Origin of the sequence: Luteimonas changyuni (genome assembly GCF_039548395.1) — a bacterium.
In the GTDB taxonomy this organism is placed as follows: Bacteria; Pseudomonadota; Gammaproteobacteria; order Xanthomonadales; family Xanthomonadaceae; genus Luteimonas.
Map to the genome: position 1 here is coordinate 1 of NZ_JBCLUZ010000026.1, position 56,713 is coordinate 56,713.

At 68.4% G+C, this 56,713-nt stretch carries 52 protein-coding genes and 2 tRNA genes; 9 read left to right on the top strand and 45 right to left on the bottom strand.

Going from position 1 to position 56,713, the window contains the following annotated elements; genetic code table 11:
- The 38 genes from WCD84_RS10020 to WCD84_RS14370 all read right to left on the bottom strand — a co-directional run.
- A partial coding sequence (locus WCD84_RS10020; protein WP_343281277.1) for a glycosyltransferase family 2 protein occupies positions 1-492 on the bottom strand: 492 nt, incomplete at its 3' end.
- Entirely contained in the window at positions 489-1,574 is a 1,086-nt protein-coding gene (locus WCD84_RS10025; RefSeq protein WP_343281278.1) for an EpsG family protein, read from the bottom strand. The genes WCD84_RS10020 and WCD84_RS10025, both read right to left, overlap by 4 nt.
- Positions 1,571-2,830, bottom strand: coding sequence for a glycosyltransferase (locus tag WCD84_RS10030; RefSeq protein ID WP_343281279.1), 1,260 nt, complete (start codon positions 2,828-2,830; stop codon positions 1,571-1,573). Before WCD84_RS10030 ends, WCD84_RS10025 begins: the two co-directional genes overlap by 4 nt.
- Positions 2,823-3,893 (bottom strand): glycosyltransferase family 4 protein, encoded by a 1,071-nt coding sequence (locus WCD84_RS10035; protein WP_343281280.1) that lies wholly within the window; start codon positions 3,891-3,893, stop codon positions 2,823-2,825. The genes WCD84_RS10030 and WCD84_RS10035 overlap by 8 nt, the downstream gene beginning before the upstream one ends.
- A 31-nt stretch (positions 3,894-3,924) precedes the next feature.
- Positions 3,925-4,893, bottom strand: a complete 969-nt coding sequence (locus WCD84_RS10040) for a polysaccharide pyruvyl transferase family protein (RefSeq protein WP_343281281.1) — start codon at positions 4,891-4,893, stop codon at positions 3,925-3,927.
- Positions 4,890-6,170, bottom strand: a complete 1,281-nt coding sequence (locus WCD84_RS10045; RefSeq protein WP_343281282.1) for a hypothetical protein — start codon at positions 6,168-6,170, stop codon at positions 4,890-4,892. Before WCD84_RS10045 ends, WCD84_RS10040 begins: the two co-directional genes overlap by 4 nt.
- Positions 6,155-7,690 (bottom strand): lipopolysaccharide biosynthesis protein, encoded by a 1,536-nt coding sequence (locus WCD84_RS10050; protein ID WP_343281283.1) that lies wholly within the window; start codon positions 7,688-7,690, stop codon positions 6,155-6,157. The genes WCD84_RS10045 and WCD84_RS10050 overlap by 16 nt, the downstream gene beginning before the upstream one ends.
- Entirely contained in the window at positions 7,659-8,012 is a 354-nt protein-coding gene (locus tag WCD84_RS10055) for a MarR family EPS-associated transcriptional regulator (RefSeq protein WP_343281284.1), read from the bottom strand. Before WCD84_RS10055 ends, WCD84_RS10050 begins: the two co-directional genes overlap by 32 nt.
- A gap of 67 nt (positions 8,013-8,079) precedes the next feature.
- The gene (tviB, locus tag WCD84_RS10060) at positions 8,080-9,363 is read right to left on the bottom strand and encodes a Vi polysaccharide biosynthesis UDP-N-acetylglucosamine C-6 dehydrogenase TviB (RefSeq protein WP_343281285.1); all 1,284 of its coding nucleotides are present in this window, start codon (positions 9,361-9,363) and stop codon (positions 8,080-8,082) included.
- Positions 9,356-10,777 carry an O-antigen ligase family protein gene (locus WCD84_RS10065; protein WP_343281286.1) on the bottom strand — a complete coding sequence of 474 codons (1,422 nt, stop codon included), beginning with the start codon at positions 10,775-10,777 and terminating at the stop codon, positions 9,356-9,358. Before WCD84_RS10065 ends, tviB begins: the two co-directional genes overlap by 8 nt.
- A gap of 80 nt (positions 10,778-10,857) precedes the next feature.
- On the bottom strand, positions 10,858-11,292 hold the full coding sequence (locus WCD84_RS10070) for a hypothetical protein (RefSeq protein WP_343281287.1): 435 nt from the start codon (positions 11,290-11,292) through the stop codon (positions 10,858-10,860).
- Positions 11,293-11,508: 216 nt separating this feature from the next.
- Positions 11,509-12,771, bottom strand: a complete 1,263-nt coding sequence (locus tag WCD84_RS10075; RefSeq protein WP_343281288.1) for a hypothetical protein — start codon at positions 12,769-12,771, stop codon at positions 11,509-11,511.
- A complete protein-coding gene (locus WCD84_RS10080) occupies positions 12,768-14,267 on the bottom strand; it encodes a J domain-containing protein (RefSeq protein ID WP_343281289.1) in 1,500 nt (499 codons plus the stop codon). Before WCD84_RS10080 ends, WCD84_RS10075 begins: the two co-directional genes overlap by 4 nt.
- A 28-nt stretch (positions 14,268-14,295) precedes the next feature.
- Positions 14,296-16,596, bottom strand: a complete 2,301-nt coding sequence (locus WCD84_RS10085; RefSeq protein WP_343281290.1) for a GumC family protein — start codon at positions 16,594-16,596, stop codon at positions 14,296-14,298.
- Positions 16,597-16,639: 43 nt separating this feature from the next.
- On the bottom strand, positions 16,640-17,338 hold the full coding sequence (locus WCD84_RS10090) for a polysaccharide biosynthesis/export family protein (protein ID WP_343255420.1): 699 nt from the start codon (positions 17,336-17,338) through the stop codon (positions 16,640-16,642).
- 54 nt (positions 17,339-17,392) lie between these two features.
- A complete protein-coding gene (locus tag WCD84_RS10095; RefSeq protein ID WP_343281291.1) occupies positions 17,393-18,187 on the bottom strand; it encodes a tyrosine-protein phosphatase in 795 nt (264 codons plus the stop codon).
- Between the two features lie 167 nt (positions 18,188-18,354).
- Positions 18,355-18,428, bottom strand: a tRNA-Cys gene (locus WCD84_RS10100).
- Positions 18,429-18,502: 74 nt separating this feature from the next.
- A tRNA-Gly gene (locus WCD84_RS10105) sits at positions 18,503-18,578 on the bottom strand.
- A gap of 73 nt (positions 18,579-18,651) precedes the next feature.
- Entirely contained in the window at positions 18,652-19,248 is a 597-nt protein-coding gene (pgsA, locus tag WCD84_RS10110) for a CDP-diacylglycerol--glycerol-3-phosphate 3-phosphatidyltransferase (RefSeq protein WP_343281292.1), read from the bottom strand.
- The gene (gene uvrC, locus WCD84_RS10115) at positions 19,245-21,137 is read right to left on the bottom strand and encodes an excinuclease ABC subunit UvrC (protein ID WP_343281293.1); all 1,893 of its coding nucleotides are present in this window, start codon (positions 21,135-21,137) and stop codon (positions 19,245-19,247) included. The genes pgsA and uvrC overlap by 4 nt, the downstream gene beginning before the upstream one ends.
- The gene (locus WCD84_RS10120; RefSeq protein WP_343281294.1) at positions 21,134-22,552 is read right to left on the bottom strand and encodes a thioredoxin-like domain-containing protein; all 1,419 of its coding nucleotides are present in this window, start codon (positions 22,550-22,552) and stop codon (positions 21,134-21,136) included. The genes uvrC and WCD84_RS10120 overlap by 4 nt, the downstream gene beginning before the upstream one ends.
- Before the next feature lie 71 nt (positions 22,553-22,623).
- The gene (gene kdsB, locus WCD84_RS10125; protein WP_343281295.1) at positions 22,624-23,427 is read right to left on the bottom strand and encodes a 3-deoxy-manno-octulosonate cytidylyltransferase; all 804 of its coding nucleotides are present in this window, start codon (positions 23,425-23,427) and stop codon (positions 22,624-22,626) included.
- A gap of 360 nt (positions 23,428-23,787) precedes the next feature.
- Positions 23,788-24,780 (bottom strand): tetraacyldisaccharide 4'-kinase, encoded by a 993-nt coding sequence (gene lpxK, locus WCD84_RS10130; RefSeq protein WP_343281296.1) that lies wholly within the window; start codon positions 24,778-24,780, stop codon positions 23,788-23,790.
- Positions 24,777-26,486, bottom strand: coding sequence for a lipid A export permease/ATP-binding protein MsbA (gene msbA, locus WCD84_RS10135; protein WP_343281315.1), 1,710 nt, complete (start codon positions 26,484-26,486; stop codon positions 24,777-24,779). Before msbA ends, lpxK begins: the two co-directional genes overlap by 4 nt.
- A 125-nt stretch (positions 26,487-26,611) precedes the next feature.
- A complete protein-coding gene (locus WCD84_RS10140; RefSeq protein WP_343278082.1) occupies positions 26,612-27,058 on the bottom strand; it encodes an ExbD/TolR family protein in 447 nt (148 codons plus the stop codon).
- Between the two features lie 7 nt (positions 27,059-27,065).
- Positions 27,066-27,689, bottom strand: coding sequence for a MotA/TolQ/ExbB proton channel family protein (locus WCD84_RS10145; protein WP_343281297.1), 624 nt, complete (start codon positions 27,687-27,689; stop codon positions 27,066-27,068).
- A gap of 249 nt (positions 27,690-27,938) precedes the next feature.
- Positions 27,939-30,299 (bottom strand): DNA internalization-related competence protein ComEC/Rec2, encoded by a 2,361-nt coding sequence (locus WCD84_RS10150; protein WP_449280098.1) that lies wholly within the window; start codon positions 30,297-30,299, stop codon positions 27,939-27,941.
- Positions 30,300-30,622: 323 nt separating this feature from the next.
- The gene (locus tag WCD84_RS10155; RefSeq protein WP_343281299.1) at positions 30,623-31,099 is read right to left on the bottom strand and encodes an REP-associated tyrosine transposase; all 477 of its coding nucleotides are present in this window, start codon (positions 31,097-31,099) and stop codon (positions 30,623-30,625) included.
- A 410-nt stretch (positions 31,100-31,509) separates the two neighbouring features.
- A complete protein-coding gene (gene lolD / locus WCD84_RS10160) occupies positions 31,510-32,217 on the bottom strand; it encodes a lipoprotein-releasing ABC transporter ATP-binding protein LolD (protein WP_343281300.1) in 708 nt (235 codons plus the stop codon).
- A 49-nt stretch (positions 32,218-32,266) separates the two neighbouring features.
- Positions 32,267-33,508, bottom strand: coding sequence for a lipoprotein-releasing ABC transporter permease subunit (locus tag WCD84_RS10165; RefSeq protein WP_343281301.1), 1,242 nt, complete (start codon positions 33,506-33,508; stop codon positions 32,267-32,269).
- A 24-nt stretch (positions 33,509-33,532) separates the two neighbouring features.
- The gene (locus WCD84_RS10170; RefSeq protein ID WP_343281302.1) at positions 33,533-33,985 is read right to left on the bottom strand and encodes a hypothetical protein; all 453 of its coding nucleotides are present in this window, start codon (positions 33,983-33,985) and stop codon (positions 33,533-33,535) included.
- Positions 33,933-34,208 carry an FAD assembly factor SdhE gene (locus WCD84_RS10175; protein WP_343278080.1) on the bottom strand — a complete coding sequence of 92 codons (276 nt, stop codon included), beginning with the start codon at positions 34,206-34,208 and terminating at the stop codon, positions 33,933-33,935. Before WCD84_RS10175 ends, WCD84_RS10170 begins: the two co-directional genes overlap by 53 nt.
- On the bottom strand, positions 34,205-34,627 hold the full coding sequence (locus tag WCD84_RS10180) for an MAPEG family protein (protein ID WP_343255406.1): 423 nt from the start codon (positions 34,625-34,627) through the stop codon (positions 34,205-34,207). The genes WCD84_RS10175 and WCD84_RS10180 overlap by 4 nt, the downstream gene beginning before the upstream one ends.
- 47 nt (positions 34,628-34,674) lie before the next feature.
- Entirely contained in the window at positions 34,675-35,460 is a 786-nt protein-coding gene (locus WCD84_RS10185) for a succinate dehydrogenase iron-sulfur subunit (protein WP_343255405.1), read from the bottom strand.
- Between the two features lie 11 nt (positions 35,461-35,471).
- Entirely contained in the window at positions 35,472-37,262 is a 1,791-nt protein-coding gene (sdhA, locus tag WCD84_RS10190) for a succinate dehydrogenase flavoprotein subunit (protein ID WP_343274669.1), read from the bottom strand.
- Between the two features lie 13 nt (positions 37,263-37,275).
- Entirely contained in the window at positions 37,276-37,677 is a 402-nt protein-coding gene (gene sdhD, locus WCD84_RS10195) for a succinate dehydrogenase, hydrophobic membrane anchor protein (RefSeq protein WP_343255403.1), read from the bottom strand.
- Positions 37,674-38,063, bottom strand: a complete 390-nt coding sequence (gene sdhC / locus WCD84_RS10200; RefSeq protein ID WP_343255402.1) for a succinate dehydrogenase, cytochrome b556 subunit — start codon at positions 38,061-38,063, stop codon at positions 37,674-37,676. Before sdhC ends, sdhD begins: the two co-directional genes overlap by 4 nt.
- Before the next feature lie 84 nt (positions 38,064-38,147).
- A complete protein-coding gene (locus WCD84_RS14370; protein ID WP_449280099.1) occupies positions 38,148-38,384 on the bottom strand; it encodes a DUF1674 domain-containing protein in 237 nt (78 codons plus the stop codon).
- Between WCD84_RS14370 and ygfZ the strand changes: the two genes are divergently transcribed.
- Together ygfZ and WCD84_RS10215 are read left to right on the top strand one after the other, a co-directional pair.
- Positions 38,345-39,322, top strand: coding sequence for a CAF17-like 4Fe-4S cluster assembly/insertion protein YgfZ (gene ygfZ, locus WCD84_RS10210; RefSeq protein ID WP_449280100.1), 978 nt, complete (start codon positions 38,345-38,347; stop codon positions 39,320-39,322). The genes WCD84_RS14370 and ygfZ overlap by 40 nt on opposite strands.
- A 152-nt stretch (positions 39,323-39,474) precedes the next feature.
- Complete coding sequence (locus WCD84_RS10215) at positions 39,475-39,963, top strand: OmpA family protein (protein ID WP_343281303.1); 489 nt, start codon at positions 39,475-39,477, stop codon at positions 39,961-39,963.
- Between the two features lie 387 nt (positions 39,964-40,350).
- Here WCD84_RS10215 and WCD84_RS10220 read toward each other — a convergent pair whose 3' ends face one another.
- The 5 genes from WCD84_RS10220 to WCD84_RS10240 form a co-directional block, all read right to left on the bottom strand.
- Positions 40,351-42,630 (bottom strand): thiamine pyrophosphate-dependent enzyme, encoded by a 2,280-nt coding sequence (locus WCD84_RS10220; protein WP_343281304.1) that lies wholly within the window; start codon positions 42,628-42,630, stop codon positions 40,351-40,353.
- Between the two features lie 58 nt (positions 42,631-42,688).
- A complete protein-coding gene (locus WCD84_RS10225; RefSeq protein ID WP_343281305.1) occupies positions 42,689-45,328 on the bottom strand; it encodes a DUF3857 domain-containing protein in 2,640 nt (879 codons plus the stop codon).
- Entirely contained in the window at positions 45,322-45,882 is a 561-nt protein-coding gene (locus WCD84_RS10230) for a GNAT family N-acetyltransferase (protein ID WP_343281306.1), read from the bottom strand. The genes WCD84_RS10225 and WCD84_RS10230 overlap by 7 nt, the downstream gene beginning before the upstream one ends.
- Before the next feature lie 64 nt (positions 45,883-45,946).
- Entirely contained in the window at positions 45,947-47,116 is a 1,170-nt protein-coding gene (locus tag WCD84_RS10235; RefSeq protein ID WP_343281307.1) for an acyl-CoA dehydrogenase family protein, read from the bottom strand.
- Positions 47,117-47,427: 311 nt separating this feature from the next.
- Positions 47,428-48,246 (bottom strand): glycine zipper 2TM domain-containing protein, encoded by an 819-nt coding sequence (locus WCD84_RS10240; RefSeq protein ID WP_343255392.1) that lies wholly within the window; start codon positions 48,244-48,246, stop codon positions 47,428-47,430.
- A 188-nt stretch (positions 48,247-48,434) separates the two neighbouring features.
- On the opposite strand from WCD84_RS10240, the gene WCD84_RS10245 reads away from it, so the two are divergent.
- On the top strand, positions 48,435-48,674 hold the full coding sequence (locus WCD84_RS10245) for a DUF6116 family protein (protein WP_343281308.1): 240 nt from the start codon (positions 48,435-48,437) through the stop codon (positions 48,672-48,674).
- 5 nt (positions 48,675-48,679) lie between these two features.
- Entirely contained in the window at positions 48,680-49,453 is a 774-nt protein-coding gene (locus WCD84_RS10250; protein WP_343281309.1) for a TatD family hydrolase, read from the top strand.
- A gap of 76 nt (positions 49,454-49,529) precedes the next feature.
- Here the strand turns inward: WCD84_RS10250 and WCD84_RS10255 are convergent, their stop codons facing one another.
- On the bottom strand, positions 49,530-50,372 hold the full coding sequence (locus WCD84_RS10255) for a tRNA threonylcarbamoyladenosine dehydratase (protein WP_343281310.1): 843 nt from the start codon (positions 50,370-50,372) through the stop codon (positions 49,530-49,532).
- A 64-nt stretch (positions 50,373-50,436) separates the two neighbouring features.
- Here WCD84_RS10255 and WCD84_RS10260 point away from each other — a divergent pair, with 64 nt between their 5' ends.
- The 5 genes from WCD84_RS10260 to WCD84_RS10280 all read left to right on the top strand — a co-directional run bounded on the left by WCD84_RS10260 (position 50,437) and on the right by WCD84_RS10280 (position 54,680).
- On the top strand, positions 50,437-50,925 hold the full coding sequence (locus tag WCD84_RS10260; RefSeq protein ID WP_343255388.1) for a hypothetical protein: 489 nt from the start codon (positions 50,437-50,439) through the stop codon (positions 50,923-50,925).
- Positions 50,926-51,065: 140 nt separating this feature from the next.
- Positions 51,066-51,542: a peptidoglycan-associated outer membrane lipoprotein precursor gene (locus WCD84_RS10265; RefSeq protein WP_343255387.1), complete on the top strand. Its 477-nt coding sequence runs from the start codon at positions 51,066-51,068 to the stop codon at positions 51,540-51,542.
- A gap of 70 nt (positions 51,543-51,612) precedes the next feature.
- The gene (locus tag WCD84_RS10270) at positions 51,613-52,098 is read left to right on the top strand and encodes a DUF456 domain-containing protein (RefSeq protein ID WP_343255386.1); all 486 of its coding nucleotides are present in this window, start codon (positions 51,613-51,615) and stop codon (positions 52,096-52,098) included.
- A gap of 58 nt (positions 52,099-52,156) precedes the next feature.
- Positions 52,157-53,275: a phospholipase A gene (locus tag WCD84_RS10275; RefSeq protein WP_343281311.1), complete on the top strand. Its 1,119-nt coding sequence runs from the start codon at positions 52,157-52,159 to the stop codon at positions 53,273-53,275.
- A gap of 139 nt (positions 53,276-53,414) precedes the next feature.
- Complete coding sequence (locus WCD84_RS10280; RefSeq protein WP_343281317.1) at positions 53,415-54,680, top strand: phospholipase D-like domain-containing protein; 1,266 nt, start codon at positions 53,415-53,417, stop codon at positions 54,678-54,680.
- A 506-nt stretch (positions 54,681-55,186) separates the two neighbouring features.
- Here WCD84_RS10280 and WCD84_RS10285 read toward each other — a convergent pair.
- On the bottom strand, positions 55,187-56,713 hold the full coding sequence (locus WCD84_RS10285) for a fumarate hydratase (protein WP_343255384.1): 1,527 nt from the start codon (positions 56,711-56,713) through the stop codon (positions 55,187-55,189).

The following is a 56,713-nucleotide window of genomic DNA, read 5'->3' on the forward strand; positions in this document are numbered from 1 at the left end:
ACTACTTCTATACACGAGCTTCTTGTCGCCGCGCACATGCATATGCGCGTACAAGCCCGACAGTGTGCAGCGCGTTCCATCAGCCGGCAGATTCGTCCCGATGATGTCGCCATCTGGCGTTTCGTCAAGACCCACAATCCCTGCAACTGCCGGATCATCGCTCACCGTGCCCCATCGCGATAAGATCATCTGCACCGCGTCGTCCGGCATCCAATCGTCGGAATCTATGCAAGTATTAAGCTCCGTTTCGATCAGGTCGTATGCAAGATTGTGGGCAGTATGCATGCCGCCATTGGCCTTGTACTCGTACTGAATTTCGATCCGCCCTTCCGCCTGCCAGCCGGCAACCAACTCGCGGGTGCCGTCGTTGGAGCCGTCATCGACCACTAGCCAGATGAAGTCCTGGCAGGTCTGGCGCAGCAAGCTTTCATACAGCCGACTGAGAAGATGGGCCCGATTGTAGGTAGGTGTGAATACAGTGATCGTTTTCATAGCTGTGAGACGTAACTGAACCCGGCCAGCGCAACCAAAAGCAGGGCAAATACTACATGCTGCTGTTTGAATACTTTCCATTTGATAAGTGGGTATGCGATTACCAGGCCCATGATGCCCCAGGACAGGTAGGCGAAACGATTGGAAAACGGCAGTTCGACCAGAAGCAACCAGACCGCATTGGTGATCACATACGTGTTGAAGAGCTTCAGGTAGAACGCATCGAATCGCCTCTTCTTGAAGATGAAGAACGCACCAACTGCTATCGGCAGCGCGCTGTAGAGCACGAAGTCCCAGCGGAATCCGGTGCTGGAGAACTGTTCGTCGTACTGGCCAGCGATCGCCGCATACTGGGCAAGGCGATCATCCACCGGGAGCACGTTGGCCAGAATCGGTGCCACGCCCGGGACCGCCAGCGAGATGAGCAAGCAGCTAATCCAGAAGGCGATGAACCACTTCGCCCTGAAGCCGAAGCTGGCCACGGCCCACGCCAGAACGGGCAGGATCAGGGAGCCGTGCAACCCGATCGCGACAGCCATCAGCAGCCAGGCCCGCCATCGGCGATAGGTGATCGCCAACGTGAACAGCGACATCGCCATGCCGTTGCGGATCCCGTTGACAGCGAATCCGTAGAACGAGATGTGGGCGATCAGAAACAGGAAGCCCAAGGGCCAGTAGTTGGCGAGCAGCCGCTGGCTGGCGATCCGCAAAGGAATCACGTACACCAGCGCGCAGAACAGGAAGAACAGCCCGGGCGCGTTGAACTGTGCGAACAGCCACATGATCCCGTCGAACAAAGGATCGCGACCGGCGGGACTCATCCCTGCGGAGTACTCTACGAAGCGGCGATAATAGTTGCCCATGTCGCCGAACACGTAACTGATCGGCCGCAACCCCACCAGCACGCACAGCACGACGACCGCGGTCTCGCCCAACGCCCGCGGTACCTTGTTCCGAATCCCCGGCTGCGCCATCACGGCATGGGGATGTCGGATCACCAGCAAGGCCAGCAGCGCCACCACCGCCATAACGATGGTGTTCACCACCAAGGCATAGCTCTGCAGCGGAATGAAATCGATCATGGCGAAGATGTGGCCCTAGTGGCAGGCGCGAGATAGGCATGCGCTGATCGCGCCAGTTCGAACTTCTGCAGCAATTTCCCCCGATTCCGCCGCACGGACTCACGATAACTGGGATTCTCCAGCACTGCCGCAATGCCATCGGCCAGCGCCAGCTCGGCGGGCATCATCGGCGTCTGGTGCGTGATCTCGTCCCGGCGTCCGGTCAAGGGCGGCGTCATGATGCCCGCCTCCAGCGCCAGCGGCGTATCGAACCCGCCTACATCGCGCGTGCTCATCAGCTCGACCACGCCGTCGGTGCAGTGGCTGCTCACTACCGGCACGCCGAGCGCAATGGCCTCGACGATGACATTGGGCGTTCCTTCGAAATGGGAACTCAAGGCCAGCACGTCGGCGTGGAAAAGATACTTGTATGGATTGGTTCGCCGCCCCAGGAAGGTCACGTGCGCCGCGATGCCGTAACCGTCCACCAGTGACTGCAGATAGCCGGTCAGGTTCGCATCGCCGTCGCCAATAAAAACCAGGCGCGCCTGCATGCCGCGCTCCAACACGGCCTGGAAGGCCCGGATCAGGTGCCAAAGCGCCTTCACGCCGGTCAACCGGCCCAGGAACACCACCGTAGGCCCCGAGAACAGCGCTGCCTCTTCTGGCGCCAGCGCCTCTGTGGCCGCCTCGGTGATGGAAGTCAGGTCATGCGGGTTGTAGACCACATCCAGATTGTGCGGGAAGCGATAACCGCAGTTTTCCAGCAGGTCGTTGCGTATCGCCCTGCTGATGCTCACCACGCGATCAAAGCGACGGTACGAGCTGCGATAGGCCAGCCCGAAGATCCGGTTGAGCACGCCGCCGCCAGCCAGCTCAGCGCTTTTGAGCGAGTGGATGCTGGCCACCCTGAACTCGCGCGACGGGCTCAACGAACTGAACAGGTTGCCCATATCGCCCATGGCGATCGAATGGCTGATGCCATGCGCGCGCACCGTCCTGGCGATGGAGAACGGAATCGACAGATAGAAGCCGGCGCGCCGCAGCGCGGACATCTCGGTCAGGTCGCGCTCGGACAGGGCGATTTCGTCCTCGCCGAAGTTGACGATGTCGTCGGGCAGCCGGACCAGCTTCATCACCTTCACCCGGTCGCCCAAGCTGCGGTAGTGGCGATACAGGTTCAGCGCCAGGCGCTCCATGCCGCCAACGCCGCCGTAGGGGATGATCAGCAGGATGTGCCGCCGTGCCGCATCGTCACTGGCGTGCAGCTCAGACATTGCGCGCCACCAGCGAGGTCAACAGTTGGTCCCAACTCGCTGCGATCTTATCGATCCGGTACGTCTGCGCCGTGATGCGGGCCTGCTGGCCGAGGGCCTCCCGCTGGGCGGGGTTGTCGATCAGTGCATCCATGGCAGCCGCCAGCGCCGCGACGTCCTCGGCCGGCACAAGTACGCCATCCTTGCCATCGGTCAGGATGTCGCCGGGGCCGCTTGGACAGTCGAAGCTGATGCACGGCATGCCGCAGGACATCGCCTCCAGCAACACCATGCCAAACCCCTCCGAACGCGATGGCAGCAAGAATAGGCTGGCCTGCTTGTACCGCGACGCGATGTCGGCCACCGGCTGGTGGAACTCGATGCGTTCCGCGACGCCACGGGCCGCCGCCAGCGCGATCAAGGGCCCCGGATCGCCCTTCCCGTACACCTGTACGCTCCAATCGGGGTGACGCGCTGCGATCCTTGCCCAGGCTTCGATCAGCAGGTCCTGGCCCTTGTTGTGGCTCAAACTGCCCACGCACAGGATCTGCGGCTTCCTCGCGGGCGACGTACCCGTTTCGAAGTCCGGCAACGGATTGGGAATGACCACAGCACCCGGAACACCCCACTCCTTCACATTGCCCTGGGTGAGCAGCACCAGCCGGTCATACAGACGCGCCAGCGGGCGCATCACTGCCTTCTGCCACGGCGAGCGCATCAACTCCAGCGAGGCATGGCGCTCATACACAAGCGCCGGGCGAGTGCGCGGCAGCAGCAGTGGCGCCAGCAGGCCTTTGAGGCCGTCGTCGCAGACGCTGACCACGTCCGGCCGGAATTGCGCCACGGCTTTCCGCAGCCCCTTCCGGTATGCCAGCAGATAAGCCACGGCCGACCCGGACGCATGGAAATGGCGGACTTCAACGGCTGGGCTGACCGGGTAGAACGGCGCTCCCGGCGGCTCGTTGAGCACCAGGATCCCGACGGCATAACCGTACGTGTCGCACAGATAGGACGCCTTGTGCAGCAGCACCCGCTCCAGGCCACCGCTGCCGCGGATGCCGTTGGCGACGTACAGGACCTTCATCGTCGCGAGACCCGAGTGGCTTCCGGTTCCGTCACGCAACGAACCCCCTGCAGGTCGTCTTCATGGCATCGGCAAGACCATGATGAAGGTCCTTGTTCACCACCATCGTGTCGGCATCGATCTTTCCACGCAGCGGGAAGTTCGCCACGAAGTCCCCGGTATTGCTGTCCACATCCACCCGATTGAACAGATCAAGGATCCCGTCGAACCGGCAGGAATCGACGAAGGTGGTGAAGCCGTTGACGAAGATCACTGGCGTACCGAGCGCAAGACAGGGTAGCGCACAATGGATCCGCGACGTGATCACGAGTCGGGCCCTGGCGTACTTGCGCAATAGGTCTTCGGCCATCGCGAACTTGTCCGCATCGCTGTACGTGTTGGCGGGCGGCTCCTGATTCACATGAACGGCGCTTGCAAGCAGCTCCTCGTCGATCAGGTTGCCAAGATGCCTGGCACGGCGCCCGATCTTGAAGATGTCCCGGTTCTGGATCGAGCGCAGGAACCTGCGATAGTTGTAGGTCACCTTCTCTCGCGTCGGATAGCCGTACAGCGGATCGACGATGTACACCGCATCGCCCCGTTCCGAATCCTCCACCCTGTAGGAATCGAGCGTCAGCGTCAGGCAACCGCTGAAGTAGGCGTCGATGCCCTTGGCACGCAGGGTCTCGACCGTGAACTGGTCGCGGCAGCCGATGGGCTCATGCGCTTTCAGGTAGGTGACCCCCTTGTCGTCCAGCATTCCCGGGGCAGCTGTGTTGTTCACATGAAACGAGACGAACAAAGGATCGATTGCCGGCGTTGGAACCCAATTGGTGACGTTGTGGGTGAACCAGCCATTCATGATCAGCTTGATCGGGCCGTCGGTGTAGTCGGCAAGGGCTTCCCGATTGAGAAACCCGTCCACCCGTGGCAGGAACTGTTTAGCCGCCATGCTCTGGATATAGTCGCCGACGTTGAAAAACTTCTGGTTCTCGGCGTAGGTCAGCAGTCCGTACTTCAAGAGAATTGCCTCCGAACTTTCAGATACATCGAGAACATCGTTGGGAATCGCTCTATCAGCGCGAGCTTCCATGGGCTTGGGCCTCGGGCCTGGACCGGCCGATCAAGTTCATCTCCCAACACTCGTCTCAAAATCAAATACTCATCCTTGATGCCCAACAGATGGACATCAGCCGGCTCAGCGACACGCATGCGTTCAGAAAGCTCCCACCAGAAATACCGGGATCCTGCCCCTTTAAACCCGTTCCTAACCATTTCGATCATGCTCTGGTAGGTACTCGGGCGGAGATGAAAGCCGTACTTCGCCGGATCGGCGCCGAACAGAGAAAGTCCAAGCATTGTCCGGAAGCACTTCTCGCAGTTCGAACAGTTGAGGCCGTCGTTGAGTTCCGAGTAGCAGACACGCAGGTTGACCTTGTCATGAGCGGCTGCCGTTGCGGAAACGATCAAGCCAATCTTTTCAACGCGTTGGAGCTCGTACCCATCATGCTCTACCGCGCACCCAGACCAACTGATAGCGTTGTCAATCTCAGGAGTCGAGCCCCATACGATCTGGATGGCTTTGGTGTATGAGGACGCGATGTACGACTTTGAGTAACCGAGGACATACGCCAACGGCGCGACCACCGCATTCAATGCAAGTCCGTGCTGCACCGTACCCCACCAGGTCTTGGTCGGAATCAGAAGGCTGACGCGATAGGAATAGAAGTCTCGAAGATTGGCCTTGACATGCAGCTTGGCGTGCTTCGACAGGAGCGGCTCTCCAGCATTGAGATCAACAAGTCTTTGCCATTGATTGACGTCACCAACAGGGATGTCCGCTCCTCGAATCGAAATCAGATCAAGCCCCTCTTCTCGATGGCGGAAGAACGTGGCGTACGCGTCTACGCCTCCGCTGAACAGCATCGCGTGCTTCGATCCGCGAGCCTCGTTCTCAACCGAAGTCTCAGCCTGAATCGGTGAGTCTTCGCCTGAAATCTCCGGATAGTCCTTCATGAAAACTGCCTTCACCTGGCCAAGCGCCGCAAGGAACCTTGCGTCCAGTGTCGGCACGTCCAGTGGCACGCCAGCAAGCCAAGCAATCGGTGCCAGATTGGCAACCAAGGGAATGAGCAGGATGCTCTCCGGGACATCACCCAGGTCAACTTCGTATTCCGCGTACAGCGACGGCCGCCCCGAGAAGAACTTCGCGGCGCGCCCGGTCCCCTTGTAGCTGTAGTTGATCCGGCGTCCATCGTGGCTCAACCATGCGCGTTCAACGACTATGCGTGCGTCCACTTGAACCTCTCGAGCATGCTCTTCACTTCATTCCGCTCCCTGTTATTCATCCCCACGAGATACATCAACGCTGCGTAGGCAGCGCCAAAGGTCGCCATCTTGGCAAAGAGCACCGACCAACCGGCTGCTGGCAACATTCGCAAGACGCCCGCAACGACCAGGCAGCCTACGAACGCCGGAGCGATGCCCTTCAATAGGACGCCAAAGAAGCCCCGAATATCCAGCCCGAGAACGCGGTGGTAGTAGACGTTCATGATCACGATCGCTGCTGCCCAGCCAGACGCGATCCCGAGCGCCATGCCCAGAACACCCAACGATTCCAGCAAGTAGTAGCCCAGGACGACGCCCAGCGGCAGCGCCACAAGGTAGACCTTGGCCTTGAAGGCAAACAGGGCGTTGGCTTCAAGCAACTGGTTCGCGAACGACTGCACCAACGGCACCGTGTAGGCGAGCATGATCACCAGCGCCACCAACCAGGCTGCGCCATAGTCAGGGCCAGCCCAAAGCTGCAGGAATTCACGCCCGAAGGCTGCGAACCCGCCAAGGATCAGCAACAGGATCAGCAGCGCCATGCGGCCGATCCGCGCCATTTCCGCACCAAGCTCCTGCGGGCTCGCGTTGGCGACGGTCATGTAGGTGGCACGGGGCAGGAACAGGCTGGTGATCGCCGCCGAGAATGCACCATAGTAGGTCCCGAACATGATCCCGATGCCGTACACGGCCACGGCCTCCATACCGATGGTCTTGCCGACGATGATCTGCCCGCTGTGCCACTGAAGTTGGCCAATGATCGCGAACAAAAATACCCAGGCGGAGAACGTCAACACACTGCGTACGAGCTGGATGTTCAAGGTTTTCAGATTGAACCGCGCACCGATGCTTCGCACCGCGTAGAACGCATTGGCCAAGAACACGAAGAACGAAAGCGTCGCATCCAGGGCAACCAGCGCAACGGCACCGCCGCCACTGCGGAGCAGCGCAAGGATTAGCCCGATTCGCAGCAGGTATCGGGCCAGATTGACCAGCTTCGGAAAGGCAAACCGCTCATGTCCCGCACAGATCGCCGTGAACATGCTCGACGAAACTGTCAGCACCACGTTCGCGATTAGCAGCAGCAACATGATCCGCGCCTGCTCCCGCTGCGCTGCGTCGAGCGTATCGCTGAACCACGCATCGATATTGGCGTAGAAGATCGCCCCCAAGCCAATGATCGTGGCTGCGGCCAGCGCGTTGACCACCAGCGCCGCACCGAGGAAGCGTGCTTCCTGCGCGCGATCCCTCTTCGCCGCGCATTGGGCAACATAGCGGGTCACGGCATTGTTCAGACCGAAATCGAGCACGCCCAGGTACGCCGCCAGCGAACCGATCAGCAGGTACAGCCCGTAATCGGCATTACCCAGCGATCGGATGATGAAAGGCGTCAGCAGCAACCCGGACAGGTTGACGACCAGAATCGTGAAGTAGGACAGCAGCGCCCCACGGCGGATTTCACTCACGCCTTGCCGCCGACGCGCCGCCATCGCCAAGCTCCTCCCGCAAATCCTCGATCTCGGCGCGCAAGCGGTCGTACTCGCCCATCTTGTGTGTCAAGAAAGCTTGCGTGAGCTTGGCCTTCGCTTCGATTCCGCTTGGGGTCAGCAGGTATGCGTAGCTGAGCTTGTTCTGGTTGCGGCCGAAGTTGCCCGCTTTCACCCAGCCCTTGTCGATCAGGGCACGTAGGGCGTAGTTGAGCTTGCCCAAGGAGACGCCGGTGTCACGTGCAAGTTCGCGCTGGCTCGCTCGCGGAGCGTGCGCAAGGCGCCGCAGCAGGGCCACGCTGAGCTCGTCGGCAGATTCGCGCATGGATATGGGCGTTCACGGCTTGAACAGTCGCTCAGGATACTACCTGTGCGGCACTGCAGCAATGCGGCTAGAGCCGCCCGTCCACGGCCTCCCGCGGCAGCACATACTTGACGTCATACAACACCGCGCCCGGCTTGCCATGCGCGCGTATCCCTGCCGCGCCCAGCTTCCGGAACTCCTCATGCCCCACCGCCACCACGATGGCGTCGTACTCACCGTCGCCCGGCTTGCACAGGCTCAGCCCGTACTCGTGCTTCGCCTCGCCCGCATCCACCCACGGGTCGCACACATCGACGCGCGCGTTATACCCCTGCAGCGCGCCAATGATGTCGACCACCCGCGTATTCCGCAGGTCCGGGCAGTTCTCCTTGAACGCCAGCCCCAGGATCAGGATCCGCGCACGCACCGGGTTGATGCCGTTGCGCACCATCAGCCGGATCACCTCACCCGCCACGTACGCGCCCATGCCGTCGTTGGTGCGGCGCCCGGCCAGGATCACGTCCGGGTGGTGCCCCACTTCCTGCGCCTTGTGCGTCAGGTAGTACGGATCCACGCTGATGCAGTGCCCGCCCACCAGGCCCGGGCGGAACGGCAGGAAGTTCCACTTGGTGCCGGCGGCTTCCAGCACTTCCAGCGTGTCGATGCCGAGCTTGTTGAACAGGATCGCGAGGTCGTTGACCAGGGCGATGTTGAGGTCGCGCTGGGTGTTTTCGATGACCTTGGCGGCCTCGGCCACCTTGATGCTGCTGGCTTTGTGGGTGCCGGCGGTGATGATGCTTGCGTACAGCGCATCCACGAAGTCCGCGGCGGCCGGCGTGGAGCCGGAGGTGACCTTCATGATGGTGGTGACGCGGTGCTGCTTGTCGCCGGGGTTGATGCGCTCCGGCGAGTAGCCGCAGAAGAAGTCGACGTTGAACGTCAGGCCGCTCACCTGCTCCAGGATCGGCACGCACACTTCCTCGGTGCAGCCGGGATACACGGTGGACTCGTACACCACGGTGTCGCCGGCCTTCAGCACCTTGCCCAGCGACTCGCTGGCCTTGCGCAGCGGGGTGAGGTCCGGGCGGCGGGCGCTGTCGATCGGCGTGGGCACGGTCACAATGTAGACGTTGCAGGCGGCGATGCCGTCGGCTTCGCTGGTGAACGTGAGGCGCGTGGCCTCGGCCAGCAACTCCGGCTCTACTTCCAGCGTCGCGTCGCGGCCGGTGCGCAGCTCTTCAACGCGCGCGGCGTTGATGTCGAAGCCCACGGTGTCGTACTGCTTGCCGAACTCCACCGCCAGCGGCAGGCCCACGTAGCCCAGGCCCACCACGGCGATGCGGGTGTCCTGCGGCGTCGGAAAATCACTCATTGAATCCTGTCCTTTGCATGATGGGCGCGTCCCGCGCTGTGCGCGGGGCCTTCGCCCTTGAACGTCCCTTGTCGCTGCCTGCGGCCTGCGCCGCGGCGATGCCCGCCAGTGCCGCGGCCACGGCCAGCATGGCCGGGGTGCGCAGCGGGTAATCCACCAGCGAGTGCGCCAGTATCGCCGCCAGCGCGACCAGCGCGGTCATACCCAGCCCGCGCATCTGCGCCGGCTGCCGCAGCAGCCCAAGCAAGGTCAGTGCCAAGGCCGCGGCGCCCAGCAGCATGGCGACCAGCGCGGGCACGCCGGCCTCGAGCCACCACTGCGCGTATTCGTTGTGCGCGTGATTGATGTATTCGCCCATCAGCAGGTCTCGCGGGGCTTCCTGCTCGAACACGGGCACGTAGCTGCCAACGCCGGCACCCAGGGGCGCGAAGCGCGCGGCGATCTCGCCGGTAAGCGCGCGCAGCGGACCGCGCAGTTCGTCGACGGCATCGACCTGCATCCAGCGCAGGGCCAGGAACAGGGCCAGCGCGGCCACGGCCAGGCTTGCGGCCAGGGCAATCCGGCTGCGGGTGCCGCCGCGCCAGGCGGGCCAGTGCGCGGCCACCACCAGGGCGCAGGCCAGGATGATCAGCACCACGCCGGCGCGCGAGCCGGTGAGCGGCAGGGCCACGGCGGCCAGCAGCATCACCAGCGCGGCGACGGTGCCGTGCATCAGGCGATGCGGGCGGCCGGGCGGCCAGGCGCCGGCCACCATCGCCAGGCGCGCGCACGCAAGGGTGGCTGCGACCACCAGCAGGGTGGCCTGGTGGTTGGGGTTGGCGAAGAAGCCGTTCATCGCCGGCTTCCACTGCGGGTAGGGGTTGAGCGGGCTTTCCTGCGTGGCGCCGATCTGCGCCACGCCCAGCAGCAGGCTGGCCACGGCCAGCACCACGATCAGCTGGGCGAGGCGCCGGTGCGCGGCGCGCGGCAGGCTCAGGACCATGGCGAAGATGGCGAGTGCCGGCAGCAAGTAGAAAGCGGCGGAGCGGGTGGCGGCAGGCGCCAGCGACCAGCGCTTGGGGCCGTCGACGCCGAACTGCGCCAGGTCGCCGACCAGGGCCGCCCTGCCCGTGCCGGTACCCATGCCGCCGGGCAGCAGCGACTGCAGCAGCGGGATCGCGACCAGCACTGCGGCCAACGCCAGCCAGATGGCGTGGATGGCGCCGCCCGGCTGCCGCAGCAGGCGCCAGCCGGCCCAGGCCAGCAGCGGCAGCGCCAGCAGCTGGGCGGCGAACTCGCCACCGCCGGATTCCTGGGAACTGCCGCCGGTCATCACGCACAGCGCGAGCAGCACGCAGACCGACGCCAGGCCCATGCGGCCCTGGAGGTCGAGCGTGCCGTCGTGCGTGTGTGGTCGGGCGTTCGCGCCGCGCATGCTGTGTTTGCCCAGACAAAACGAAAGCGGGACGGGGCCAGCCCCGTCCCGCCAGTATTACCGGTTTACGCGAGCTGCGGTCAGCGGCTGACCGGCGGCGGCGGAACGTAGTCTTCGTCGTCCATGGCGTGGAGAACGGCGGCACCGGCAACGGCAATGCCGCTGATGATGGCCGCGCCGCCCATATCGACGCCGGTGGCCCCGGCCTGGGCCGGAACGACCGCGGCGGACCTGGAGGACACGCACGTGGCGGGCACGCCGTGCACGCCGGCGGCGCCGAGCGCCTGGGTGCAGCCGTTGGGATAGACCAGGGTGGCGCGGCTGCCTTCGGTCAGCATGACGCGGCTGCCGGGGGCGAGCTGGGTGCCGGATGCGGCGCTGGTGAACTCGCCACCGCTGCTGACCATGGCGCTGCCGCTGTCGATGCGGAGCGTTGCGGACTCACTCTGCGCCAGGGCGGGCGCGGCAAACAGCGTGGCCAGTGCGGCGGCAATGAGGAGGCGATGGGTTTTCATGGAGTCCTTCCGGTGGTGCGTATGGGGGTGACGCATGCTGCGTCGCAATAGAGAATACGGACAAGGCGCCGTCGATGCAAGGGTTTTGAGGTGACGGTTGCGTGAATTTTGTGTGCAATATCAGCAAGATGCGACAGTGATATGAATGCGGCGCGCTGTCTGGCGATTGTCCGCTGCAGCGGATCCCGGGCGGCGGAACCGTGAAGCATGTCGCAATTACCGTGCCAGTGCGGCGGGCGTCGTGACCGGATCCGGGATCGGTGCTGCCGACGGCGCTTGGATGATGGTCACGGCGGTGATATCCAGCTCGCCGCGCAGGATCTGGGCGACGCCGCGCGGGGCCGGGTTCACCAGCCGCAGCCACTGGCCCTCGCAGCCCTCGCCTTCGGGCACGGTGAAGGGCAGCTCCAGCGCGGCCCAGTCGCGGGATTCGCGGATGCGGGCGCCGCTGGCGATGCGGGTGCGGCCATCGCTGCAGGTCAGGGTCCATTCCAGGCCCTGGTCGGAGCGCAGGTCGCGGGTGCGGGCGCGGAGCTGCAGCAGGTGCTCGCCGGGTGCGAGCAGCAGCGGCACTTCAAGGCCGGTGTTGGCCACCGGGCGGCCGAGAAAGCGCAGGCGCGCGGCGTGACGGGCGGGATCGGCGGGCTCGGCGGGACCGGTGGCGGTGGCGGGCACGGGCCGGTCGAGTTCGATGCGCTGGACCAGCACGCCCGGCGTGCGGCGCACGCGCCAGTCGAAGCCGGCCGATGACGGCGCGCGTCCGAAGCTGCCGTTCCAGGGCACGGGCAGGCGCGCGGGGGGGTCGGCAAGGCCGCTGACCCAGCGTGCGTAGGCGCTGCCCCAGCGGCCGTCGCGCAGCATGCCGTCGATCCAGCGCGCGGCTTCATCGCCGGCCAGGCCGCCCTCGGCACGCAGGGCGCCGTGCAGATTGTCGGCGGCGGTGGGCAGGCGGCTGGCGGTGGCTGCGCGCAGGATCGCCTGGCGCCACTGCGGCCGCTGCAGCAGGTGGCTGGCCAAGGCATCGGCGAAGTCCTGGTCCTGGGCGAGCTCGGCGATGAGCTTGAGCAGGTCGCGGCGCTGCGCCGGGGCAACGGTGAGCAGCGCGTCCAGGTGGTCCGCGGCGGCGGCGAAATCGCCGGACTGCAGGGCCTGGGTGGCGAGCCAGCCGCGGACCTGGGGGTCGCGCGGGGCGCGGCGGGCGGCGGCCTGGTAGCGGGCGCGGTCGGCGGCGGCATCGCCCTGCCCGTCCTCGGCGCGGGCAAGGATGCCGAAGGCGCGGCCAAGCGCGGGTTCGCGCGCAAGCACGCTGCGGGCGATGGCTGCCGCGCGCGGGGCGTCGTCTTCGCGAAGGGCGGCTTCGGCGGCGGCGAGGTCGGCTTCGAGCGCGGCCTGATCGCCGTGGGTGTTGACCAGGGCCACGCCGGCGGCGAGCAGTGCGGCCAGAAGCGCGGCAAAGGCGATCCAGCGTGCGGTGCTCATCGGGCAGGCTCCAGCTGCAGGCCGACCACGCGCCAGGCCTGGTCCATGCGGATCAGCTCGACGCGCAGCACGCCGGTTTCCACCGTGCCGCGGCGGTCGTCCAGGCGGTAGGCGCCGAGCATGGACGCGGCCATGGCATCCAGGGTCCAGTTGGGCGAATCGACCAGCATCCGCGGCTGCGCGGTGCGCGCATGGCGCGCCTGCAGCTGCGTGCGGATGCCCGCAGCCTCAAGGCCGGTGGGCAGGTCGAGCCAGGCAGGCTCCGCGCCGTCGGCAGCAAGGTAGTCGGTGACGCTGCGCACGATGTCTTCCGCCTCCATGAAGAGCCCCAGCGGATCCCCCGCCCCCGCAGGAGCAGCCTTTGTGGGAGCAGCTATAGCTGCGATTCCCGCAGCCTCCGAAAATACGATCGACCCGGCCTCTTTGGCAGCAGCCTTTGTGGGAGCAGCTCTAGCTGCGATTGGTATGGGTGTGATCGCGGCAGTGACCGGTGTGATGGTTGAGGGTGTGGCTAGCGGGGCGGTAGCTGGTGGGGCTGGGGCGGGAGGTGGGATCGCAGCTACAGCTGCTCCCACAAAGGCCGGGGGTGCCGGGGGCGCGGGGGGTGCAGGAATCGCCGCATTTGCCGGGTCATTTGCCGGTTTGTTGGCTGTGTCATTTGCCGAGTCATTTGCCAGTTCATTCGCCAGGTCATTTGCCGCGGTGTCGGCCGGGTCCTTTACCGCGGTGGCGGCGAGATCGTTCACCGGACCGTTGGCCGCCGGGCTCGCGGCGGCGATGCGGTTCGGCGCGATAGCACCGCTGCGCACGTCCTCGAAGTTGTCTTCGCGGGTGAAGGCGAGCCAGGCGAGGACGATGCAGGCGAGGCCGAGCAGGCCGACCAGGATGGGCGCGGGGGAAAGGCGCTGGCCGTCGGCGGCTGCGCCTGCCGGGGAAAGGGGCGCGGCGTTGGGGTGCAGGTAGCGCGGCGTGGCAGAGATCGCGGCTGTCGCCGCTGCCATGGGCGCGCGGGTCGCAGCTGTAGCTGCTCCTGCAGGGGAGGCTTCGGGGGAGGAGACGGGGTTGGCGGCGTCGTACTGGATGCGGGCGGCCGGGGTGCGGAGGAGGTTCCAGGCCTGGTTGACGCGGCTCGAGAGGGCGGAGTCCCACTGGGTGCCGGGGCCGGTGCGGTCCGGGTGCAGCCAGCGCAGCAGGTGGCGGTGGTGGTCGCGCAGGGTGGCGTGGTCGGCGCTGCGGTCTGCACCGAGGACGCGGTAGGCGTCGGCGTCTTCGGCCAGCAGCACTTGCTGGACGTAGAAGCGGCTGGCCTCGAGCAGTTCGGCTTCGTCGTAGCCTGTGTGCTGCGCGGCGCGGCGGCACGCCTCGGCCGAACCGGAGGCGATCGCCAGCAGCGTGTCCATGCCCTGCGGCAGCGGCCGGGCGCGGAGAGCGCTGCGATGCGCCGGCGCGCGCAGCAGGCCCATGGCCAGTTCAAGTGCCTCGCCCGCGTTCGCCATCATCCCCTTGCGGGCCCCCGCCCCACCGCTACTTCCCGGCCAGTTTCGGCTGGGTACCGTAGGAATAGTACGAGGCGTAATCGTAGCCGTAGCCGGCAACCTTGGCGTCGTAGTGGGTCATGAGCCCGCCGATCACGCGTGCGCGCGCGGCGGCCAGGCGCTTGAGCGCGGCCTGCGCGGTCTTGATGCGCGTCTCGCCCGCCTGCACCACCAGCAGCGTTCCGCCGGCAACGTTGGACAGGATGGGCGCATCGGCAATGCCCAGCACCGGCGGGCCGTCGATGATCACCTGGTCGTACTTTTCCGCGGCCACGGTCAGCATCGAGAGCAGGCGGCTGCCCGACAGCAGCTCGGCGGGATTGGGCGGCAGCGGGCCGGCCAGGATCACCTTCAGGCGCTCGTCGTCGGTGTCCATGATCACCTGGTTGGCACTGGCGGCGCCGGCCAGCAGGCTGGACAGGCCGGTGTCGGAGCGCAGGCCGAACGAGCGGTGCAGCGAAGGATTGCGCAGGTCGGCCTCGATCAGCAGCACGCGCTTGCCGAGCTGGGCGAAGTTGCGCGCAAGCGTCTTGGCGGTGGTCGACTTGCCTTCGGACGCGCTGGGGCTGGTGACCAGCAGCACTTTGGGCACGCCCTGGTCGGTGGAGAACTGCAGCGCGGTGCGCACCGAGCGATAGGCCTCGGCAAAGGCCGAGCGCGGATCGGCCATGGCATCGGCCACGCTCTGCTTCTTCAGGTGCGGGATGATGCCGAGCACGGCCAGGCGCAGGTGCTGCTCGATGTCTTCGGGCGCCTTGAGGGTGTCGTCCAGGAACTCGAGCACGAAGGCGACCAGCACGCCCAGCATCAGGCCCAGCATCAGGCCGATGGCGAGGTTCAGCGGCAGGTTGGGCTTGAAGCGGCCGGTGGGCGCGATGGCGCGGTCGACGATGGAGATGTTGTTGGTGCCAACGCCGGCGCCGGCGGCCACGCCGACTTCCTTGTAGCGCTGCAGCAGGCTGTCGTAGAGCTGGCGGTTGGTGTCGGCCTCGCGGCGCAGGATGTTGTAGTCGATCGAGCGGTTGTCGACGTCCAGCGTGCGGTCGCGCAGGGTGTCGAGCTGGGCCACGAGCATGTTCTCGCGCGTCTGCGCGGCGTCGTACTCGGCCTTGATGCTGGCGCGTACCGACGCGCGCTCCTGCGCGATCTGGCGGTCGACTTCATCGACCTGGCCCTTCAGCGCCTGCATGGTCGGGTATTCGGGCTTGAAGGTCTTGAGCTGCTGCTGGTACTGCGCGTTCAGCGTGGCGCGCTGCTGCTGCAGGGTGTTGAGTATGGAGTTGCCGATGGCGCCGGCCGGCAGCTGGCCGCCGCCGGAAACCTGGCTCCACGCGGCCTGCGCGCGGATGCGGTCGTCCTGCGCCGCGGCCAGCGCGGTGTTGAGCGCGCCGAGGTTCTGGCTTTCCAGGCTCTGGCTGCCCTCGCCGCTGGTGACGATGTTTTCCTTGGTGGCAAAGGCCACCAGCGCGCGCTCGGACTGCTCCAGGCGCCCTTTGGCCAGGGCCAGCTGTTCTTCGATGTACTTGCTGGCGTAGGACGAGGCGTCGAACTTGCGCTCGATGGCGTGGGCGATGAAGCCGTCGGCCACGGCGTTGACCACGCGCGCCGAGAACGCCGGCAGCGTGGAATCGAAATGCACGCGCACCAGGCGCGAGTTGCGGATCGGCTCGATGGTCAGGCCACCGCGGACGATGCCGACGGCCTGGCGCAGGTCCACCAGCTGGTCGGCGGTGTCGCCCTCGCCTTCGGCCGCGGCATCGGCGCCGGCGTCATCGGCCTGGGCCTGCTGCTCGGGACGCAGCGCACCGGTGGCGCGCTGCCACCAGCCGGTGGAGTCCAGACGCTCGAGGGTGTTGCCGTCGATGTTGAGCTCGTTGGCGACGCGCTCGGCCAGGGCGCGGCTCTTCAGCAGCTCGTACTGGGTGGTGAGGAAGTCGGGGGCCGCGGCCTCGGCGTTGCCCATGCCTTCGGCCTGCAGGATCTGCACCGACTCGCGGTCGATCTGCAGCACCGCGGTGGCGCGGTACACCGGCGGCATCATCAGCGTGGCGATCAGTGCCAGCGCCACCACCGTGCCCAGCACGCCCAGCACCAGCCATTTGCGTTTGACCAGGATGCGCCAGTAGGCAAGCAGGTCGATCTCGTCTTCGTCGCCGCCGCGCCTGTCGTCGAACATCTCGATGGAAAGCGCGCGTGAACCGGCCGTGGCGGGCAGGTTCGCATCGGCGCGATGCGCCGGAAGCTGGTCCCTGTCGCCGTCCGGGCGGATCGGAAGATTGTCGTCTGGCATGTCTGTCTGTTGTCCGTAACCTGGGGGCTTGGAGCGTGGTGGCTTACAGGGCGAGGAACAGGCCGAGTGCGGGCACCGAGCGGATGAACTCGCGGAACGCCGACTTGCTGCCGGAACGCTCGATCACGATCACGTCGTCGCCGAAGACCTGCGGATCGTCGAGCTCGCCGCGGCGCACCAGGGTGAGGTCATAGGCCGCGGCCATGCGCTCGCCGTTGACGTGGCGGAACAGCACCACGCCCTCGAGATCGGCGAATTCGTCGGTGCCGCCGGCCATGGCCACCGCCTGCAGCAGCGAGGTCTTGCCGGTCAGCGGATAGATGCCGGGCTTCTTCAGCGCGCCTTCCAGGGTGACCCGCTGGCTGGTGTATTCCTTGATGAAGATGGTGACCTGCGGGTTCTGCAGGTAGCCATCTGCGTACTTGGCGGCGAGCTCCTTCTCGAGCTCGGGCACCGTCTTGCCGCCGGCCATGACGCCGCCGATCAGCGGCACGTTGATCATGCCGTTGGAGTTCACGCGTGCCTGGTGCGCGAGTTCGGACACGCCGAACACGCTGATTTCAAGCAGGTCCTGCGAACCCACGCGGTAATCGGTCGCGCCTTCGTATGCGCCCGATGCGGAGGTGGTGTCCGGCGGCGGCAGGTCAATGCCGTGGGCGACGTTGCTCCGCCCGCCCGAGGCGCAGGCGCCCAGCAGCAAAGCGAACACGGCCGCGATCAGGAATCGGCTGGCTTGTTTCATGGGGGGGACCTCGGAAAGCGGGCGGATCGGGGCGAGTCGGCGGATCGGGGCAAATCAGGCTTGACGCAAGAACCGGGCCAGCAGGCCGCGGCGCGGTGCGACGGGCGCTGGCGCCTTCAACGGGGGCAGTGTATCCGGTGCAGCATTGGCCACGATGCCCGCGGGCCGCGTATTCACCATGTGATCAGCCTCTTCAGCGCCCACCAGGACGGCCGCGGCTTCGCGTGCTTCGGCCAGCAACGGCGGCCTGCGCGTGGGGTGATGGGCGTCGGTGGCGAGGATGTGGCAGTGGCCTTCGCCGACGAACTTCTCGCCCCAGTGCTTCGCGCGGCGGCCGTAGCGGCCGGTCAGGGCGCCCGCGGTGACCTGGATCCAGCTGCCGCGGTGGGCCAGGCGGACGAAGGTCTCGTAGTGCTGTTCGACCCAGGTCAGGCGCTCGGGATGGGTGATCACGGGCACATAGCCGGCGGCCATGAGTTCGAACAGCGTCTCTTCCAGCCGCGGCGGGGCGACGTGGTGCGGCGGTTCGAACAGCAGGTAGCGCGAGCCGGCGATGGTCGGGATGTGCCCGCTGCGGATGCCGGCGACCAGGTTGTGGTCGAGGTGCACGTCGGCGCCTTCCACAAGCTTGAGCGCGATGCCTTCGCGGTCGAGCTCGGCCTGCAGCGCGCTGATCGCGGCGCGGATGCCGGGGCCGGTGTTTTCGTACAGGCCGGGATAGATGTGCGGGGTGCAGGCGGTCAGCGTGATGCCGTCGGCCACGGCCATGCGCGCCATTGCAAGCGACATGGCGAGATCGGTGGCGCCGTCGTCGATGGCCGGCAGCAGGTGGCAGTGAAGGTCATACACGCGTGCACAATCCGTTGGCGGCGCGGTGGGGGCGGCACTTTACCACCGCCCCGTGACGCCGCCGCGACAGGGCATTTGTGGGAGCAGCTATAGCTGCTCCCACAAAGAGCTGCTGCTACATAGGCGATCTGCAAACAAAAAAACCGCCTCGGGGGCGGCTTTTTGTATGGAGGCCTCAGTCGGAATCGAACCGGCGTACGCGGATTTGCAGTCCGCTGCATGACCACTCTGCCATGAGGCCCACGTAAAACTGGCGCCAAGCGAATTGCCGGCCCTGACACAACAAGACCCCGTTTCCGGGGCCTTGTCAAAAACTGGAGCGGGAAACGAGACTCGAACTCGCGACCCCGACCTTGGCAAGGTCGTGCTCTACCAACTGAGCTATTCCCGCGTTGAGCCGGCTATTTTAGGCAGAAGAAAAAGTCTGTCAATACCCAACCGGTGGGAGCCGCCACAAAAACACTTCAGCTGTGTTCGCCTTCTTTGAGGGCGGGCCAGGCGGCGCGGAGATAGAGGACGGCCGACCAGAGGGTCAGCAGCGCGGCCACGGCCAGCATCCAGTCGCCGATGTGGAAGATGGGGTTGCCCAGCCAGGGCTCGGGCCGCGGCGGGCTCTTGTCGGGGGTGACGGCGTACAGCAGCGCCAGCAGCGCGACCATCTGCGCGACCGTCTTGACCTTGCCGATGGCGGCGACCTTCACGGTGGCGCGCTGGCCGAGTTCGGCCATCCATTCGCGCAGGGCGGAGACGGCGATCTCGCGGCCCACGATCACCGCCGCCCAGAACGCCATCCACGGCGTGGGATGGCCCTGCACGATCAGGAACAGCGCGGTGGCGACCATCAGCTTGTCGGCCACGGGATCGAGGAAGGCGCCGAAGGCCGACGACATCCGGTAGCGACGCGCGATCCAGCCGTCCAGCCAGTCGGTGATGGCGGCCAGGCCGAACACGCCGGCGGTGGCGAAGTTGCTCCACTGCCAGGGCATGTAGAACGTCGCCACCATCACCGGGATCAGCAGGATGCGGAGCAGGGTCAGCCAGGTGGGAAGGGTGAGCTTCATGGGTCCTTCTGGGGTCGCGTTGCAGCTGGCGCGGGGGCGTCCAGGCCGTGCAGTGTGGCGTAAATCCGTTCGGCGAGCGCGAGATTGACGCCTTCCACGCGCGCGATTTCAGCCACGCCCGCGGCGCGCAGGCCACCCAGGCCGCCGAAATGCTTGAGCAGCGACGCACGCCGGCGCGGGCCGATGCCGGGGATGTCTTCCAGCCGGCTGGTGCTGCGCGCCTTCTGCCGGCGCCCGCGATGGCCGGTGATGGCGAAGCGGTGGGCTTCGTCGCGCACCTGCTGCACCAGCTGCAGACCGGGCGACGCGGCGCCGGGCTTCACCTCGCGGCCGTCAGGCAGCAGCAGCGTCTCGTCGCCGGCCTTGCGCGCTTCGCCCTTGGCCACGCCCACGATCGTGATGCCGGGAATGCCGAGTTCGGCCAGCACCGCCCTGGCCTGGGACACCTGCCCTGCCCCGCCATCGATCAGCAGCAGCTCGGGCAGCACGGCGTCGTCGTTGCCGGCGGCGCGCTTGAAGCGGCGGGTCAGGGCCTGGTGCATGGCGGCGTAGTCGTCGCCGGGCTCGATGCCGCTGATGTTGTAGCGGCGGTACTGGCCGCGCACCGGGCCTTCGGCATCGAACACCACCTGGGAGGCAACGGTGGCCTCGCCCATGGTGTGGCTGATGTCGAAGCACTCGATGCGCTTTGCCGGCTCGGCCAGGCCCAGCAGTTCGCGCAGCGATTCGGCGCGCGCGGCCTGCGCGGCCTGGCTGCCGAGCTGGGTGGCCAGCGAGTTCTCGGCGTTGCGGCGGGCCAGGTCGAGATAGCCGGCGCGCTCACCGCGGACGCTGGTCTTGAGCGTGACCTTGTGGCCGGCCTGCAGGGCGAAGGCTTCTTCAAGCAGGGCCACATCGTCGATCACCCGGTCGAGCACGATCTCGCGCGGCGGCTGGTGCGCGATGTAGTACTGGGCGACGAAGGCGGCCAGCACTTCGGCCGGCTCGTCGACGCCGTTGGTCTTCGGGAAAAAGGCGCGGGTGCCGAAGTTGCGGCCGTCGCGGAAGGCGAGCAGCAGCACGCAGGCATTGGCGCCCTGCATGGCGATGGCGAGCACGTCGAGATCCGCGGCGTGGCCGTCGACGTACTGGCGGGCCTGCATGCTGCGCAGGCTGGCGAGGGTGTCGCGCAGGCGGGCGGCGTTTTCGAAGTCCAGGCGAACGCTTGCGGCCTCCATCGAGGCGCCGAGTTCGTCCAGCAGCTCGTCGCTGTGGCCTTCAAGGAACATGCGCACGCGGCGCACGGCGGCTTCGTATTCGGCGGCCTCCACCAGGCCCACGCAGGGCGCGCTGCAGCGGCCGATCTGGTACTGCAGGCAGGGCCGCGTGCGGTTCTTGAAGACGCTGTCCTCGCAGCTGCGCAGCTTGAACAGCTTGTGCAGCAGGTTCAGCGTTTCGCGCACGGCGACCACGCTGGAGTACGGGCCGTAGTAGCGGCCGGGCACCGATTGCGGGCCGCGGTGGAGTGCGATGCGCGGCCAGTCCTCGCGCGTCAGCAGCAGGTAGGGGTAGCTCTTGTCGTCGCGCAGCAGCACGTTGTAGCGCGGCTTGAGCGACTTGATGAGCTGGTTTTCCAGCAGCAGCGCTTCGGCCTCGGTGCGGGTGACCGTGACCTCCATGCGCGCGACCTGGGACAGCATCGCGGCGGTGCGCGCGTTCTTGGGGCTGGCGCTGAAATAGCTGGCCACGCGCTTCTTCAGCGCGCCGGCCTTGCCGACGTAGAGCACGCTGTCGTCGGCGGCGTACATGCGGTACACGCCGGGTGCCGTGCTGAGGCCGCGGACGAAGTCCTTGCCGTCGAAGGCGGGCGCGGCGTCCGGGGCGGCGTGGGGGTCGCCGGCCGCGGTCATTCGCCGATGGGAACGTGCTTCAGGCTTCCGTCCCGGGTGTCATAGCGAAGCACGGCGTGCGCATCGGTGTCGGCGATCCAGACCACCCCGTCGGCCACGGCCATGCCGCAGGGTGCGTGCAGGCGCTGCGGCAGGATGACGGTGGTGAGTTCGCCGCCGCCCAGGCGCAGCGAGCGCAGGCTGTCGTTGCCGCTGTCGGCGATCCACAGCACCGGCGCGTCGGGGTCAAGCGCGATGGCCTGCGGCTGCTGCAGCCGCGCGCTGGCGCGGGCGCCGTCGTCGCTGCCGTGGGTCCAAGGGCCCTGGCCCACCAGCGTGCTCACCTGGCCGCTGCGGACGTTGGCCGAGCGGATCGCGGAGCCTGCGGCATCGCAGACATAGACCAGCTGCTGCACGGCGGCGAGCGAGGCGGGTTCGGCGAACGAGGCCTGTTCGCGCGCGCCGTCGTACACGGCCAGCGCGCCGGAGCCGGCCAGGAGCGCCATCGCCGGGGCACCGAGGTCGAAGGACCAGACGCGGTTGTCGCCGGCGGTCGCGATGTGCAGCTTGCCGGCGGCCAGCGACACCGCGCGCGGCTGGTCCAGCGCGACCATCCGCGGATCGGTCACCGGGCCTTCGTCCGGCACCCCGGGGCGGCCGGCGCCGACCACGGTGTCGATGTCACCGCTGCGCAGCTGGATGCGGCGCACGGCGTGGTTGCCGGTATCGGCGATGTAGAGCGTGTCGCGCTCGATGCACAGTCCCTGCGGCCGGCTGAAGGCGGCAAGCTCCATGGGGCCGTCGATGAAGCCGGCGCCGCCGCTGCCGAACTGGCGCAGCACGCGGCCGCTGAGGTCGCATTCGAGCACGCGGTGGTGGCCGCTGTCGGCGACGTACAGATAGTTGCCCGACAACGCCAGACCCACCGGGAAGCGCAGCGGCAGGAGCGGTTCGCCGCCGCGGCGCATCTCGATGCGTTCGGCGTTGAGCGAGCGCGGGGTGGCTTCGGCCTGCAGGCGGCTGATGGCGGAGTCGATCTCGCGCAGCTGGCCGTCGCCGACGAAGCGCTCGCGCACCTGGCCTTCGGCATCGATCAGCACCACCGTGGGCCAGGCCTGGATGCCGTAGTGCTGCCACAGCGTCCAGTCGGCATCGTGGCCGACCGGGAATTCGAAACTGTTGCGCGCCAGGCGCTTGCCCACGCGCCGCGGCTCGCGCTCGTGGTCGAAGCGCGGCACGTGCACCGCGACCACGTTGAGGCGGTCGGGATGGCGGTTGCGCAGGTGGTTGAGGTCGACCAGGGTCTGGCTGGACCAGGCCGAGCCGGCATTGACGAATGCAAGCGCGGTCACCCGGCCGCGCAGATGGGACATGCGCAGCGGTTCGGTGGTGTTGAGCCAGTCGATGCCTGGCGGGAATTCGGGTGCGGCCTGCATGTCTGGATCTTACTTGAAGCCTTCGGGGAATTGAGGCGTGGCGGGCGGTGGGCAGCGGTGAGCGTAAGCGGTCAGTAGTCGCTGTGGTCGGCATGGGCCGAGTGGGCGGCGGCGAAGCGCAGTTCGGCGCGCGCCAGGTCTTCCGGCGTATCCACGCCGGGCGGAAACGGCTCCGGCGACAGGGCGACGGCGATGCGGTGGCCATGCTCGAGGGCGCGCAGCTGTTCCAGCGATTCGGCCTGCTCCAGCGGCGTGGGCGGCAGCGCCGCGAAGCGCTTCAGGAAGCCGGCGCGGTAGGCATAGATGCCGATGTGCCGCAGCCAGTGGCCGCCGGCGGGCAGCGCGGCCCGGCCTTCGGCGGTGGACCAGGCGTCGCGCGGCCAGGGGATCGGCGCGCGGCTGAAGTACAGGGCGTCGCCGCTGGCGGCGCGGACCAGCTTGACCGCATTGGGATCGGCGAGCGTGGCGGCGGCGTCCACCGGCGTGGCGAGGGTCGCCATCTCGGCCCCGGATTCAACCAGCGCCGCGGCCACGGCGCGGATGCCGGCGGCGGGCGCGAAGGGTTCGTCGCCCTGCAGGTTCACCACCACGGTGTCGTCGGACCAGCCGGCGATGGCGGCGCACTCGGCCAGGCGGTCGCTGCCGGAGGCGTGCCCGGGCGAGGTCATGGCGATGCGGACGCCGCTGTCGGCGAGCGCCTCGGCGATGCGCTCGTCATCAGCGGCCACCCAGACCGCATCGGCACCGGCGGCCAGCGCGCGGCGGGCGACGTGGAGGACCAGCGGCTCGCCCGCGAGCAGGCGCAGGGGCTTGCCCGGGAGGCGCGAGGCGGCGAAGCGCGCGGGAATGGCGACGACGAAGGATTGCCTGATCATGCCCCCGATTGTGCCCCGCTTCGCCCCGCAAGAGCGCTTTTGTAGGAGCAGCTATAGCTGCGAATCCGAGGCGCCCAGCTTTTGTGGGAGCGGCTACAGCCGCGACTCCGAGGCGCCCCGATCGCAGCTATAGCTGCTCCCACAGATACTGCTGCAGCGCTTTTGTGGGAGCGGCTATAGCCGCGATTCCGAGGCGCCCCGATCGCAGCTATAGCTGCTCCTACAGATACTGCTGCAGCGCTTTTGTAGGAGCAGCTATAGCTGCGAATTCGAACTGTCCCGATCGCGGCTGTAGCCGCTCCCACAAAAGCCGCTCCCACAGCCGCTGTCCCGATCGCGGCTATAGCCGCTCCCACAGATTCAGGCGGGGGCGAGCCTGGCCAGCAGGGCGACCCAGAAGGCTTCGGGGAGTTCGGCGCGCACGGGGACGGCGTAGTGCTTTTCGGTGACGAAGGCGGCGCACTTCACGGCGTCCTTGGCGGTCATCAGCACCGGCAGGTCGCTGCCGAAGCGCAGGTCGCCTTCGACATAGGCGTGGTGGTCGGGGAAGGCGTGCGGGACCACGGCGATGTCCAGCGCGCGCAGCATGTCGAAGAAACGCTCCGGGTCGCCGATGCCGGCCACCGCGTGCACGCGCCGGCCGGCGAAGGCCGACAGCGGCAGGCCGCGGCCGCCAAGCAGGGGCACGGCGTCGCCGGGGGCGAGCCACATCGGCCATTCGCCAAAGCCGGCGGCGATGTCGGGATCGCTGCCGGCGTTGAGGATGCGGAAGTCGCAGGCAGCGGCGCGTGCGGCGGCCTCGCGCATGGGGCCGGCAGGGATTGGCAGGCCGTTGCCGTGGCGGCGGCGGCCGTCGATGACTTCGATCTCGATATCGCGCGCCAGCGCGTAGTGCTGCAGGCCGTCGTCGCAGACCACGATGTCGCAGCCGGCGGCGGCCAGCGCGCGCGCGGCGGCGACGCGGTCGCGGTCGACGCGCACGCGGGCTTCGGACTGGCGCGCGATCAGCACCGGCTCGTCACCGCCCTGCGCCGCTGGCGTGTTGGATTGGACCCACAGCGGCTTCGACGCGTCCGCACGGCCGTAGCCGCGGGTGGCGACGCCGGGATTCCAGCCTTCGGCGCGCAGGCGTTCGACGATGGCGATGGTCAGCGGCGTCTTGCCGCTGCCGCCGGCGACCAGGTTGCCGACCACGACTACCGGCACCTTGATCCGGTGCTTGCGCAGCAGGCCGATGCGGTACAGGCGCACGCGCAGCGCGACCAGCGCGGCGTACACGCGCGACACCGCGTGCGCCCACAGCGGCACGCGGCCGCCGTCGTACCACCAGCGCGGAGTTTCGCGACGACTCATGCGGCACCGCCGTCGCGGAACTGCATCGCGTGCAGGTGCGCATACAGCCCGCCCTGCGCCAGCAGTTGGGCATGGGTGCCCTGCTCCACGATCCGGCCCTGGTCGAACACCAGCACCTGGTCGGCGTGCTCGATGGTCGACAGGCGATGCGCGACCACCAGCGTGGTGCGGTCGGGCATCAGCCGCTGCAGCGCGTCCTGCACCAGGCGTTCGGACTCGGTGTCGAGCGCGGCGGTGGCCTCGTCGAGGATCAGGATCGGCGCATCGCGCAGGATCGCGCGCGCAATCGCCAGGCGCTGGCGCTGGCCGCCCGACAGCAGCGAGCCGTTCTCGCCGATCGGCGTGTCCAGGCCCTGCGGCAGGCGTTCGATGAACTCCCAGGCGTTGGCGGCCTCGGCGGCGGCGCGGATGGACTCAAGCGGCGCGTCGATGCCGTAGGCGATGTTGGCGGCGACGGTGTCGTCGAACAGCGCCACGCGCTGGCCGACGAGTGCGATCTGCCGGCGCAGGTCGGCCAGCGGGTAGTCGCCCAGCGGCACGCCGTCGAGGGTGATGCGGCCGGCGCTGGGCTCGTAGAAGCGCGGCACCAGGCGCACCAGGCTGGTCTTGCCGCTGCCCGAGCGGCCGACGATGGCGGTGACGGTGCCGGGCGCGGCGCGGAAGCTCACGTCATCCAGCGCGCTGCCCTCGCCGCTGCGGTAGCGCAGGCCGACGCCCTCGAACACCAGTTCGCCGCGCACGCGCTCGACCTTGTGGCGGCCGCGGTCGTCCTCCTCTTCGTCATCGAGGATCGCGAACAGGCGCTCGGCGGCGGCCACGCCGCGGCCGAGCACGCTCTGCACGTTGGTGATGCGCCGCAGGGACGGGATGATGCCCATCATCGCCGTCATCAGCTTGATGAACTCGCCGGGATTCAGCTGCCCCGCCAGCGATTCGCGGATCGCCACCCAGACGATCGCCGCCAGCGCCAGCGCCGCCAGGATCTGCACAAGCGCCGAGGACGCCGCGCGCGTGGCCTCGACCTTCATGTTCAGGCCGAGCACGCGGTTGGCGAGCTTCGAATACCGGCCCTGCTCGAAGGCCTGCGCGCCGTGCACCTTGACGTCCTGCTGCGCGGCCAGCGACTGCTCGGCGCTGTGCGCCAGGTCGCCCATGCCGGTCTGGATGCCACGGCTGATGCGCCGGTAGCGCCCGCCCACGTACCAGACCAGCACCCCGATCAGCGGCGCGATCAGGATCATCGCAAGCGTCACCTTGACGCTGGTCCAGAGCATCAGCCCGAACAGGAAGACGATGGTCAGGCCGTCGGCGATGAGCATCTTCAGCGCGTCGGCGCTGGCCTGTGTGACCTGCTCGGTGTCGAAGTTGAGCCGGCTGACCATCTGCGGCACGGCTTCGGTGTCGAAGCGGCTGCTGGGCAGGCGCAGGTACTTGCCCAGCACCAGCTCGCGCAGGTCGCGCACCACGCTGCGGCCCACCCGCGCGATGCCGTAGTCGGTGCAGAAGGTCGCCGCGCCGCGCAGCAGGAACAGGCCGATGATCGCCAGCGGCAGGATCAGCGCCATGTCCGGGTCGGGATCGACGAAGCCCTGGTTGGTGAGCGGCTCCATCAGCCAGACGAAGGCGGCGCCGGCCGCGGCCTCGATCACCATGCCGACCATCGCCACGATCAGCAGCGGCCGGTAGTTGATGGTGTGGCCGAGCAGGCGGCGGTAGGTCTGCCAGACCGAGGGCGCGGGTGCAGCCGGCCTGGTGGCGGACGGCGCGGCAGCCGATGCGCCTTCGGCGGCCGGGGCCTGCGGCTGTGACGGGTCCCGTCCGCCTGCGCGGCTCACCGCGCGGGATCCTGCACGACGGCGCCGCCGGCCTCGGGCGCGGTCGCGATCGAAATGCGGCGGAAGCCGAGCTGGCCCAGCGCGTCCATCGCCGTCACCACCGCCTGGTGCGGGGTGCGGGCGTCGGCGCGCAGCAGCACCGGGCGCTCGCGGTCTTCGCCGGCGACTTCAAGGATCGTGGCCTTGATCGACTCGACGTCGGTGCGCAGCGCCTCGCGGTCATCGATGAAGTAGCGGCCCTCGGCATTCACCAGCACGCTCAGCGAAGGCTGCTCGCTGTCGGCGGCGCGGGCGTCGGCGCGCGGAAGTTCGAGCTTCAGCATCGAACGGGTGTCGAAGGTGGTGGTGACCACGAAGAAGATGATCAGCACCAGGATCACGTCGATCAGCGGCACGAGGTTGATCTCGGGGATGTCCTCGGCGCGGCGGTCGCGGATGCGCATGTGTGGCTCAGCCCCTGGCCGGGCGGCTGCGCGGATCCAGCACGTCCATCAGCGCGATTGCCTCGTGCTCCATGGCGACGATGTAGCCGTCGATGCGGCCGCGGAAGAAGCGGTGGAACATCAGCGCCGGCACCGCCACCACCATGCCCGCGGCGGCGCAGACCAGGGCCTTGCCGATGCCGCCGGCGAGCTCGTTCATCTCGCCCATGCCGACATCCATGATGCCGAGGAACATCTGGATCATGCCGACCACGGTGCCGAACAGGCCCAGCAGCGGACCGATGCCGGCAATGGTGCCGAGCGCGTTGAGGTAGCGCTCCATGCGGTGCGCCTGGTGGCGGCCGACGTCCTCGACGCGCTCGCGCATTTCCTCGCGCGGGTGGTTGCGCATGTCGAGCACGCTGGCCAGCAGCGCGCCCAGCGGCGAGTTGCCGCGCAGCGATTCGATGTGCGCCGGATCCAGCTGTCCGCCACGCCCGACCCAGTCGCGCACCTCGCGGCCGAGGCCGGCCGGCAGCATCTGGTTGCGACGCAGCGTCCAGAAGCGTTCAACGATGATCGCCAGCGCCACCGCCGACAGCAGCAGCAGCGGCAGCATCGGCCAGCCGCCCGCCTTGACCAGTTCCAGCACGCATCACTCCAGGGGCCGGGGGGCCCGGGAAACAGGGCCCATAGGATACCGCCACAACCCCCGCCCGTAGGAGCAGCCATGGCCGCAACCTGTAGGAGCAGCTATAGCTGCGACCTGTGGCAGCCGCTATAGCTGCGACCTGTGGAAGCAGCCCGGCCCTGTGGCAGCAGCCCGCCTTTGTGGGAGCAGCTATAGCTGCGATCGGTCTGCCTGGACGGTGCAAAGTCGCCAGGCGCTGCGGCATCACAGCTATAGCTGCTCCCACAACCGCTCGGCGTCCCAGAAACGGCGACGGCGGTCACGCTCCGCTTCGGCCTCCAGCCCGGCCCCGCCGATGCGGATGCGCAGCGCACCCGCGGCCGGGGTTTCGAGCACGCGCGCCCCCGCGGCCTGCCAGCGCTCGACCACGTCCGCATCGGGATGGCCAAACCGGTTCCCATGCCCGGCCGATACCAGCGCCAGCCGCGGCGAGGTCGCGGCCACGAAGCCCGTCGTCGACGAATGCCTGGACCCGTGGTGCGGCACCACCACCACGTCCACCGGCAGATCCTGCGGCACGCGCCCCACCAGGCGCTCCTCGACCGGCTCGCCGATGTCGCCGGGCAGCAGCACGCTGCCGTGGGCGGTCTCGATGCGCAGCACGCAGCTGGATTCGTTGCGCAGGTAGGGGAAGTGCAGCGGCGGGTGCAGGAAGCGGAAGCTGACGCCGTCCCGCTGCCAGCCGCTGCCGGCGAGGCAGGTCGATGCGCCGTCGATCTCCACGCCCTCGGGCGCCAGCAGTCGCTTCGTCGGAAAGCGCCGGCGCACGGCATCGAGTCCGCCGGCATGGTCGGCATCGCCATGGCTCACCACCATCGCATCGATCCGGCGCACGCCCAGCGCATGCAGCGCCGGCACCACGGCGCGCTCGCCGGCATCGTAGCCATCGCGGATGGCAGGGCCCATGTCGAACAGCATGGCGTGGCCGGCGGTGCGCGCCAGCAGCGACATGCCCTGCCCCACGTCCAGCACCACCAGCTCGACTTCGCCATGCCGCGGCAGCTGGCGGTCGGGCCACAGCAGCGGCAGCCACAGCAGCAGCGCCAGCGGCTTGCCCGGCACGCCGCGCGGCAGCAGGATCCAGAACGCGGCGAACATCGCCATCGGCAGCGCGAACCAGCGGGCCTCGGGGAGCCACCACAACGCCAGCGGGCTGCTGCCAAGGCGCTCGAACAGCGGCCACGAAAGATCGAAGGCCCGGGCCGACAGACGCCAGGCGCCGCTTCCCCAGCCGGGATGCAGGCCTTCCAGCGCGGTGCCGACCAGCGACAGCGGCACCACCACCAGGCTCCACCACGGGATCGCCACCAGGTTGGCGAACGGACCGGCAAGCGAGGCCTGGCCGAAGAGGATGGCCGTCATCGGCAGCAGGCCAAGGGTGGCCACCCACTGGGCCGAGAGGAAGTCGCGCAGCGGCCTGCCGCCGGCCTGCGGCAGGCACCACAGCAGCCAGGCCACGCCGCCGAAGCTGAGCCAGAAGCCGGGCGAAAGCAGCGCCAGCGGATCGACCAGAACGATCGCGATCCCGGCCAGCGCCAGCGACTCGGCGATCCGCAGCGGGCGCCGTGACAGCCGCGCCGCGACCACCACCGCGATCATCAGCACCGTGCGCACCGTGGGCAGGGCGAAGCCGGCGACGGCGGCGTAGCCCAGCGCGCCGAGGAAGGCCGCGGCGGCCGCGGCCTGCGGCCTCGGAACGACCGTGCACAGCGCCGGAAACAGGCGCCACACGCCTGCCCCGAGCAGGGCGAAGAAGCCTGCGACCAGGCCGACGTGGAAACCGGAAATCGCGATCAGATGGGTCAGCCCGGTCGCACGCAGAAGCTCCCAGTCGGTGTCGGCCAGACCGCGGGTATCGCCCAGTGCCAGCGCGCGCACGTAGCGCGAGGAAGCGCCGGGTACGGCCTGGTCGATGCGGGTCGCGATGCGGTCGCGCCAGCCGTCGATGCCGCGCGGCGGAGCCAGCTGCTCCGCCGTCGCCTGCTCGCGGACATAGCCGGTGGCGGCGATGCGCGCGGCCATCGCGTGGCGCTCGCTGTCGAAGCCACCCGGGTTGCGCAGCCCGCGCGGCGCGCGCAGGCGCAGCTGCAGCCGCCAGCGCGCGCCAGGCCGCAGCTCGTGGCGCCGCGTGGGTTCGTCCGACCAGTCGTTTTCGTACCAGGACAGGCGCAGCTTCGCTCCGCGCAGGAATTCAGGAAGCGCCGGATCGTCATCGACGCGGAGCAGGAAGCGCGTGCGCCGCAGCTCGGTTTCGGGCAGACCGATGACGCGACCGCTGACGCTGAAGTCCGCCCGCTCATGCTCCGCCGGCAGCTGCGCACCCAGCGACGCCGCCGCATGCAGGCCGCAGAGCGCGAACCCGGCCAACGCCGCCCCGCCCCAGCGCCAGCGGCTCCGCAAGCCCCACCAACCGGCAAGCCCCACGAGCAGCAAGGCCGCAAACAGGGCCGTCGCCGGCAAAGCCGTAAGCCGCAGACAGCCAAACGCCCCCAGAACCAGCGCCCCCGCCACCCCCACCCCGAATGCCGGAGCAACTACAGACACAGGAGCAACAGGGACAACCGCAGACACAGACGTAGAAGCAGGTGCAGAAGCAGAAGCAGAAGCCGAAGCAGAAGCAGCTATAGCTGTGCTCGCTGGGCCTTTGTGGGAGCGGCCATGGCCGCGATTGGCGTGGTCGAAATCGCGGCTATAGCCGCTCCCACAAGAGGGTTCGTGGGAGCGGCCATGGCCGCGATTGGCGGGGTCGGAATCGCGGCTGTAGCCGCTCCCACAGGAGGGTTCGTCCCTGGGAGCGGTGGTGGCCGCAGGCCGGAGCCGCTGATCTCCATCAGAGCAAAGCCCCTCCGTGGCAGCGGCCATGGCCGCGATGGCCTCGGCCTGATCGTCCCGGGTCATGCGGCAGAGTCGGGATCGGGGCTTGCCCAGATCGCATCCCAATAGGGATAGCCCCCGAAGCTGCGCGACAGGCCCGCGCGGATAGGGTTGGCGACGACGTAGCGGGCGACGGCAAGAAGGTCATCTTCTGCGCGCAACGCGCGGTCATGGAAGCCGGGCTGCCACAGGCGACTGCCATCCCGGGGCTTCCATGTGCGCGTTGCAAGGGCTTTCGCCCGACCGGCGCTGCGGGACAGGGATTCGCGCTCGCCCAGCTCGAGTACGCCGTGCCAGTGATCGGGCATCAGCACCCAGCACAATAGCCTGGAGCCGGCCCAGGCTGCGCCGTCGGCAAGGGCACCTGAGATGCGCGACGCAGGATCCCAATCGCTGAACCACGGACGACGTCGATCCGTGACGAAGGTGAGGAGATAGATGTTGCCGGCTTCGGACCAGCGTCCGCGACGAAGGGTTTGGGAGCGTGGCCTGGGCATGGGCCTAGGCTGACGCTTCCGCGTCGGGGTGGCAGCGGCAGCTTCCCCGACATCGGTGTCGGGATTTCGTGGGAGCGGCTATAGCTGCGATTTCGGCAAAGTTGATCGCGGCTATAGCCGCTCCCACAGAAGGCATTTACACCAAGAATGGCAACGCCACAAAAGGCATCTGCGCCAAGGTGGCAAGGCCACAACAGTTATCTGCGCCAATGGTGGCGGGGCCGGTTGAAGGGGATTCACGCGTACCTGTGGGAGCGGCTATAGCCGCGATCTCGGCAAGGTTGATCGCGGCTATAGCCGCTCCCACAGATCGACGGCTCCCACAGATCGACGGCTCCTACAGATTCACGGCTCCCACAACGTGGCCGCTCACGCCGAGTAGGCGTCCCCCCCCCCAAAAAATGGAATTTTCAGGCGGAGGCGGGGGCGATCTCGCGGAGTTTGCCTTCGTGGAGTTCGAGGACGCGGTCGAGCCTGCGGGCGAGGCGGCGGTCGTGGGTGACCAGGACCAGGCTGGTGCGTTCGGCGCGGTTGAGTTCGAGCATCAGTTCGAACACGGTGGCGGCGGTCTTTTCGTCGAGGTTGCCGGTGGGTTCGTCGCCGAGCACGCAGGCGGGGCGGTTGACCAGGGCGCGGGCGACGGCGGCGCGCTGGCGTTCGCCGCCGGAAAGTTCGCCGGGCTTGTGCTCGAGGCGATGGCCAAGGCCGACGGACTCCAGCAGTACGCGCGCGCGGGCGGACGCCTCTGCGACGCCGGCACCCGACAGCAGCACCGGCAGGATCACGTTCTCGAGCGCGCTGAACTCGGGCAGCAGGTGGTGGAACTGGTAGACGAAGCCCAGCGCGCGGTTGCGCAGGCGGCCGCGCTCGGCGTCGGACAGCGCGCTCATGCGCTGGCCGGTGACGTAGACCTCGCCGGCGGTCGGCGTATCCAGGCCGCCGAGGAGATGCAGCAAGGTGCTCTTGCCGGCGCCCGATGCGCCGAGGATCGCCACGGTCTCGCCGGCCGATACCGACAGGTCGAGGCCATCGAACACCGGCGTGTGCATCCGGCCTTCGGCATAGGTCTTGCCCAAGGCCCCGGCGCCCACGACTTCGTCGGCATGGCGCTCTGCCATGTCGACCGCACCGGCACCCCCGCGCGCCTGCACGCCCTTCCCTGCCCGCTCACTCATAGCGCAACGCCTCCGCCGGGTCGGTGCGCGCCGCACGCCGCGCCGGGTAGATGGTGGCCAGGAAGGCCATGGCCAGGGCGACCAGGGCCACGATCACGATGTCCTGCGTACTCAGGTCGGTCGGAAGCCCGGTGATGTAGTAGACGTCGGCCGGCATCAGCTCGGCGCCGGTCACGGCTTCGATCAGCTTCAGGATGCGCTCGAGGTTGAGCGTCAGCGCCACGCCGCCGACCACGCCAAGCACGGTGCCGAACACGCCGATCAGCGAACCCTGCACCATGAAGACCTGCATCACCCCGCCCGGCGTCAGCCCCAGGGTGCGCAGGATGGCGATGTCGGACTGTTTGTCGGTGACCAGCATCACCTGGGATGACACCAGATTGAAGGCGCCCATGGCGATGATCAGCGACAGCAGGATCGCGATCATGGTCTTTTCGAGCTTCAGCGCGCGGAACAGGTGCGCGTTCTCCATGGTCCAGTCGCTGACCATGTACGGGCCTTCAAGCTTCAGCGCGAGCTCGCGCGCGACCGCATAGGCCTGGTCCATGTCGTGCATGTGCAGGCGCACGCCGGTCACGCCCTCGCCCATCCGCAGCAGGCGCTGCAGGTCTTCGATGTTGACCACGGCCAGGCCCTTGTCGAACTCCTGGTAGCCGGCCTCGAACACGCCGCTGACGGTGAAGCGCTTGAGCTGCGGCACCGCGCCCATCGGCGTGGCCTGGAAATCGGTGGTGACCACCACGCTGTCGCCGGTGCGCACGCCAAGCCACGCCGCCAGCTCGCGGCCAAGCACGATGTTGTAGCTGCGCGGAGTCAGCGAATCGAGGCTGCCTTCGACCATGCGCTCGCCCAGCACCGAGACCTTGGCCTCGTCGGCCGGCGTGATGCCGCGGACCATGGCCGGCTCGCGGCGCTTGCCCGAAAGCAGGCCTTCGGTGGAGATGTAGGGCGCGGCGCCGGCGACGCGCGGATCGGCCATCGCCGCATCGACCGCGCGCTGCCAGTCCTGCATCGGTTCGCCGTGGGCGCTGACGGTGGCGTGCTGCGTCATCTGCAGCATGCGGTCGCGGATCTCGCGCTGGAACCCGCTCATCACCGCAAGCGTGGTGATCAGCGCGGTCACGCCGATGGCGATGCCGAGGATGGAGGCCAGCGAAATAAAGGAGATGAAGCCGTTGCGGCGCTTGGCGCGGAGATAGCGCAGGCCGATGGCGACAGGCAGTGGTTTGAACATCGGGTCTCGCCGGCTTTAAGACCGCTATGGTGCCACCGATGGCCCCGCGCGCGCAGCGGGCAGCCTGTCGACGGCCAGCCGGAGTTCACGACGCCAGCGCGGCGGCAGGGTATCGGGCCACCAGGCCAGGCGCCGGCGGCGGCCGGCGGCATCGCGCCAGGAAAGGAAAGCGAGCGGGCCGCGCCAGTGCAGCTGGACGCCGGTCACGTCGACCTCATCGACCAGCAGGCCGCCATCGGCGGTGAACAGCAGGCTGCGCGGGACCCGTCGCCACTCGCGCATGGCCGAATGCAGGCCCTGCAGCGCCGCGGCCGCGGCCAGCAGCCAGGCCGCCGGGCGCGGCATCTCGCTGGCCAGCACTGCGACCGGCGCAAGCACGCCCAGCAGTATCAGGATCGCCGGAGGCCAGCGCGATGGCCGCCAGTCAATGCGGCAGGGCGCGGATCCTGCCGACCAGGGCATCGAGGGCGTCGTCATCCGGGCGTTGGTGGCCGAGGAACCATTTCCACAGCCTATCGTCCTCGCTGTCCAGCAGCCGCAGGAAGACCTCGCGCTCGGCCGTCGGGGATTGACGCCATTCGCGGTCGAGCCAGCGCTCGAGCAGCTGGTCCAGCTCGCGCATGCCGCGCCGGCAGCGCCAGCGCAGGCGGCGGAACTCGGCTTCGTCGTCGGCGATGGGCGTGTCGACGGGCCTGCTCATACCTGGAACAGGTACCAGGCCAGGCGGATCCACAGCAGCGCCAGCACGAAGAAGCCGGCAATGAAGACCTGGAAGCGATGCATGACCTTGTTGTAGCCACAGTGGATCGCGCTGTGCACGATGCGCAACGCGACAAAGCCCCAGGCCAGCCCGAGCACCCATGGATCGCGCACACCGGCGGCGATCGCCACGGCGACCGCGAAATAGAACAGCACCGGCAGTTCGAACAGGTTGCGGTAGTTGTCGGACGCGCGGGTATCGGTGAGCCGCTGCGCGATCTGCGCCGACAGCGCCACCGACTGCGGATGCACGCGCTCGCGCTTCATCACCGCCACGCGCCGGCGGTACATCACCACGGCCACCACGAAGGTCAGCGCGACCAGGACCACGGCGGGCCACAGGATCAGGTTGCTTGTCATCGCTCCCCCGGATACGAACGCGCCGGCGGCTGCCGGCGCGGTGTGGATCAGACCTGCCGGGCCAGCATCAGCTGCTTGATCTCGCTGATGGCCTTGGCGGGGTTGAGCCCCTTCGGGCAGGTCCGCGTGCAGTTCATGATGGTGTGGCAGCGGTAGAGCTTGAACGGGTCCTCGAGGTCGTCGAGTCGCGCACCGGTGTCTTCGTCGCGGGAGTCGACGATCCAGCGGTAGGCCTGGAGCAGGATCGCGGGGCCGAGGTAGCGATCGCCGTTCCACCAGTAGCTGGGGCACGCGGTGCTGCAGCAGGCGCACAGGATGCACTCGTACAGGCCGTCGAGCTTGGCGCGGTCCTCCTTCGACTGCAGGCGCTCGCGGTCCGGCGGCGGCGAGCTCTGGGTGCGGATCCAGGGCTGGATGGAGGCGTACTGGGCGTAGAAGTGGGTCAGGTCAGGAACCAGGTCCTTGACCACCTCCATGTGCGGCAGCGGGTAGATCGGCACCTCGCCCTTGCCGCAGTCGTCGATGGCCTTGGTGCAGGCCAGCGTGTTGGTGCCGTCGATGTTCATCGCGCACGAACCGCAGATGCCCTCGCGGCAGGACCTGCGGAAGGTCAGCGTCGGATCGATCTCGTTCTTGATCTTGATCAGCGCGTCGAGAACCATCGGCCCGCACTTGTCGAGGTCGACCTCGTAGGTGTCGGTGCGCGGGTTTTCGCTGTCGTCCGGGCTCCAGCGGTAGACCTTGAACTCGCGCACGCGTGACGACCCGGCGGGTGCGGCGAAGTGCTTGCCCTTGTGGACCCTGGAGTTCCTGGGGAGGGAAAATTCAGCCATCTGCTTCGATCCTAGTAGACGCGCGCAACGGGCGGGACGACTTCGACCTCGTCGTCGAGCGTGTACATGTGCACCGGGCGGTAGTCGATGCGGGTGTTGCCCGCCTCGTCCACCCAGGTCAGCGAGTGCTTCTGCCATTCGGCGTCGTTTCGGTCCGGGAAGTCCTCGCGTGCGTGTGCGCCGCGCGATTCCTTGCGGTTTTCCGCAGACACGATGGTGGCCAGCGACAGGCCGAGCAGGTTCTGCAGCTCCATGGTCTCGATCAGGTCCGAGTTCCAGACCAGCGAGCGGTCGCTGACCTTGACGTCGGCGAACGAGGCGTGGATGTCGCGGATCTTCGCCACGCCCTCGGCCAGGGTCTCGCCGGTGCGGAACACCGCAGCGTCAGCCTGCATGGTGCGCTGCATGTTGTCGCGGATCACCGCCGTCGGCGTATCACCGTTGGCATGTCGCAGCTTGTCGAGGTTGGCCAGCGCCTTGTCGCAGGCATCGGTGGCCAGGCGCTTGTGCGGCGCGCCGGGTTTGATGGTCTCGGCGCAGCGGTTGGCCACCGCGCGGCCGAACACCACCAGGTCCAGCAGCGAGTTCGAGCCCAGGCGGTTGGCGCCGTGCACCGAGACGCAGGCGGCCTCGCCGATGGCGTACAGGCCCGGCACCACGGAATCCGGGTTGCCGTCCTTCAGCTGCACCACTTCGCCGTGGTAGTTGGTCGGCACGCCGCCCATGTTGTAGTGCACGGTGGGGATGACCGGGATCGGCTGCTTCTCGACGTCGACGCCGGCAAAGATCCGCGCGGACTCCGAGATGCCCGGAAGCTTCTCGTGGATGTCCTTGGGATCGAGATGGGTCAGGTCGAGGTGGATGTGGTCCTTGTGCTCGCCGACGCCGCGGCCTTCGCGGATCTCGATGGTCATCGAGCGGCTGACGACGTCGCGGCTGGCGAGGTCCTTGGCGTTGGGCGCGTAGCGCTCCATGAAGCGTTCGCCGTTGGAATTGCGCAGGATGCCGCCTTCGCCGCGCACGCCCTCGGTGATCAGGCAGCCGGCGCCGTAGATGCCGGTGGGATGGAACTGCACGAACTCCATGTCCTGCAGGCCAAGCCCGGCGCGCAGCGCCATGCCGCCGCCGTCGCCGGTGCAGGTATGGGCGGACGTTGCGGAAAAATAGGCGCGGCCGTAGCCGCCGGTGGCCAGCACCGTGCCCTGGGCGCGGAACAGGTGCAGCGTGCCCTCGGCCATGTCGATGGCAAGCACGCCGCGGCAGGCGCCCTCCTCGTCCATGATCAGGTCGAGCGCGAAATACTCGATGAAGAACTCGGCCTTGTGCGCCAGCGACTGCTGGTACAGCGTGTGCAGCATGGCGTGGCCGGTACGGTCGGCCGCGGCGCAGGTGCGCTGGGCGGTGCCCTTGCCGTAGTGCGTGGTCATGCCGCCGAAGGGACGCTGGTAGATCTTGCCCTCTTCTGTTCGCGAAAACGGCACGCCCTGGTGCTCGAGCTCGATGATCGCGGGGATGGCCTCGCGGCACATGTACTGGATGGCGTCCTGGTCGCCCAGCCAGTCGGAGCCCTTGATGGTGTCGTAGAAGTGGAAGCGCCAGTCGTCTTCGCCCATGTTGCCGAGCGCGGCCGAGATGCCGCCCTGCGCCGCGACCGTGTGCGAACGGGTCGGGAACACCTTGGTGATGCAGGCGGTACGCAGGCCCTTCTGGGCCAGGCCGAAGGTGGCGCGGAGGCCGGCGCCGCCGGCCCCGACCACGATCATGTCGTAGTTGTGTTCAGTGATCTTGTAGGCGTTGGTCATTTCGGGCGTCTTGTCAGGCCAGCAGCGCGATGCGGGCGATCGCGTACAGCGATCCCAGCGCGCCGAGCACGCAGAGGAGGATGTTGAGCACCAGCAGCGTGAGCTCGACGGCGCGGTTGTGCACGTAGTCTTCGATCACCACCTGGAGGCCGAGCTTCGCGTGCCAGAACAGCGCCATCACGAACAGCGCCATGAGGATGGCGTTGTAGGGGCGCGAGAACACGTCGTACACGCGGGCCAGGTCGGCGCCGACCATCGATACCAGGGTGCCGACCAGCCACGGCACCAGCAGCGCCAGCACCACGGCGGTCACGCGCTGCCACCAGAAATGGCCGGTGCCGGACTTGGCCGAACCCAGGCGGCGCGCGCGCGACAGCGGCGTGCGGTAGTCGGGGGTCACCTTGACGTCGCTCATGCCGATGCTCCCAGTGCCACGAACCAGATCAGCGCGGTCAGCACCACGGTGAGCCCGAACACGGTATAGCCGGACCGGTAGACCTCGGGAATTTCCATGCCCCAGCCGGCATCCCACAGCATGTGGCGGATGCCGTTGAGCAGGTGGAAGACCAGGGCCGCCGAGAACCCGAACAGCGCGACCTTGCCCAGGGGCGAGGCCAGGCAGGCGGCGGCGGAGGCATAGGCCTCGCCGCCGGCGGCGACGGCAAGCAGCCACCACGCGAGTCCGAACGCGCCGACCACCAGCACGATGCCGGTGGCACGGTGCAGGATCGACATGAGCATGGTGATCTGCCAGCGGTACACCTGGAGGTGCGGCGACAGGGGGCGGTTGGAATGGGTCATCGCGGCAGGCGTCTCTTGCTGGGCGGCGGCAGCGCCGCGTTGGCTTACGAAGGTCTTGCTGTGGCCGCGTCCGGCGGCTCCGCATCAGAAATCGATGCAGCGTCCGTTCTTCTCCCAGTCGCCGTAGCGCGTTGGATCAGGGCCGTCCCGCCCGCCGTACTCGGGCGCCGGCGGCGATGCCGGCGCGTCGCCCGGGGATGTCACCGGGGGCGTCTCTTGCGGCGTTTCGCCTATGATTGCGGGATCTTGCACGAGTCGAAGTCTACGTCCCGGAGCACAGTTTGGACAAGCCAGCCGCCGCGCACGCACGGTTTTTCGCACTTTCCGACCATGCCCTGCTCGCGCTTGAAGGCCGCGATGCGATCGCCTTCGCGCAGGCGCAGTTCATGGGTGACCTTTCGAAGCTGGCAGACGGCCAGTGGCAATGGAGCGGCTGGCTGACGCCAAAGGGTCGCGTGCAGGCCCTGTTCGCGCTGCTGCGCGTGGGGCCGGAGACGCTGTGGCTGCTGCTGCCAGATGGCGATGCCGATGCGCTGGCGGCGGCGCTGGGGCGCTTCGTGTTCCGCAGCAAGGTGAAATTGCGGGTTCCCGAGGAGCTGTCGGTCTGCGGGGCGTTTGCTGCGCCGGGCGACGCGGTTGGCGCGGTTGGCGCAACCGCGCCTGGGGCGACCGTAGCGTCCGGCGCAGCGGCAAGGATCGATGCCGATGGCGACGTGGAGCTCGATTTCGGCGACGGCACGACGGCACGCACCCTGCGCATCGCGTTGTCCGGCAGCGCTGGTGCGCTTGGAGCCAACGCAGGCGACGCCGCGGCCGCTGGCCCCCGCGTCGATGCCGATGCCCTCGCCCGCTGGCGCGCCTTCGACATTGCACACGGCCTGCCGCGACCCGGTGCCGCAACGCTCGAAGCCTTCACTCCGCAGCAGCTCTCGCTGGACCGCCTGCGCGGCTACAGCGTGCACAAGGGTTGCTACCCGGGGCAGGAGATCGTGGCCCGCACCCACTTCCTCGGCCAGGCCAAGCGCGGGCTGGCGCTGTTCGGCTGCGCGGTCGCGCCGACTGCCGGTGCATCGGTGATGGCGGGCGATCGCGCGCTCGGCACCGTGGTCGCAGGCGCTTCGGCTGCCAACGAAGCGCCCGGCCACGCTGCATTGGCATTGGCGGTGCTGCCGCTTGATCGGGCGGAAGACGCCCCGGCGCTGCACGTCGATGGCGCGGCCCTGGCGGCCCTGCCGCTGCTGGACGGCCTGGCGCGCTGACCGCCGGCACCACTCCCCCGCCCCCAAGGTTCCGGAACCGCGACCGCGGTTGCAGCATGGACATGCTCCGGCGTTATGCTCGGGCGCAGGGGATCCGGAGGGGGACGCCCGGCATGGGGCCAGGCGCCGCCGCAACGAACCAGGGGAATCAAATGTATCGCCAGTGGAAGCCGACCTTGGCCGCGCTCGCGGCCACCTGCCTGATCGCCGCCTGCGCCACCGCGCCCGAACCTGCACCTGCGCCCGAGCCGCCGCCGCCAGCCTCCTTCAATCACACGCTGTCCGGCGATGCGCTGTTCGCGTTCGGCAAGGCCAGCGTGGAGAACCTGAGCGATGCGGGGCGCGCCGAGCTCGACGAGCTGGCGGCGCGGGTCCTTGCAACGCCCGGCATCGAGGCGGTGCACGTGATCGGTCACAGCGATCGCATCGGCAAGGACGCGGCGAACGTGGAGCTGTCGCGCAAGCGCGCGGCGGCGGTGCGGGACCATCTGATTGCCGCCGGTGTTCTGGCGGAGCAGGTCACGGCTGTGGGCCGTGGCAGCGTGGAGCCCGTGGCCGCGTGCGATGGCGAGAGGGGGCAGGCGCTGATCGACTGTCTTGCTCCGAACCGGCGGGTTGAGGTGCGGGTTGTGGCGCCTTAAAGGGCTGGGTTGGCTTTGGGGGGCGGAGGGCGGAGGATGGGCGGGTACTCCGCCGGCGTCGCGGTGGGGCTGCTCCTTATTGCCGGCGGAATACCCGCCCACCCTCCGCTGCCATCTGCGCGGCGGGGTGTAGGAAGAGCGAAGGTGCCGTGCTTTTGATGTTTCCGGCGGGCCGCGGGAAGGCGCTGCAAGGCGGGTTGGGGGGTGCGCAGTGGGCATAAAGGCCCGCGCAGCGGGACAGCCCACGGAGTACCCACCGGCCCGCCGTACCGCGCGCCTTCGGCGAGATGACGCGACATGTGGGAATCGCAGCTGTAGCTGCTCCCACACGGGGGAATCGCAGCTATAGCTGCTCCCACACGGATGCGGCGATGACGTCGGGCGCGCTCAGGTGGCGGCGAGGCGGTCGGCGGCGGCGAGGATTTCTTCTTCGGACGGGATCACGAGGAAGGCGGCGCCGGCCAGGGGGGTGAAGGTGTCGGCGCCGGTGACGCGCAGGAAGGGGCGCGCGGCAAAGCCGGCCTCCACGATGGCGGTCACGATGCCCTCGCCGACGCCGGCGCTGCGGCGGCCTTCGTCGACGATCAGCATGCGGGTCGCGGTCGCGGCCTGTTCGCGGATGAAGTCTTGGTTGAGCGGCACCAGCCAGCGCAGGTCGACCACGCGCACCTTCCAGCCGTGCCTGGCCTCGATGGCGCGAGCGGCGCGCAGGCTCATCGGCACGCCGTTGCCGTAGCTGAAGATCACCAGGTCCTCGTGGTCTTGGTCGTAGACGCGGCCTTCGCCGAGCTCCATCGCTTCGCCCGGGGCCGGAAACTCCGTCAGCCAGCCGCCGTCGCCGGGTTCGTGCAGGTCCTTGGTCATGTACAGCGCGATCGGTTCGAGGAAGGCGCAGACGCGGCCGTCGACCTTGGCCAGCGCCATCATCGTGCGCAGCATGGTGGCGGCGTCGTCGCCACGGCTGGGGCAGCCGACCACCAGGCCCGGGATGTCGCGCAGCGCGGTGATCGAGTTGTCGTTGTGGAAATGGCCGCCGAAGCCGCGCTGGTAGCCGAGCGAGGCGATGCGCATCACCATCGGGTTGCGGTACTGGCCGTTGCTGAAGAACTGCAGTGACGCCGCCTCGCCGCGGATCTGGTCGCAGGCGTTGTGGAAATAGGCCAGGTACTGGATCTCGGGCATGGGCAGCAGGCCCATGTTGGCGTAGCCCTGGGCCAGGCCGAGGATCACGGTTTCATCGAGCAGGGTGTTGAACACGCGGCGCGCGCCGAAGGACTTCTGCAGGCCCTTGGTGACGGTGTAGACGCCGCCCTTCTGGGCCACGTCCTCGCCGAACAGCAGGGCTTCGGGGTACTTCGCGAACAGGTCGTGCAGGGCCTGGTTGATCTGGACGGCGAGGTGCTTCGGCGGCTGGTTCTCGGGCAGCTTGGCTTCGCTGCCGAACACTTCCAGGCGGCGCTCTTGGTAATCGGCTCGCCCGGCCTCGGCGGCGACGGCGTCGGGCGTGTAGGGAGCCAGCGGCGCCATCACGTCTTCGAGATTGTCCAGGCGCGGGCGGCTGTCGGCGTCCTCGGCGGCGGCGAAGCACTTCGCGCGCGTGGCCTCGTACAGGTCGATGACGTCGTCCTTCGACATCAGTCCGGACTCGAGCGCGATCGCGGCCGAACGCAGCAGCGGGTCGGTGGCCTCGACCGCACACAGCTCTTCGATCGAGCGCCATTCGATCTCGAAGTCGGTGCCGGCGTGGCCCATGATCCGGGTGGTGCGCAGGTGCAGGAAGGTGGGGCGGCGACTGCGGCGGCAGTGGTCGACCGCGCGCTGCACGTCGCCATAGCCGTTGGCCAGGTCCAGGCCGTCGGCGGTGAAATAGTCGAGGTCCGGGCGCTGCGCGAAGTTGCGCGCGATCCAGCCGTCGGGCGTCTTCACCGAGATGCCGATGCCGTTGTCCTCGCACACGAACAGCACCGGCGCCGGCAGCTTCTGGTAGGCGGTCCAGGCGGCGGCATTGAAGGCGGTCTGCGCGGTGGCGTGGTTGCTGGATGCATCGCCGAACGAGCAGATGGCGATGCTGTCGCCCGGCACCGGCAGCGGGTGGCCGATGCGCCTGCCCTGCTCGATCGCAACCGCGGTGCCGAAGGCCTTGGGCAGGTGCGATGCGATGGTGGACGTCTGCGGCAGCACCCACAGCGGCTTGCTGCCCCAGACCTTGTGGCGACCGCCCGAGGCCGGGTCGTCCTTTGACGCCGCGAACGACAGCGCCGAATCCATCACCGGGTCCATGCCCGGCAGCTTGCGGAAGCGCTCGGCCATGAAGCCGCCGGAGCGGTAGTGCAGGAACGCGGGATCGGTGTGGCGCGTGGCGCGCGCGACCATCGCGTTGCCCTCGTGGCCGCTGGACCCGATGGTGTAGAAGACCTTGTTCTGCACCCGCAGCACGCGCGCCATCAGGTCGAGGTGACGGCTGATCAGCTGTGATTCGAACAGCTCCATGAAGCCGGAGGCGTCGAGCGCGCTGCCTGGCAGGATGGCGTCGCCGGCGGCGGGCGCTTGGCCGACGCCGCCCTCCCAGCCGCGCACGAACTCGCTGAAGTTGACGTCGCAGATCTCGGCGCGGTTGAGGCCGCGCATGCGCGCGGGGATGGGGGACGGAACGCTGGAACGTGTCATGGCTTGCGATGCTCCGGACGGGGCTGGCATGAAGACTGGGATCGGTGGCGGGACGGGATCACAGGACCCCGCCCCTTGAGAAATAGACGACGGCGGCGACCAGCCCCACGACCAGCGCCAGGCCGACCAGGAACAGGAAGGACAGCGCGAATGCGCCGAACATCTTCGCGCGCCCGGTGGATGCCGCCACCGCGCCCGCGTTGACGCTGGTCACGAGGCTCCAGCACAGGCCGGTGAGCACCAGCAGCACCGCGAGCAGGACGCCGGGAAGGTCGGACGGCTGCATTTCATGGCCGTCGGCAAAGACCTCGATCCGACCACCGAGCGCCATGCCGGCAAGCAGCAGGAACAGCAGGTAGGGCACGCATGCCCAGGCGGCGGCCAGCAGCAGGTTGCCGTAGCCGGCGCGTACTGAAAGCATGCGCAGGCAACCCATCAGCAACAGCGTGTAGAGCGGGAACCAGGCCAGCGACGACACAAGGCTCACGATCGCCAGCACCAGGTTGCCGCCGAGGGACTCGTCGACGAAGTCGGGCGCCGCGCCCAGCACGGCGGTCAACGCCATCAGCGCCAGCGCCGGCCACCACGCGCGCGGGCGCTGCAGCAGCGCCGCCATCGTCGGCCTGGGCGCGAACAGCATTCCCGACAGCCGGTCCCTGCGCCTGCGCCTCCATGCCAGGCCCAGCAGCGCGGCCAGGGCGACGGTGGCCGCCGCCGGCCAGGCCCAGTCCGCCGCGCGCGCGGAAAAAACGGCCGGCGTTGCGTCCAGGTCGACCTGGTACGCCAGCAGGTCCCTGGCGCGCTCCATGTCGGTGCGGAAGCGGGCGTAGTCGGCGGCCGGGACGTCGTCGGCGTGGCGGCGCCAGCTGCCCGAGACCACCAGGTCATCGCCCTCCACGTCCACGCGGCGTTCGAACGTGAACCACGGGTTCTCGACCCGATCTTCGCCGGGCGTGATGGACCAGCCGCGCGGATAGTCGACGCGGATCGTGTGCGTTGCGTACTGCGGCCCTGCGAGCAGCCGCGGCGCGGTCCTCGTGCCCTGCGCCAGGGTCGGCAACCAGTCGCCAAGCTGGAACAGGACGATGCCGAAGGCCTGGCCGTCCCGCTGCAGGTTCCAGTCCAGGCGGTAGCCCTCGACCGTGCGCATCACGCCCGGCGCCGGCGGCTCGGCCGCATCGGGCCGGCCGGCGGCGGCAATGCCGTCGTAGAACGAGCGCATATAGGACAGATAGCGTTCACCGATATCGCCGCGGGCGCTGTCCTCGTACTGCACGCGCCGGTCCTCGGCCTCGCCGCGGCGGTAGTCGGTCACGACGCCGAACAGCGCCCGGGCCTCGCCGCCGGACGCGTGCAGGCGGATCCGCTGCGTGACTTCGACGTCCGGCAGCGCGGGCTTCGGCGCAGGGATCTCCACCAGGCCGCCGCCCGCATGTACGGGCAGGCCGTAGCGGAACGGCAGCGGCTCGCGCGCGTGCAGCGGCGCACGCTCGCGGCTGCGCGTGGCGTCGATCCAGACGTCGCCGGCGTCGGTGCGCGCGCGCAACACGAAATGGTCGAAGGCCAGCGGGATGGGCAGGCGCCGGGCGACCGCGCTGCGCGCATGGGTGTTGACCAGCACGGGCTCGGCTTCGATCCCGGCTTCGGCCAGCAGCGACACCAGCAGCGAGGACTTGTCCTTGCAGTCGCCGAAGCGGCGTTCGAGCGTGGTTTCGGGCGGGCTGGGGGCGTGGGAATGGCTGCCCATGTCGATCGCGGTGTAGCGCACCTCGCCCTGCACGAAGGCGATCGCGCGCTCCATCGAGCCCACCGGATCGGCCGCGTCCAGCTGCAGCTTCGCGACCAGCTCCGCCGCCAGCGCGCGGTCCATCAGCCGCGCGGGGTACAGAGGCTTCGCCCAGGCGGCGACCGCGGGCCAGTCCTCCAGGGTGGACACGCGCAGGCGCCCAAAGCCGTCGTGCCACTGCGGCGTGTCGTCGTCCTCCACGATGCGCGGCAGGTCGGAGGCCCGGAATTCCAGGCTGCGGTAGCCCTCGCCACCGCCCTGCGCAACGCTGTATCCGGGCCCGTCGACGCGGTGCCGCAGGGTGACATCGGGCCGGTGCAGGAAAAGCACGCGGCGCTCGGCCAGTGCGATGCCGTAGCCGGCCGCGTAGGTGTCGTGGTATTCGCTGCCGAAGATGGGGTTGGCGCCGGTGACGCTGAAGCGGTAGTCGATGCGGTCGCCCACGCGTACGTCGGGCACCGTGACCTGGACCGTCAGGCGGCCGTCGAGGATCCCTGACTCCATGTCCGACTCGCGGCGCAGCACCTGGATGTCGGCGCGCTGCCGGCGGTCGATGCGCCCGCCGTCGCGCAGCAGCTCGACCGCGTGGATCTCCACGCGCTGGTACAGCGGCTGGAAATCGATCGACAGGCGCGCCGCGTCGGCAAGCGCACGCTCGCTGATGACGCGCTCCACCAGGCGCCTGTGCCAGACCGGCTTGGCGCCCAGCAGGTTGACCTGGTCATCGACCAGCAGGAAGCGGACATCGTCGGCGACCGCGGCGGTGCCGGCGTCACCGCGAACCGGCTGCAGCTCGATCCAAGCCGGGTCCGGCGCGATGGCGGGCTGCGTGGTGCCCTGCGCTGGCCCAGCGAACAGCGCGACGGCCAACGCGACCAGGCAGGCCACCAAGGTCCCGCGATGAATCAACACGACGCCTGCTGCTCCCGCCGGCGTGCCTGCCACTCGTCGCGCGTCTGGCCCCAGATCTGGACCGGCGCATCCTCGTAGGGTGCAGGCAGCCGCCCGGAACCCTTCAGCGCCGACCCGAGGCGCTGGGCCACCTGCTGCGACGCCAGGTTCTCCGGCGCGATGCAGTGGATGAAATCATCCCAGCCGAGCTTGGCCAGCGCCCAGTCGATCGCGGCGGTCGCGGCTTCGGTGGCGTAGCCCCTGCCCCAGGCATCGGGATGGAAGGAATAGCCGATCTCGTTGCCCGGCCAGCCCTCGGGCTTCCACGGCCCGGCCTGTCCAAGCCAGAGGCCGCTGTTCCTGTCGAGGATCGAGAACATGCCGAAGCCCTGCAGGACCCACGCACCCGGCTGCTGCAGGAACCTGCGCCAGGCCGCGGCACGCGGGGCATGGCCGCCGATGTGGCGCGCGGCCTGCTCGTCGCCGATCAGCTCGGCGAAGCGGTCGAAGTCTTCGATCCGCGGCACGCGCAGCACGAGGCGTTCGGTTTCGAGTCGGATATCGGCCTGGGACATGGCGGATCTACCTGTGGCGCTTGGACCGATGTGGCGCCGTGGATGCGGCGCCCCGGATGGCGAATCAGCCGCCGAAGGCGTTGATGCCCGTCAGTTCGCGGCCCACCACCAGCTGGTGCACGGTTTCCGTGCCTTCATAGGTGATCACCGATTCCAGGTTCAGCGCATGCCGGATCGGGCAGTGCTCTGTGGTGATGCCGGCGCCGCCCAGCAGGTCGCGCGCCTCGCGGGCGATGTCGATCGCCATGCGGCAGTTGTTCCACTTCGCCACGCTCACCTGCGTCGGCTGCATCTTGTCGGCGTCCTTGAGGCGGCCGAGCTGCAGGCTCAGCAGCTGCGCGGACGTGATGCGCCGGGCCCAGTCGGCCATCTTCAGCTGCGCGCTCTGCGTCGCCGCCACCGGACGCCCGAACAGGATGCGTTCCTTGCTGTAGTTGAGCGCCTCGTCCAGGCAGGCGATGGCCGCGCCGATCGGGCCCCAGGTGATGCCGTAGCGGGCCTGGGTCAGGCAGCCCAGGGGGCCCTTGAGGCCCTTCACGTTCGGCAGCCGGTTGGCTTCGGGCACGCGCACGCCGTCGAAGAACAGCCCGCTGGTGACCGAGGCGCGCAGGCTCATCTTGTGCTTGACCACCTGGGCCGTGAAGCCGGCGAAATCCTTCTCGACCACGAAGCCCTGGATGCCGTCATCGGTCTGCGCCCAGACGATCGCGATGTCGGCCATGTTGCCGTTGGTGATCCACATCTTGGAGCCGTTGAGGATCCAGTCGGCACCGTCGCGCTTGGCGTGGGTCTTCATGTTGGCGGGATCGGAGCCGCCGTGCGCCTCGGTCAGGCCGAAGCAGCCGATCACCTTGCCGGCGGCCATGTCGGGCAGCCAGCGCATCTTCTGCTCTTCGGTGCCGTAGGCGAAGATCGGGTACATGCACAGCGAGGACTGCACGCTGGCGAAGCTGCGGATGCCGGAATCGCCGCGCTCCAGCTCCTGGCAGATCAGGCCGTAGCTGACGTAGTTGAGGTCCGAGCCGCCGTATTCGGCCGGAAGCGTGGCTCCCAGCAGGCCGAGGCCCGCGATCTCCGGGATCAGCTCCTTCGGGAAGCGGCCTTCGTCGAAGCACTCGCCGATGATCGGCAGCACGCGCTCGTCGGTGAAACGGGCCACGGTGTCCTGCACCGCGCGCTCCTCTTCGCTGAGCAGCGAGCGGACGTCGTAGAGGTCATACGGATTCAGGGCCATGCAAGCGCAACCGTCAGCGGGAAACCCCGCATTGTAGCGGCGCCCGGACACCCTTTGGGCCCACCACCGTCGCTCTACCCCTGTGGGAGCGGCTATAGCCGCGATCGGGCCGCGGCAAGGCCATTCGCTCTACCCCTGTGGGAGCGGCTATAGCCGCGATCGGGCTGCGGCAAGACCATTCGCGGCCATGGCCGCTCCCACAAAGTCCGGTGGGCGCCGCTCCCACAAAGGGCAGTGGGCAGCGGCCAGAAACAGGATGGCCGCGACCCGGGAGGGGGCGCGGCCATCGTTGCATCGGCGGTGCGGGCGGATCAGCCGCGGTCGCTGCCGCCGTCCAGCGCGGCGACCTGGGTCACCACCTGGCCGTCGATCACCGGCAGGCGGTCGCCGGGGCGCTCGTCCATGCGGATGTTGCGCTCCACGCCGTCATAGCTGTAGGTGACGTCATAGCCGACGGTCACGTCGGTATCGCCCAGGGCGATGCGGTTGCCGGGCTTGCTGTCGGTGCGCATGGTGCCGGTGGTGCCGTCCGGGTTGCGATAGGTCACCGTGTAGGCGACCACGCGCGAGGACTGCGAGCTGTCCTGCACCGTGCGGCACTGGCGGTCGATGCGCTCGACGACCTGGCCGCCGACGTGGCGGCGATCGACCTCGCGGCCGGCGAAGCCGCCGCCCACCGCGCCGGCGACCGTGGCCAGCTTGCGGCCGTTGCCGCCGCCGACCTGGTTGCCGACCAGGCCACCGATGACCGCGCCAGCCACGGTGCCGCCGACGTTGCCGTCGCGCTCGGGCATGCGCTCCTGCACCACGACGTCGTTGCAGACCTCGCGCGGGCTGCTGCTGGTGGTGGTTTCGCGGATGGCCTCGGAGCCGATCACCGTGGCGTACTGCGCCTCGCGCTCGGTCACCGGCTCGATGGCCAGCACGCGTGCGTATTCGAGGCGGCCGTCGGCCGGGATCGCAGCGTCGTCGCCGAAGCCCAGGGCGCCATCGCCCTCGGAGTCGACCAGGCCCGGGGCCGGTGCGATATCGGCGCGCGGCGTGTCGTCCTGGTTGCCCTGGAACGCGGCGACGGCAACGCCGCCGACCAGCAGCGAGGCAAGGGCAATGGCAAGCGTGTTGTTTTTCATATCGGGCTCCTCGGGGGCGAAAGCGCCGGTTGTCGGGGATATAGCCATGGAGTGGATCTGGCGTAACGGGATTCGAACATTCGCAGCCTGAACCTGTGCGGAGCCGACGGCCCGGGACTGGACAAGACGTGAACCCGTGCCCACTCCGCTGCGTGCTAGCGTGCCGTTCAAGTGTCCATCCGAGGCCGATGACCGTGCCCAATCCCTTCCTTGTCGCCCCGCTGCTGCGCTGGCTCGGGCGCCTGAGCTACCCCAGGTTGTTCATGGTGGCCGCGGCCCTGTTCGTGCTCAACCTGTTCGTGATCGACCCCCTGCCCTTCATCGATGAACTGCTGATGGGCATGGGCGTGCTGCTGATCTCGCGCCGCAAGCGCAAGGGCGGGCCATCGCAGGGCCGGGTGATCGACGGCGAAGCACGCCGCGGCTGAGCGCGATGCTGGTCGATTCGCACTGCCATCTGGATGCCGGCGAGTTCGATCGCGACCGCGGCGAGGTCGTCGCCCGTGCCCGTGCGGCGGGCGTGACCATGCAGCTGCTTCCGGCCACGCACGCCGACGAATGGCCGGCCCTGCGCGAGGCCGCGGCGGCGGACCCCGGCCTGCACGCCGCCTATGGCCTGCACCCGACCTTCCTCGAACATCATCGCGAAGCCCATCTGCCGCTGCTGCGCGAGTGGATCGAGCGCGAGCGCCCGGTGGCGGTGGGCGAATGCGGTCTGGATTTCTACATCGAAGGCCTGGACGCCGAGGCACAGTCCGCTTTCTTCGAGGCCCAGCTGCGCATCGCGCGCGACGCCGACCTGCCGCTGATCGTCCACGCCCGGCGCGCGGTGGACCAGGTCACCGCCGCGATCCGCCGCATCGGCGGCCTCCGCGGCGTGGTGCACAGCTTTTCCGGGAGCCGGCAGCAGGCGGAGAAGCTGTGGGAGCTGGGCTTCATGCTCGGCCTGGGCGGGCCGGTGACCTATGAGCGCGCCAACCGCCTGCGCACGCTGGCCGCGACCATGCCGCTGGAGCACCTGCTGCTGGAGACCGACGCGCCCGACCAGCCGGATTCCTCCATCCGCGGCCAGCGCAACGAACCGGCGCGGCTGACGGCGGTGTGCGAGACGATCGCGCGGCTGCGCGGCGTGCCGGCGGCGGAGGTGGCGGCTGCGACTACGGCGAATGCACGGCGCTTGTTCGGGCTGGGAGCCGGAGACCGCTGAGCGGAGGGTGTTGTCCGGCACGGGTGGACCCCGAATCGCGGCCATGGCCGCTCCCACAGGGGCTCCTGCTGGAAGATCACCCGGGGCTGGTACTGGCCATGTCCGCCCCGGCCGGCGCTGCTTCCCGCACCGGCCCGCGCGCAAGCAGCATCTCCAGCGCCTTGCCGGCGGCCGCGAACGCGAACGCGCCGGTGATGTGCGTGGCGGCACCCAGCCCGCCGCCGCAGTCGAGCTTGAAGCCGTCCTCGCCGCCGACCTGTGGCCGCAGCCCGCAGACGCTGCCATCGGCCTGCGGATAGCGCACGTTCTCGAGCGAATACACCGCCGGCACGCTGAAGTACCGCTTCGGGCCCTTGGGGAAATTGAACTCGGCGCGCAGCTTCTTGCGCACCAGGGCCAGCATCGCGTCGTGCTCGGTCTTCGACAGGTCGCGCACGCGGACCAGCGTCGGATCCACGCGCCCGCCGGCGGAGCCCACGGCCACCAGCGGCAGCTTGCGGCGCCGGCACCAGGCGATCATCTCGACCTTGCTGCGGAAGCTGTCGCAGGCATCGACCACGAGGTCGTAGCCGCGGTCCAGCAGCTGGTCGAGGTTCGAGGGGGTCAGGAAGCTTGGCACCGCGTGCACCACCATCGCAGGATTGATGGCGCGGCAGCGCTCCGCCATGGCCTCGACCTTGGCGCGGCCGTACTGGCCCTCGAGCGCCGGCAGCTGGCGGTTGGTGTTGGACACGCAGAGGTCGTCGGCATCGATCAGCGTGAGCGTGCCGACCGCGCTGCGCGCCAGCGCCTCGGCCACCCACGAGCCCACGCCGCCCAGCCCCACCACGGCGACGTGGCAGGCGGCGAAGCGTTCCATCGCGCCACGCCCGTAAAGGCGGTCGATGCCGGCGAAGCGGTCGGTCCAGGTCGTGTCCATGGCGGCATTTTAGCGACCCCGCCGCATACAATCCCCTTTTCGCCACGCCCACCTGGAGCCAGCCATGTCGACGCCGAAGCCGCAAGCCACGCCGAGCAACCCGTCCGCGCCGCGCCCGCCGCGCAAGGCACCGTCGGCCGCGAGCCGCTATCTGTTCGTGTTCCTGCTGGGACTGGTGATCGGCGTGGTGGTGGTGGTGATGCTGATGCGCACGCTGGAGGCCCGCAAGGGCTGGCAGGACCACTATCCGCACGCGGCGATGCAGCTGATGTCGGCGCACAGCGCCCAGCTGCGCCAGAAGCTCGAGGCCAACCGCTGCGCCGCCACCGACGTGCTGCCGCACCTGCAGGCCATGCGCACCCTGGGCAATGACCTCGACCCGGCCTTCCCCGACCTGCGCGAGAACACCCGCTTTGCCGCCCACACCGGCAGCTTCCGCGCCACGCTGGACAAGGCGCTCGCCTCGCCGCCGCTGAACTGTGCCGGCCTGAAAAGCACGCTCGAGGAGGTCGGCGGCGACTGCAAGTCCTGCCACACCGATTTCCGCGGCTGAGCGCGACGCCCGGGCATGAACGACTGCTGCACGACCCGGGGCGAAATGCGCCGCTGTCGCCGCGATTGATTGGCTGTTCACATCCGGCCACCTACCGTCTGCACCAAGGCATCCCTTCCCGTGCCGTGCAGGAGACCGCAATGAAGATCCGCCTGATCAGCGCCAGCGCGATGATTGCCGCAGCCACCCTGGTGGGCTGCGCAAGTACCAGCCCCGGATACTCGAGCGGCGGCTATGGCAGCGGCTACGGCAACACCTCCAGGGTGTGCGACACCTGCGGCGTGGTCACCCGGATCGACCATCGCGCGCGCGCATCCAACACCCCAAACGCCACCGGTGCGGTCCTCGGCGGCATCGTCGGCGCGGTAGCCGCCCGCGAGATCGCAGAGCGCAATACCGACAGCGATGGCCGTGCCAATACCGCGACCGTGGCCGGCGCAGTGGGTGGCGCCGTCGCCGGCAATGCCATCCAGAACCGGGTGCAGGGACAGTCGGTCTACGACGTCCACGTGCGCCTGGACAACGGCCGCATGACGGTGGTGACGCAGAACGACCTCGGCGGCATCCGCGAGGGCTCCTACGTGAGCGTTGCAAACGGCCGCGCCAGCGTCCGCTGACCCGACTCCAGACTCTCTCTTTTTTTACGGCCCGCACTGCGGGCCGTCTTTTTTGCGGCAGACTGACGCGATGGACCTCCAGAACCTCTACTACGCCATCGCCGCCGTGCTGGTCCTGGTCGGTATCGCCGGCACCATCCTCCCCGCCATCCCCGGCCTGCCGCTGGTCTTCGCCGGCATGGTGCTGGGCGCCTGGGCGGGCCACTTCGAACATATCGGCATCCCGACGCTGGTGGTGCTCGGACTGCTGACGGTCTTTTCCCTTGCGGTCGACTTCTGGGCTACCGCGCTGGGCGCGCGCCGCGTGGGCGCCAGCGGCAAGGCAGTCGCGGGCGCGGTGATCGGCACCTTCGTCGGCATCTTCTTCGGCCCGATCGGCCTGTTCGCGGGCCCGTTCGTCGGTGCGCTGGCAGGCGAGCTGCTGCATGGCCGCGGCGTGGCCCAGGCCACGCGCGTGGGCGTCGGCACCTGGCTCGGCATCGTTTTCGGCACTGTGCTCAAGCTGGCGCTGGCGTTCACGATGATCGGGCTGTTCGTGCTGGCGTGGATGTTCTGATCCGCCGCCAGAGCGCGCGCTAGACTGCGCCCCACCCTGATCGTGAAGCCCCGACGCCATGGAACGACGCCCGACGGCGCTGCTGCCCCTGCTCTGCATCTTCCCGTTTACCGTCGCCGCGCAGGTCGCGGACCCCGCGCCGGTGCCCGGCCTCCAGGCCTGCGTGGCGCTGGAAATCGCCGCCGAACGCCTGGCCTGCTACGACCAGGTCGCCGAGCGCAAGCTGCCGGGACCGGAGCAGGCCGATGCCGCAGCCGCGCAGGCACGCAGTGAAGTCCGCGAGGCCGGGCGCAGCCGCGATCGCGACACCAGCAGCGATCTGTTCCCCCACGACGACGACCCGCGCCGCGCGCTGGCCAACGCCGGCCGCGGCTCCCTGCTCGACAGCCGCTGGGAGCTGGCACGCGACTCCAAGCTCGGCACCTTCAACATGCGCGCCTACAAGCCGGTGTACCTGCTGCCCGCGTTCTGGAGCAGCAGCCCGAACAAGTCCCCGACCTCCTCGGCCGACGGCCAGGAACTGCAGGTGGACAGCGTCGACAGCATCGAGACGAAGTTCCAGATCAGCTTCAAGACCAAGGCCGTCGAGAACCTGTTCGGCGACAACGGCGACATCTGGATGGGCTATACCCAGAGCTCGCGCTGGCAGGTCTACAACAGCGACGCTTCCCGCCCCTTCCGCGAGACCAACTACGAGCCGGAAGTGCTGCTGGTGTTCCGCAACAACTACAGCATCGGCGGCTGGAAGGGGCGCATGGCCGCGGTCGGAATCAACCACCAGTCCAACGGCCGTAGCGACCCGTTCTCGCGCAGCTGGAACCGGATCATGTTCAACGTCGGCCTGGACCGCGAGGACTGGGCGATCACCTTCCGCCCCTGGATCCGCATCTCGGATGGCAGCGACGACGACAACCCCGGCATGGAGGACTACATGGGCCGTGGCGACGTCACCCTGGTGCACACCCGCGGCGACCAGACCTTCGCGCTGATGGCCCGGCACTCGCTGCGCGGCGGCGATCGTTCGAACGGCGCCCTGCAGCTCGACTGGGGCTTCCCGATCAGCAGCCACCTGCACGGACACATGCAGCTGTTCAGCGGCTACGGCGAGAGCATGCTCGACTACGACCACAAGGCGACCTACGTCGGCTTCGGGATCTCCGTGCTGGACTGGTTCTGAGCACGCCGGTTCGGGTCGTTCCGGGCCGCGACGGCAAGGGAGTTTCACGTTTCGCTGAATGCGCCGGCCGCACAGTGGCGCGACCGGCGCGTGCACGCCGAGGAACCCGATGAGCCTCAAGAACTGGAGTCGAAAGCACATGGCCTGGACCCTTGTCCTGACGGTCGCCATCACGGTGTTGGCCGTGGTGCTGGCGATGAACTTCGCCACGCCGGAAAAAAAGATCGAACGCAAGATCGCGCACCGGCATGCGATCACCGATCCGCAGTTCCGGCGCGAGATGTCGGTGCTGCTCGGGCCGGCGATCCTGCCCGGCAACCAGGTGACGGATTACGAAAACGGCGACGAGATCTTCCCGGCGATGCTGGAGGCGATCGCCTCGGCGCAGGAAACCATCACCTTCGAAACCTATATCTACTGGTCCGGCGACATCGGCCAGCGCTTTGCTGACGCCCTGGCCGAGCGCGCGCGCGCGGGCGTGGCGGTGCACCTGCTGGTGGACTGGGTCGGCAGCATCAAGATGGATGACGAGATGCTTCAGCAGATGAAGGACGACGGCGTGGAGGTGGAGCGCTACCGCCCGCTGCACTGGTACAACCTGGGGCGCATGAACAACCGCACCCATCGCAAGCTGCTGGTGATCGACGGCCGGGTGGGCTTCACCGGCGGCGTGGGCATCGCCGACCAGTGGACCGGGCATGCACAGGACCCGGACCATTGGCGCGAAGCGCACTTCCGCATCGACGGCCCGGCGGTGGCGCAGATGCAGTCGGCGTTCAACGACAACTGGATCAAGACCACCGGCACCCTGCTCAACGGACCGGCCTATTTCCCGGAGCTGAAGCCGGCGGGCGACATGGCGGCCCACCTGTTCATCGCGTCCCCGGCCGGTGGCAGCGAGAGCATGCACCTGATGTACCTGAGCGCGATCGCCGCGTCCGACCATACGATCGACCTCACCGCGTCCTACTTCGTGCCCGACGAACTGATCAACAAGGCGCTGATCGCGGCCCGCAAGCGCGGCGTCCGCGTGCGCGTGCTGCTGCCGGGCGAGCACATCGATTCGGAAGCCGTGCGCCTGTCATCCAAGGCGGGCTGGGGCGAGTTGCTGGAGGCGGGCATCGAGATCCACGAATACCAGCCGACGATGCTGCACGTGAAGCTGCTGATCGTGGACAGCGAACTGGTGTCGCTGGGTTCGACCAACTTCGACATCCGCTCGTTCCGGCTCAATGACGAGGCGAGCCTGAACGTCTACAACCGGGAGTTCGCGGCACGGATGACGGAAGTGTTCGAAAAGGACATGAAGGACGCGAAGCAGTATTCGTACGAGATGTGGCAGCAGCGGCCCCTGCGCGAGAAGTTCGCCGAGAAGGTCATCCGGCCGATCCGGTCGCAGCTCTGAGGCTTGGTGTGGTCGTGGCTCGGCGAGCTGTCGAGCTGTCGAGCTGTCGAGCTGTCGAGCTGTCGAGCTGTCGAGCTGTCGAGCTGTCGAGCTCAGTGTGCTCGCGGCGCGGCGGACAAACCACCTCCAGGGTTTGGGGCGTCAAGAGCGCGGGTGGGCGCCTTGTTCATCATGACCGGTAGACCGGGCGGCATCGTCCGATCGCCGCTATAGCGGCTCCCACAAGGGCGATGCCTGGTCACCGCGATGGAGTGAGCTGCTTTGGGGAAGCTGCGTCGGGGGAACTGCTTTGAGAGCTGCTTTGTGAGAGCTGCTTCATGAAAACTGCTTTGTGGGAGCTGCCTTGTGAGAGCTGCCTTGTGGGCGCAGCTTTGTGGGAGCAGCTATAGCTGCGATCCGGGACTTGCCTCGGCAATCGGTGCGGAGGGTGGGCGGGGTACGCAGCAAACATTCAAGGGCGGCTTCGCCGACCTGTTTGCGGAGTACCCCGCCCACCCTCCGCTGCCTCAGCCCGTCTCGACCACCGTCAGCGGAATCTTCCCGATCCGCGACTGCCACTCGCGCGGACCCGTCTCGTGCACCGACTCGCCGGTGGAGTCCACCGCCACGGTCACCGGCATGTCCTGCACCGTGAACTCATAGATCGCCTCCATGCCGAGATCCTCGAAGGCCAGCACGCGGGCCGCCTTGATCGCCTTGGAGACCAGGTAGGCCGACCCACCGACCGCCATCAGGTAGGCGGACCTGTGCTTGCGGATCGCCTCGATCGCGGCCGGGCCGCGCTCGGCCTTGCCGACCATGCCCAGCAGGCCGGTTTCCGACAGGATCTGCCCGGTGAACTTGTCCATGCGCGTGGCCGTGGTCGGGCCCGCGGGGCCGACGACTTCGCCGGCGACCGGATCCACCGGACCGACGTAATAGATGAAGCGGCCGGCGAGGTCCACCGGGAGCTTTTCGCCGCGGTCGAGCATCGCGACCATGCGCTTGTGCGCCGCGTCGCGGCCGGTCAGCAGCCTGCCGTTGAGCAGCAGCGTCTCGCCCGGTTTCCACGAGGCAACGTCCTCCGGGGTGACGGTATCAAGATCGACCCGGCGGCCCTTGGAGGCGTCATAGGTGATCTGCGGCCAGTCCTCCAGCGACGGCGGATCCAGCATCACCGGGCCGCTGCCGTCGAGGGTGAAGTGCGCGTGCCGCGTGGCCGCGCAGTTCGGGATCATCGCCACCGGCAGGTTGGCGGCGTGGGTCGGATAGTCCTTGATCTTGACGTCGAGCACCGTGGTCAGGCCGCCCAGGCCCTGGGCGCCGATGCCGAGCGCATTGACGCCGTCGAAGATCTCCAGGCGCATCTCTTCCAGCCGGTTGGACGCGCCGCGGGCCTTGAGGTCGACGATGTCGATCGGCTCCATCAGCGCTTCCTTGGCCAGCAGCATCGCCTTCTCCGCGGTGCCGCCGATGCCGATGCCGAGCATGCCCGGCGGGCACCAGCCGGCGCCCATGGTCGGCACCATCTTCAGCACCCAGTCGACGACGGAGTCCGACGGGTTGAGCATCGCGAACTTCGCCTTCGCCTCCGAGCCGCCACCCTTGGCGGCGACGATCACGTCGACCTTGCCGCCCGGGACCACCTTGAAGTTGACGATCGCAGGCGTGTTGTCACCGGTGTTGCGGCGGGCGCCGGCAGGATCGGCCAGCACGCTGGCGCGCAACTTGTTCTCGGGCAGGCGATAGGCGCGGCGCACGCCTTCGTTGGCCATGTCCTCGACGCCCATGGTGGCGTCGGGCCAGCGCACGTCCATGCCGATCTCGAGGAACACGGTGACGATGCCGGTGTCCTGGCAGATCGGGCGGTGCCCTTCGGCGCACATGCGCGAGTTGATCAGGATCTGTGCCATCGCGTCCTTGGCCGCCGGGGACTCCTCGCGCTCGTACGCTGCGGCCAGGTTCCGGATGTAGTCCACCGGATGGTAGTAGCTGATGTACTGCAGGGCGTCGGCGACGCTCTGGATGAAGTCTTCCTGGCGGATCTCGGTCAC

Bases quoted from the DNA above. Each gene is read 5' to 3' on its own strand.
- WCD84_RS10025 (WP_343281278.1), bottom strand. From the start codon at position 1,574: ATGATCGATTTCATTCCGCTGCAGAGCTATGCCTTGGTGGTGAACACC.
- WCD84_RS10030 (WP_343281279.1), bottom strand. From the start codon at position 2,830: ATGTCTGAGCTGCACGCCAGTGACGATGCGGCACGGCGGCACATCCTG.
- WCD84_RS10035 (WP_343281280.1), bottom strand. From the start codon at position 3,893: ATGAAGGTCCTGTACGTCGCCAACGGCATCCGCGGCAGCGGTGGCCTG.
- WCD84_RS10050 (WP_343281283.1), bottom strand. From the start codon at position 7,690: ATGGCGGCGCGTCGGCGGCAAGGCGTGAGTGAAATCCGCCGTGGGGCG.
- WCD84_RS10055 (WP_343281284.1), bottom strand. From the start codon at position 8,012: ATGCGCGAATCTGCCGACGAGCTCAGCGTGGCCCTGCTGCGGCGCCTT.
- tviB (WP_343281285.1), bottom strand. From the start codon at position 9,363: ATGAGTGATTTTCCGACGCCGCAGGACACCCGCATCGCCGTGGTGGGC.
- WCD84_RS10065 (WP_343281286.1), bottom strand. From the start codon at position 10,777: ATGCGCGGCGCGAACGCCCGACCACACACGCACGACGGCACGCTCGAC.
- WCD84_RS10070 (WP_343281287.1), bottom strand. From the start codon at position 11,292: ATGAAAACCCATCGCCTCCTCATTGCCGCCGCACTGGCCACGCTGTTT.
- WCD84_RS10075 (WP_343281288.1), bottom strand. From the start codon at position 12,771: ATGAGCACCGCACGCTGGATCGCCTTTGCCGCGCTTCTGGCCGCACTG.
- WCD84_RS10080 (WP_343281289.1), bottom strand. From the start codon at position 14,267: ATGGCGAACGCGGGCGAGGCACTTGAACTGGCCATGGGCCTGCTGCGC.
- WCD84_RS10085 (WP_343281290.1), bottom strand. From the start codon at position 16,596: ATGCCAGACGACAATCTTCCGATCCGCCCGGACGGCGACAGGGACCAG.
- WCD84_RS10090 (WP_343255420.1), bottom strand. From the start codon at position 17,338: ATGAAACAAGCCAGCCGATTCCTGATCGCGGCCGTGTTCGCTTTGCTG.
- pgsA (WP_343281292.1), bottom strand. From the start codon at position 19,248: ATGAAGCTCACCCTTCCCACCTGGCTGACCCTGCTCCGCATCCTGCTG.
- uvrC (WP_343281293.1), bottom strand. From the start codon at position 21,137: ATGACCGCGGCCGGCGACCCCCACGCCGCCCCGGACGCCGCGCCCGCC.
- WCD84_RS10120 (WP_343281294.1), bottom strand. From the start codon at position 22,552: ATGCAGGCCGCACCCGAATTCCCGCCAGGCATCGACTGGCTCAACACC.
- kdsB (WP_343281295.1), bottom strand. From the start codon at position 23,427: ATGATCAGGCAATCCTTCGTCGTCGCCATTCCCGCGCGCTTCGCCGCC.
- lpxK (WP_343281296.1), bottom strand. From the start codon at position 24,780: ATGAGTCGTCGCGAAACTCCGCGCTGGTGGTACGACGGCGGCCGCGTG.
- WCD84_RS10140 (WP_343278082.1), bottom strand. From the start codon at position 27,058: ATGCGCATCCGCGACCGCCGCGCCGAGGACATCCCCGAGATCAACCTC.
- WCD84_RS10155 (WP_343281299.1), bottom strand. From the start codon at position 31,099: ATGCCCAGGCCACGCTCCCAAACCCTTCGTCGCGGACGCTGGTCCGAA.
- lolD (WP_343281300.1), bottom strand. From the start codon at position 32,217: ATGGCAGAGCGCCATGCCGACGAAGTCGTGGGCGCCGGGGCCTTGGGC.
- WCD84_RS10165 (WP_343281301.1), bottom strand. From the start codon at position 33,508: ATGTTCAAACCACTGCCTGTCGCCATCGGCCTGCGCTATCTCCGCGCC.
- WCD84_RS10170 (WP_343281302.1), bottom strand. From the start codon at position 33,985: ATGACGACGCCCTCGATGCCCTGGTCGGCAGGATCCGCGCCCTGCCGC.
- WCD84_RS10175 (WP_343278080.1), bottom strand. From the start codon at position 34,208: ATGAGCAGGCCCGTCGACACGCCCATCGCCGACGACGAAGCCGAGTTC.
- WCD84_RS10180 (WP_343255406.1), bottom strand. From the start codon at position 34,627: ATGACAAGCAACCTGATCCTGTGGCCCGCCGTGGTCCTGGTCGCGCTG.
- WCD84_RS10185 (WP_343255405.1), bottom strand. From the start codon at position 35,460: ATGGCTGAATTTTCCCTCCCCAGGAACTCCAGGGTCCACAAGGGCAAG.
- sdhA (WP_343274669.1), bottom strand. From the start codon at position 37,262: ATGACCAACGCCTACAAGATCACTGAACACAACTACGACATGATCGTG.
- sdhD (WP_343255403.1), bottom strand. From the start codon at position 37,677: ATGAGCGACGTCAAGGTGACCCCCGACTACCGCACGCCGCTGTCGCGC.
- sdhC (WP_343255402.1), bottom strand. From the start codon at position 38,063: ATGACCCATTCCAACCGCCCCCTGTCGCCGCACCTCCAGGTGTACCGC.
- WCD84_RS10215 (WP_343281303.1), top strand. From the start codon at position 39,475: ATGTATCGCCAGTGGAAGCCGACCTTGGCCGCGCTCGCGGCCACCTGC.
- WCD84_RS10220 (WP_343281304.1), bottom strand. From the start codon at position 42,630: ATGACACGTTCCAGCGTTCCGTCCCCCATCCCCGCGCGCATGCGCGGC.
- WCD84_RS10230 (WP_343281306.1), bottom strand. From the start codon at position 45,882: ATGTCCCAGGCCGATATCCGACTCGAAACCGAACGCCTCGTGCTGCGC.
- WCD84_RS10235 (WP_343281307.1), bottom strand. From the start codon at position 47,116: ATGGCCCTGAATCCGTATGACCTCTACGACGTCCGCTCGCTGCTCAGC.
- WCD84_RS10240 (WP_343255392.1), bottom strand. From the start codon at position 48,246: ATGAAAAACAACACGCTTGCCATTGCCCTTGCCTCGCTGCTGGTCGGC.
- WCD84_RS10245 (WP_343281308.1), top strand. From the start codon at position 48,435: ATGACCGTGCCCAATCCCTTCCTTGTCGCCCCGCTGCTGCGCTGGCTC.
- WCD84_RS10250 (WP_343281309.1), top strand. From the start codon at position 48,680: ATGCTGGTCGATTCGCACTGCCATCTGGATGCCGGCGAGTTCGATCGC.
- WCD84_RS10255 (WP_343281310.1), bottom strand. From the start codon at position 50,372: ATGGACACGACCTGGACCGACCGCTTCGCCGGCATCGACCGCCTTTAC.
- WCD84_RS10260 (WP_343255388.1), top strand. From the start codon at position 50,437: ATGTCGACGCCGAAGCCGCAAGCCACGCCGAGCAACCCGTCCGCGCCG.
- WCD84_RS10265 (WP_343255387.1), top strand. From the start codon at position 51,066: ATGAAGATCCGCCTGATCAGCGCCAGCGCGATGATTGCCGCAGCCACC.
- WCD84_RS10270 (WP_343255386.1), top strand. From the start codon at position 51,613: ATGGACCTCCAGAACCTCTACTACGCCATCGCCGCCGTGCTGGTCCTG.
- WCD84_RS10275 (WP_343281311.1), top strand. From the start codon at position 52,157: ATGGAACGACGCCCGACGGCGCTGCTGCCCCTGCTCTGCATCTTCCCG.
- WCD84_RS10280 (WP_343281317.1), top strand. From the start codon at position 53,415: ATGGCCTGGACCCTTGTCCTGACGGTCGCCATCACGGTGTTGGCCGTG.